Source organism: Kurthia gibsonii (assembly GCF_006539985.1).
GTDB lineage: Bacteria > Bacillota > Bacilli > Bacillales_A > Planococcaceae > Kurthia > Kurthia gibsonii.
In genome coordinates this window covers 1-49,812 of record NZ_BJOB01000018.1, presented here as the reverse complement: position 1 = coordinate 49,812, position 49,812 = coordinate 1, and the positions used below count along the sequence as shown (strand labels likewise).

General features: G+C 36.2%; 59 protein-coding genes and 2 riboswitches. Of the genes, 43 read left to right on the top strand and 16 right to left on the bottom strand.

Translation table 11 applies throughout. The features are described from left to right. The first annotated feature begins 101 nt into the window (after positions 1-101). From KGI01_RS07550 to KGI01_RS07525, 6 genes are all read left to right on the top strand, one after another. Positions 102-539 carry a transposase gene (locus KGI01_RS07550; protein ID WP_141274190.1) on the top strand — a complete coding sequence of 146 codons (438 nt, stop codon included), beginning with the start codon at positions 102-104 and terminating at the stop codon, positions 537-539. Between the two features lie 219 nt (positions 540-758). After that, positions 759-2,099, top strand: coding sequence for a branched-chain amino acid transport system II carrier protein (brnQ, locus tag KGI01_RS07545; RefSeq protein ID WP_141274189.1), 1,341 nt, complete (start codon positions 759-761; stop codon positions 2,097-2,099). A 149-nt stretch (positions 2,100-2,248) separates the two neighbouring features. Next, the gene (locus tag KGI01_RS07540) at positions 2,249-3,439 is read left to right on the top strand and encodes a hypothetical protein (RefSeq protein ID WP_141274188.1); all 1,191 of its coding nucleotides are present in this window, start codon (positions 2,249-2,251) and stop codon (positions 3,437-3,439) included. Then, positions 3,432-4,079 carry a P-loop NTPase family protein gene (locus tag KGI01_RS07535; RefSeq protein ID WP_141274187.1) on the top strand — a complete coding sequence of 216 codons (648 nt, stop codon included), beginning with the start codon at positions 3,432-3,434 and terminating at the stop codon, positions 4,077-4,079. Before KGI01_RS07540 ends, KGI01_RS07535 begins: the two co-directional genes overlap by 8 nt. Positions 4,080-4,125: 46 nt before the next feature. Continuing rightward, on the top strand, positions 4,126-4,767 hold the full coding sequence (locus tag KGI01_RS07530) for a hypothetical protein (RefSeq protein WP_141274186.1): 642 nt from the start codon (positions 4,126-4,128) through the stop codon (positions 4,765-4,767). Positions 4,768-4,902: 135 nt separating this feature from the next. Continuing rightward, entirely contained in the window at positions 4,903-5,856 is a 954-nt protein-coding gene (locus tag KGI01_RS07525; RefSeq protein WP_141274185.1) for an aldolase catalytic domain-containing protein, read from the top strand. Between the two features lie 20 nt (positions 5,857-5,876). Here the strand turns inward: KGI01_RS07525 and KGI01_RS07520 are convergent, their stop codons facing one another. Beyond that, positions 5,877-6,758: a LysR family transcriptional regulator gene (locus KGI01_RS07520; protein ID WP_141274184.1), complete on the bottom strand. Its 882-nt coding sequence runs from the start codon at positions 6,756-6,758 to the stop codon at positions 5,877-5,879. 112 nt (positions 6,759-6,870) lie between these two features. Here KGI01_RS07520 and KGI01_RS07515 point away from each other — a divergent pair, with 112 nt between their 5' ends. Next, on the top strand, positions 6,871-7,779 hold the full coding sequence (locus KGI01_RS07515) for a DMT family transporter (protein WP_141274183.1): 909 nt from the start codon (positions 6,871-6,873) through the stop codon (positions 7,777-7,779). A gap of 37 nt (positions 7,780-7,816) precedes the next feature. On the opposite strand, the gene KGI01_RS07510 is transcribed toward KGI01_RS07515, so the two are convergent. Continuing rightward, positions 7,817-8,164, bottom strand: coding sequence for a YxeA family protein (locus tag KGI01_RS07510; protein ID WP_170214755.1), 348 nt, complete (start codon positions 8,162-8,164; stop codon positions 7,817-7,819). A gap of 96 nt (positions 8,165-8,260) precedes the next feature. Continuing rightward, positions 8,261-8,539: a hypothetical protein gene (locus KGI01_RS07505; protein WP_087681051.1), complete on the bottom strand. Its 279-nt coding sequence runs from the start codon at positions 8,537-8,539 to the stop codon at positions 8,261-8,263. A 101-nt stretch (positions 8,540-8,640) separates the two neighbouring features. Between KGI01_RS07505 and KGI01_RS07500 the strand changes: the two genes are divergently transcribed. Further along, positions 8,641-9,384, top strand: coding sequence for an alpha/beta hydrolase (locus tag KGI01_RS07500; RefSeq protein ID WP_141274181.1), 744 nt, complete (start codon positions 8,641-8,643; stop codon positions 9,382-9,384). Between the two features lie 73 nt (positions 9,385-9,457). After that, positions 9,458-9,940 carry a GNAT family N-acetyltransferase gene (locus KGI01_RS07495; protein ID WP_141274180.1) on the top strand — a complete coding sequence of 161 codons (483 nt, stop codon included), beginning with the start codon at positions 9,458-9,460 and terminating at the stop codon, positions 9,938-9,940. A 57-nt stretch (positions 9,941-9,997) separates the two neighbouring features. Here the strand turns inward: KGI01_RS07495 and KGI01_RS07490 are convergent, their stop codons facing one another. Together KGI01_RS07490 and KGI01_RS07485 are read right to left on the bottom strand one after the other, a co-directional pair. Then, a complete protein-coding gene (locus KGI01_RS07490; protein WP_141274179.1) occupies positions 9,998-11,746 on the bottom strand; it encodes an ABC transporter ATP-binding protein in 1,749 nt (582 codons plus the stop codon). A gap of 114 nt (positions 11,747-11,860) precedes the next feature. Then, positions 11,861-12,751, bottom strand: a complete 891-nt coding sequence (locus tag KGI01_RS07485; protein ID WP_141274178.1) for a 3-hydroxyacyl-CoA dehydrogenase — start codon at positions 12,749-12,751, stop codon at positions 11,861-11,863. 134 nt (positions 12,752-12,885) lie between these two features. On the opposite strand from KGI01_RS07485, the gene KGI01_RS07480 reads away from it, so the two are divergent. The 10 genes from KGI01_RS07480 to KGI01_RS07435 all read left to right on the top strand — a co-directional run bounded on the left by KGI01_RS07480 (position 12,886) and on the right by KGI01_RS07435 (position 18,972). Then, positions 12,886-13,221 carry a nuclear transport factor 2 family protein gene (locus tag KGI01_RS07480; protein WP_170214754.1) on the top strand — a complete coding sequence of 112 codons (336 nt, stop codon included), beginning with the start codon at positions 12,886-12,888 and terminating at the stop codon, positions 13,219-13,221. Between the two features lie 222 nt (positions 13,222-13,443). Beyond that, on the top strand, positions 13,444-13,644 hold the full coding sequence (locus tag KGI01_RS07475; protein WP_068450358.1) for a cold-shock protein: 201 nt from the start codon (positions 13,444-13,446) through the stop codon (positions 13,642-13,644). Between the two features lie 137 nt (positions 13,645-13,781). Continuing rightward, positions 13,782-14,405, top strand: coding sequence for a LysE family translocator (locus tag KGI01_RS07470; RefSeq protein ID WP_141274176.1), 624 nt, complete (start codon positions 13,782-13,784; stop codon positions 14,403-14,405). Positions 14,406-14,656: 251 nt separating this feature from the next. Beyond that, complete coding sequence (locus KGI01_RS07465) at positions 14,657-15,205, top strand: histidine phosphatase family protein (protein WP_141274175.1); 549 nt, start codon at positions 14,657-14,659, stop codon at positions 15,203-15,205. Between the two features lie 305 nt (positions 15,206-15,510). Then, positions 15,511-16,026 carry a GNAT family N-acetyltransferase gene (locus KGI01_RS07460; protein WP_170214753.1) on the top strand — a complete coding sequence of 172 codons (516 nt, stop codon included), beginning with the start codon at positions 15,511-15,513 and terminating at the stop codon, positions 16,024-16,026. Between the two features lie 119 nt (positions 16,027-16,145). After that, positions 16,146-16,772: a class I SAM-dependent methyltransferase gene (locus tag KGI01_RS07455; protein ID WP_141274173.1), complete on the top strand. Its 627-nt coding sequence runs from the start codon at positions 16,146-16,148 to the stop codon at positions 16,770-16,772. Between the two features lie 3 nt (positions 16,773-16,775). After that, positions 16,776-17,084 (top strand): hypothetical protein, encoded by a 309-nt coding sequence (locus KGI01_RS07450; RefSeq protein WP_141274172.1) that lies wholly within the window; start codon positions 16,776-16,778, stop codon positions 17,082-17,084. Between the two features lie 292 nt (positions 17,085-17,376). After that, positions 17,377-18,048 (top strand): leucine-rich repeat domain-containing protein, encoded by a 672-nt coding sequence (locus tag KGI01_RS07445; RefSeq protein WP_141274171.1) that lies wholly within the window; start codon positions 17,377-17,379, stop codon positions 18,046-18,048. 92 nt (positions 18,049-18,140) lie between these two features. Next, positions 18,141-18,482 (top strand): hypothetical protein, encoded by a 342-nt coding sequence (locus tag KGI01_RS07440; protein WP_141274170.1) that lies wholly within the window; start codon positions 18,141-18,143, stop codon positions 18,480-18,482. Beyond that, entirely contained in the window at positions 18,475-18,972 is a 498-nt protein-coding gene (locus KGI01_RS07435) for a DNA-deoxyinosine glycosylase (protein WP_141274169.1), read from the top strand. Before KGI01_RS07440 ends, KGI01_RS07435 begins: the two co-directional genes overlap by 8 nt. A 44-nt stretch (positions 18,973-19,016) precedes the next feature. Here KGI01_RS07435 and KGI01_RS07430 read toward each other — a convergent pair whose 3' ends face one another. Both KGI01_RS07430 and KGI01_RS07425 read right to left on the bottom strand, forming a co-directional pair. Next, the gene (locus KGI01_RS07430) at positions 19,017-19,631 is read right to left on the bottom strand and encodes a trimeric intracellular cation channel family protein (RefSeq protein WP_068450378.1); all 615 of its coding nucleotides are present in this window, start codon (positions 19,629-19,631) and stop codon (positions 19,017-19,019) included. A gap of 97 nt (positions 19,632-19,728) precedes the next feature. Next, positions 19,729-20,538: a lipid II flippase Amj family protein gene (locus KGI01_RS07425; protein ID WP_141274168.1), complete on the bottom strand. Its 810-nt coding sequence runs from the start codon at positions 20,536-20,538 to the stop codon at positions 19,729-19,731. 78 nt (positions 20,539-20,616) lie between these two features. On the opposite strand from KGI01_RS07425, the gene KGI01_RS07420 reads away from it, so the two are divergent. The 4 genes from KGI01_RS07420 to cydC all read left to right on the top strand — a co-directional run bounded on the left by KGI01_RS07420 (position 20,617) and on the right by cydC (position 25,317). Beyond that, the gene (locus KGI01_RS07420) at positions 20,617-20,820 is read left to right on the top strand and encodes a hypothetical protein (protein WP_141274167.1); all 204 of its coding nucleotides are present in this window, start codon (positions 20,617-20,619) and stop codon (positions 20,818-20,820) included. 310 nt (positions 20,821-21,130) lie between these two features. Then, positions 21,131-21,613 (top strand): hypothetical protein, encoded by a 483-nt coding sequence (locus KGI01_RS07415; protein ID WP_141274166.1) that lies wholly within the window; start codon positions 21,131-21,133, stop codon positions 21,611-21,613. Positions 21,614-21,911: 298 nt separating this feature from the next. Next, positions 21,912-23,630, top strand: coding sequence for a thiol reductant ABC exporter subunit CydD (gene cydD, locus KGI01_RS07410; RefSeq protein WP_141274165.1), 1,719 nt, complete (start codon positions 21,912-21,914; stop codon positions 23,628-23,630). After that, positions 23,614-25,317, top strand: a complete 1,704-nt coding sequence (gene cydC / locus KGI01_RS07405; RefSeq protein WP_141274164.1) for a thiol reductant ABC exporter subunit CydC — start codon at positions 23,614-23,616, stop codon at positions 25,315-25,317. The genes cydD and cydC overlap by 17 nt, the downstream gene beginning before the upstream one ends. Before the next feature lie 46 nt (positions 25,318-25,363). On the opposite strand, the gene KGI01_RS07400 is transcribed toward cydC, so the two are convergent. The 4 genes from KGI01_RS07400 to KGI01_RS07385 form a co-directional block, all read right to left on the bottom strand. Beyond that, positions 25,364-26,044, bottom strand: a complete 681-nt coding sequence (locus tag KGI01_RS07400) for an ABC transporter ATP-binding protein (RefSeq protein ID WP_068450392.1) — start codon at positions 26,042-26,044, stop codon at positions 25,364-25,366. Beyond that, positions 26,044-27,132 carry an ABC transporter permease gene (locus tag KGI01_RS07395; protein ID WP_141274163.1) on the bottom strand — a complete coding sequence of 363 codons (1,089 nt, stop codon included), beginning with the start codon at positions 27,130-27,132 and terminating at the stop codon, positions 26,044-26,046. Before KGI01_RS07395 ends, KGI01_RS07400 begins: the two co-directional genes overlap by 1 nt. A 126-nt stretch (positions 27,133-27,258) precedes the next feature. Continuing rightward, positions 27,259-28,647: a sensor histidine kinase gene (locus tag KGI01_RS07390; RefSeq protein ID WP_068450397.1), complete on the bottom strand. Its 1,389-nt coding sequence runs from the start codon at positions 28,645-28,647 to the stop codon at positions 27,259-27,261. Continuing rightward, entirely contained in the window at positions 28,644-29,318 is a 675-nt protein-coding gene (locus tag KGI01_RS07385) for a response regulator transcription factor (RefSeq protein ID WP_141274162.1), read from the bottom strand. Before KGI01_RS07385 ends, KGI01_RS07390 begins: the two co-directional genes overlap by 4 nt. A 131-nt stretch (positions 29,319-29,449) precedes the next feature. Here KGI01_RS07385 and KGI01_RS07380 point away from each other — a divergent pair, with 131 nt between their 5' ends. The 4 genes from KGI01_RS07380 to KGI01_RS07365 all read left to right on the top strand — a co-directional run bounded on the left by KGI01_RS07380 (position 29,450) and on the right by KGI01_RS07365 (position 34,311). Further along, on the top strand, positions 29,450-30,694 hold the full coding sequence (locus KGI01_RS07380; protein ID WP_141274161.1) for an MFS transporter: 1,245 nt from the start codon (positions 29,450-29,452) through the stop codon (positions 30,692-30,694). A 57-nt stretch (positions 30,695-30,751) separates the two neighbouring features. Continuing rightward, a riboswitch (cyclic di-AMP (ydaO/yuaA leader) is annotated at positions 30,752-30,896 on the top strand. 119 nt (positions 30,897-31,015) lie between these two features. Next, on the top strand, positions 31,016-32,836 hold the full coding sequence (locus tag KGI01_RS07375; RefSeq protein WP_141274160.1) for a potassium transporter KimA: 1,821 nt from the start codon (positions 31,016-31,018) through the stop codon (positions 32,834-32,836). A gap of 71 nt (positions 32,837-32,907) precedes the next feature. Next, entirely contained in the window at positions 32,908-33,339 is a 432-nt protein-coding gene (locus tag KGI01_RS07370) for a GyrI-like domain-containing protein (RefSeq protein WP_141274159.1), read from the top strand. Positions 33,340-33,420: 81 nt separating this feature from the next. Continuing rightward, on the top strand, positions 33,421-34,311 hold the full coding sequence (locus KGI01_RS07365; protein WP_141274158.1) for a DMT family transporter: 891 nt from the start codon (positions 33,421-33,423) through the stop codon (positions 34,309-34,311). A 17-nt stretch (positions 34,312-34,328) separates the two neighbouring features. Here the strand turns inward: KGI01_RS07365 and KGI01_RS07360 are convergent, their stop codons facing one another. From KGI01_RS07360 to KGI01_RS07350, 3 genes are read right to left on the bottom strand one after another with little or no spacing between them, the layout of a single operon-like run. Further along, positions 34,329-34,763 carry a GNAT family N-acetyltransferase gene (locus tag KGI01_RS07360; protein ID WP_141274157.1) on the bottom strand — a complete coding sequence of 145 codons (435 nt, stop codon included), beginning with the start codon at positions 34,761-34,763 and terminating at the stop codon, positions 34,329-34,331. A gap of 45 nt (positions 34,764-34,808) precedes the next feature. Beyond that, the gene (locus tag KGI01_RS07355) at positions 34,809-35,123 is read right to left on the bottom strand and encodes a DMT family transporter (protein WP_141274156.1); all 315 of its coding nucleotides are present in this window, start codon (positions 35,121-35,123) and stop codon (positions 34,809-34,811) included. Continuing rightward, the gene (locus tag KGI01_RS07350; protein WP_304364146.1) at positions 35,123-35,461 is read right to left on the bottom strand and encodes a DMT family transporter; all 339 of its coding nucleotides are present in this window, start codon (positions 35,459-35,461) and stop codon (positions 35,123-35,125) included. The genes KGI01_RS07355 and KGI01_RS07350 overlap by 1 nt, the downstream gene beginning before the upstream one ends. A 58-nt stretch (positions 35,462-35,519) precedes the next feature. Further along, positions 35,520-35,621: riboswitch (guanidine-I (ykkC/yxkD leader) on the bottom strand. A 114-nt stretch (positions 35,622-35,735) separates the two neighbouring features. Between KGI01_RS07350 and KGI01_RS07345 the strand changes: the two genes are divergently transcribed. The 3 genes from KGI01_RS07345 to KGI01_RS07335 all read left to right on the top strand — a co-directional run bounded on the left by KGI01_RS07345 (position 35,736) and on the right by KGI01_RS07335 (position 38,171). Beyond that, positions 35,736-36,665, top strand: coding sequence for a 1,4-dihydroxy-2-naphthoate polyprenyltransferase (locus KGI01_RS07345; protein WP_141274154.1), 930 nt, complete (start codon positions 35,736-35,738; stop codon positions 36,663-36,665). Positions 36,666-36,725: 60 nt separating this feature from the next. Continuing rightward, positions 36,726-37,568 (top strand): putative RNA methyltransferase, encoded by an 843-nt coding sequence (locus KGI01_RS07340; RefSeq protein WP_141274153.1) that lies wholly within the window; start codon positions 36,726-36,728, stop codon positions 37,566-37,568. A gap of 96 nt (positions 37,569-37,664) precedes the next feature. Beyond that, complete coding sequence (locus KGI01_RS07335; RefSeq protein WP_255314759.1) at positions 37,665-38,171, top strand: GNAT family N-acetyltransferase; 507 nt, start codon at positions 37,665-37,667, stop codon at positions 38,169-38,171. Positions 38,172-38,216: 45 nt separating this feature from the next. On the opposite strand, the gene KGI01_RS07330 is transcribed toward KGI01_RS07335, so the two are convergent. After that, positions 38,217-38,687: a VanZ family protein gene (locus tag KGI01_RS07330; RefSeq protein WP_141274151.1), complete on the bottom strand. Its 471-nt coding sequence runs from the start codon at positions 38,685-38,687 to the stop codon at positions 38,217-38,219. A gap of 104 nt (positions 38,688-38,791) precedes the next feature. Here KGI01_RS07330 and KGI01_RS07325 point away from each other — a divergent pair, with 104 nt between their 5' ends. The 11 genes from KGI01_RS07325 (at position 38,792) to KGI01_RS07275 (ending at position 46,318) form a co-directional block, all read left to right on the top strand. Continuing rightward, positions 38,792-39,733: a YecA family protein gene (locus KGI01_RS07325; protein ID WP_141274150.1), complete on the top strand. Its 942-nt coding sequence runs from the start codon at positions 38,792-38,794 to the stop codon at positions 39,731-39,733. Between the two features lie 55 nt (positions 39,734-39,788). Further along, entirely contained in the window at positions 39,789-40,814 is a 1,026-nt protein-coding gene (locus KGI01_RS07320; RefSeq protein WP_141274149.1) for a YcjF family protein, read from the top strand. 146 nt (positions 40,815-40,960) lie between these two features. Then, on the top strand, positions 40,961-41,281 hold the full coding sequence (locus tag KGI01_RS07315) for a DUF7662 domain-containing protein (protein WP_141274148.1): 321 nt from the start codon (positions 40,961-40,963) through the stop codon (positions 41,279-41,281). Between the two features lie 21 nt (positions 41,282-41,302). After that, the gene (locus KGI01_RS07310; protein WP_141274147.1) at positions 41,303-41,509 is read left to right on the top strand and encodes a hypothetical protein; all 207 of its coding nucleotides are present in this window, start codon (positions 41,303-41,305) and stop codon (positions 41,507-41,509) included. Between the two features lie 67 nt (positions 41,510-41,576). Further along, on the top strand, positions 41,577-42,101 hold the full coding sequence (locus tag KGI01_RS07305; RefSeq protein ID WP_068450434.1) for a DUF2179 domain-containing protein: 525 nt from the start codon (positions 41,577-41,579) through the stop codon (positions 42,099-42,101). A 502-nt stretch (positions 42,102-42,603) separates the two neighbouring features. Continuing rightward, positions 42,604-43,152: a lysophospholipid acyltransferase family protein gene (locus KGI01_RS07300; protein ID WP_141274146.1), complete on the top strand. Its 549-nt coding sequence runs from the start codon at positions 42,604-42,606 to the stop codon at positions 43,150-43,152. Positions 43,153-43,299: 147 nt separating this feature from the next. Beyond that, entirely contained in the window at positions 43,300-43,569 is a 270-nt protein-coding gene (locus KGI01_RS07295) for a helix-turn-helix transcriptional regulator (protein WP_141274145.1), read from the top strand. A gap of 179 nt (positions 43,570-43,748) precedes the next feature. Further along, positions 43,749-44,255, top strand: coding sequence for a signal peptidase I (lepB, locus tag KGI01_RS07290; RefSeq protein WP_255314758.1), 507 nt, complete (start codon positions 43,749-43,751; stop codon positions 44,253-44,255). Positions 44,256-44,269: 14 nt separating this feature from the next. Beyond that, positions 44,270-44,725: a low molecular weight protein-tyrosine-phosphatase gene (locus KGI01_RS07285; protein WP_141274143.1), complete on the top strand. Its 456-nt coding sequence runs from the start codon at positions 44,270-44,272 to the stop codon at positions 44,723-44,725. A 193-nt stretch (positions 44,726-44,918) separates the two neighbouring features. Beyond that, entirely contained in the window at positions 44,919-45,635 is a 717-nt protein-coding gene (locus KGI01_RS07280; protein ID WP_068450444.1) for a YebC/PmpR family DNA-binding transcriptional regulator, read from the top strand. 107 nt (positions 45,636-45,742) lie between these two features. Further along, positions 45,743-46,318: a YdcF family protein gene (locus KGI01_RS07275; RefSeq protein ID WP_141274142.1), complete on the top strand. Its 576-nt coding sequence runs from the start codon at positions 45,743-45,745 to the stop codon at positions 46,316-46,318. Between the two features lie 43 nt (positions 46,319-46,361). Here KGI01_RS07275 and KGI01_RS07270 read toward each other — a convergent pair whose 3' ends face one another. Continuing rightward, the gene (locus tag KGI01_RS07270) at positions 46,362-47,381 is read right to left on the bottom strand and encodes a YecA family protein (protein ID WP_141274141.1); all 1,020 of its coding nucleotides are present in this window, start codon (positions 47,379-47,381) and stop codon (positions 46,362-46,364) included. Positions 47,382-47,572: 191 nt separating this feature from the next. Between KGI01_RS07270 and KGI01_RS07265 the strand changes: the two genes are divergently transcribed. Next, complete coding sequence (locus KGI01_RS07265) at positions 47,573-49,273, top strand: M3 family oligoendopeptidase (RefSeq protein WP_141274140.1); 1,701 nt, start codon at positions 47,573-47,575, stop codon at positions 49,271-49,273. A gap of 111 nt (positions 49,274-49,384) precedes the next feature. Continuing rightward, positions 49,385-49,812: AI-2E family transporter (locus tag KGI01_RS07260; RefSeq protein ID WP_141274139.1), on the top strand; the 428-nt coding region annotated here is incomplete at its 3' end.

The following is a 49,812-nucleotide window of genomic DNA, read 5'->3' as shown; positions in this document are numbered from 1 at the left end:
CGTTTTTCGAAGCGGAAATTGATCTGAATGAACAAATCCCGTATGATTGAACTGCACCTCAATTATTAGACACATCTACTAATTGGAGGTGCAGTTTTTATATGGCAAAATATTCATCAGAAGAAAAAATACAAGCCGCTTTAAGGTATATAAACGGTACGGAAAGTTTATATACAATAGCGAGATCGATTGGTACAGATGATAAATCGATTCTTAATTGGGTGAGACAGTATGAGTATCATGGTGTTAATCAAGTTAGTGAAAATAGTGGATATAGCGATGGCATTTATTTAGTTGGTCCTTTTAGGTTGTATAAAAAGTTTGACACAGGGGAGCAGTTTGAAAAATTTGTTAATTTTTTTGATGATCATGATTTAGAAGAAATTACGATGAAAGAAGTAAGTGATTGGGTGAAAAAATGCTTTGATAAAGCCATGGTTACATTGCCTTTACCTATTTATTTTAGATTGACAGATGAAGAAGATTCACTTAATTTAGTGATCGGCGAATGGGAAAATCAAATGGAAATAGAGTTATAAGCTTAATGCATATTCGTTTATCTTAATTTAAATAAATGATAGAGCGACACTTTTTCATACTCAAAAAATACAAAATAGTCTAAAAAATATACAAAATTATCTATTTTTCGTTTATTCTTTCTCTTTATTCTCTGTTCATCTTGTATTGTCTGTAGTAAATTGTTAATATACTCTAATTACAATATTAAATAGACGATTTAAGTCATAAGGAGGAAAAATATGCAAGCAAAAGTACCATTTTCAACATACGCCATCATCGGTACGATGTTATTCGGTATGTTCTTCGGAGCAGGGAACTTAATTTTCCCAATCGAACTTGGACAGATGGCTGGTACGCAATTCTGGTGGGCTTTAATTGGTTTCCTAGTTACAGCAATCGGTTTGCCGTTCATGGGAATTCTAGCAATTGGTTTATCAGGAAGTAATGGTTTACGAGACTTAGGGAATCGAGTGCATCCACTATTCGGTCTTGTATTCTCAGTTGTACTATATTTGACGATTGGACCATTCTTTGCGATTCCGCGTACAGCGACTGTATCGTTTACAGTAGGTTTAGAACCATTCTTAAATCCAGATCAAGTATCATTATTTTTAGGCATTTTTAGTTTTGTATTCTTTTTAGTTGTATATTACTTCTCACTAAATCCAGCAAAAGTAATGGATTATATCGGTAAATATTTAACACCTGCATTCTTAGTGTTCTTATTTATCTTAATTATTGTCAGTGTTGTTAATCCGATGGGGAGTTTTGAAAAACCAGTAGGTGACTATGTGAATCAAGCCTTTATGACAGGTTTTAAAGGCGGATACAATACGATGGATGCACTAGCATCACTTGCGTTTGGGATCGTCGTAATTAATGCGATTAAGAGTCGTGGTATTACCAGTACGAAAGATATTGCGATGGCGACTTGGAAATCAGGAATTTTCGCAATGGCTTTAATGATGATTATTTATGGCTTTATCACATACATGGGCGGTACAAGTGTTGGCGCTGTTGGAACATTTGAAAATGGCGGCTTAATTTTTGCGGCTGTTGCGAAACACTTCTTTGGTTCATTCGGTGGGATTTTACTAGCGATTATCATTATTTTAGCTTGTTTAAAAACAAGTATTGGCTTAATTACATCATGTAGTGAATTCTTCCATGAAGTTATTCCAGCCATCAGCTATAAATGGTTTGTATTCATTTTAACGTTTGTATCATTCTTAATTGCGAACTTTGGTTTAAGTAACATCATTACATACGCTGTTCCGGTATTAATGTTCTTATATCCACTAGCGATTGTTTTAATTCTATTAACGATGTTCTCGCCGCTATTCAAAGCACGTCAAAGTGTATATGCGATGTCGATGTTCCTAACATTCTTCGTGAGTGTGATTGATGGTTACAAAGCATTGGTTGAAAGTGTACCTGGTGCGAAATTACAAGTGTTAGAATCGATTGAGATATTCTACTCACATTACTTACCGTTATATGATATCGGTTTAGGATGGGCTGCTCCTGCTGTGGTAGGTGCCATCATCGGACTCATTTATGCAGCAATTGTAAAAAAATAATGAGGTGAAGACAAGGTGTGTTCAATCGGACATACCTTGTTTTTTATAATAAGTTTTTAAAACTTATTGCTTTTCATTGCGCTGATTGGTTGCCTATGTATAGAATTGTTATAAGTGTTTATTTAACAAAGATAAAGGTGGACAAATAAGTGAGAGCTTTATACATTTTGCATAAACGTAATCGTAAATGGAATTTAATCCTTATGGCAGCTGCACTGCTATGTTTTTCAATTGTCTATTTTACGATTTTGCATACAGCATATAAAAGTGAACCTGCAAAAGGTGGGACCACATTTGCAGGACAAAATAATTACAATCTTACACTCATTGGAGAAGAACCAACAATTGAGCAATTAGAACGCTTCAATCAAGCATTACAAAATAATAAGCAACTAACTGTTTACACAGCTTCACCGATTCCTGTGTTCATACAGAAATTTTCAGGTGATGAAGCATTTACACCCGAAAATGCAAAAGCAGATGGACAGTATATACCTGTTTATGGACTTCAAGTGAATGCAGCTGCACAAAAGCTAAATAAGCTAGAGATGGATGCAGGTACATTTTTTAAACAAGAAGATTTTAAGGATTATGATGACAAAGAAGTTATGCCCGTTGTGTTAGGAAGTGACTATTATCAGTTGTATGATATTGGTGATTCACTTCGCATGCGTATTTATGGTCAAGATATTCAAGCGAAAATCATCGGTTTTTTAAAGAGTGAACAAATGATTGTGACAACAGCATTACCTCAAATGTCAGCAGGACATCAAGTGTTAGTTCCGTCACAGCAATATCGTCAAACACCAAGTGAAGACAATGTATTCGCGAAAGAATCACTGATCGCATCTGCAAATACAATGCTCGTAACGAATGCATCTAAGATTGGTATTCGCGATATCATGCTTGAAGTATCACAGCAATCAGATTTCTGGTCATTTACAATTGGTGGCGCAGGTGGGATAACAGTTAATATCTATAATAAGATTTTAAAAGCAAATTCTGTACTCGTGTATGGATTATTCCTGATTGCTTTAGTTGGTATGTTTATAGCTGTACAGCGTATTCAAAAGCGTAGAAATGAAGGGACGAAGCAGTTGTTCCGTATTCTGATTACGAGTGGTATGGCAGAACGTGAAATTCGAAAGTATATTCGAATTGAAGTGGGGATTTTACTAGGGATTGCACTCATTCTTCCAGCTATACCGTTTATGGTGATTTCACAATTCGCCATTATTCCACTCGTTTTATATCTCGTTCTAGGTGCCATGATTGGTGGCGGTATTCTATGGCGTGTACTACGTAAAACAACGATAGAAATGGAGCAAGAGCATGTCTAAAATTCAATTAAAATATGCAGCGGTAGAACCGTATTTTCAAAAAGTGAATTTAGTCGTTGAAAAGGGAGCTTCACTAGCGATTACAGGCGCTTATCGAAATGAATTACTACAGACAATTGGCTGTTTCCGCGTTTTGACGAACGGGACATATCGCTTAGAATATCATCAAAATGAAACAAAAGATGTGGGCGACTTAGCTGTGTTGAGACAAACGAAGATGGGCTATCTACCTGCACAAGACGAATTTTTAAAAGATGAAACCGTACTTGAGAATATTCAGCTACCGTTCTTTTTCCAAACAGGTACTAATAAGTTGCCAGGAGCGAGAAAGCAGCGTTTAGATCAGCTAAGCAAGCTTATTGGTATGCATGAATTACTAGGGAAGAAAGCAGTACATCTAAATGCTTTTCAAATTAAATGTATGGCGCTTATTCGCGCATGCTTACATGCGCCTTCTATTTTGTTAATCGAAGAACCTGAAAAAGCATTAACAGAAGCGCAACTAGAAAAATTCATACAGTGTTTGCGTTCTGTAAAAGCAGAAGGTGTTACGCTCATTATTAGTTCTGAAAATCCTACGGTATGTGCGAGTTGTCAGGCTGTATTTGAATTAACAGGGGAACAAATTCTATCAAATTAGAATGAAACATTTAATAAAGGGTACTAATAGTTTAGAGGTGATCCAAATGCCAGAAAAGCTATTAAGAAAAGCAGTTTTAAACCAGATTGCTTGGTGGAAAGCTGTGTGCGCAACACATCATATTACAACAGCCTGTATGGATAACGTATGGATTGCGGATCAATATGTACCGAGTTATTATCCAGAGATGATTACAGAGACGAGAGAAGCGACTGTGGAAAAAATTCCAGACCGCGTATCGACGATTATGGATAGTTATGCAACCTTACAAATTCTAGGATTCACGAAGTTATTTAAAGCGCAGTGGATGATGTCATCTTCTGTTGTACCGTATTGTAGTGAGTGGAAGTGGGTTCGAAATGAAGAAGCATTTCAAAAGTGGCTTGTGGCGGCTAATTTAGAAGGTATGCTACAGCCATCAATTATTGATGACCCTCATGTTTTAGTATTTCATAAAGAAGGATATGGTGGTTTTTCAGCTTATCAAAGCCATGGGATTATCGGGATTTTTAATGTATTTGGCGTAAACCATGTATTTCAAGATATTCCTGCTGTCTTGGCTAACTTTTTTCCGAAACAACCCATTGTAGGATATGAAGCAGATGAACGATTGGCTGCTGCCATGCGTGGTGGTTGGTCAGCGATAGGGCCTTTAACAATTTGGGCGAGGGAGGTAGCTGTTCTATAAATTTGTATTTGATTTATAGAACAGCTTTAGTTTATATAAAAATAAAAAATTATCGTTTTTGAGAAATTTAATATTCTAAAAATTCAGATATGTGTTATAATCAACTTTATTTCGTAGATAGGACAGGTGATGAAAATGAACTCAAATCAAGTGAAAATTTTAGACTGTACAATTCGTGACGGTGGTCTCGTAAACAATTGGGATTTTAGTGTAGACTTCGTGCGTGATACATACGAAGCATTAAATAATGCAGGTGTCGATTATATGGAGATTGGTTATAAAAACTCACCTAAGTTATTAGATGCAGATGGTTGTGGCCCTTGGCGTTTCTGTGATGATGATTTCATTCGTGAGGTAATCCCAGAAAAGAAAAATACGAAGCTATCAGCAATCGTTGATATCGGTCGCGTAGATCCAAGCGAATGTGCACCACGCTCTGAAAGTCCATTCGATATGATTCGTGTCGCTTGTTACTTAAAAGACATTGATAAAGGACTTGATTTAATTAATCAATTCCATAACCTAGGTTATGAAACATCATTAAATATTATGGCTGTATCGAATTCAATTAATTCACATTTAGTTGAAGCACTAGAGAAAATTGAACATAGTGTTGTCGATGTACTATATGTTGTCGACTCATTCGGGAGCCTTTTCCCAAAAGATATTTCTTACTTAGTGAAGCTTTTCAAAGAGCATGCACCGTCAAAACGTTTAGGAATTCATACGCATAATAACTTACAGATGGCTTTTGCTAATACATTAGAAGGTATTGAATTAGGCGTTGAATTTTTAGATACATCGGTTTACGGTATGGGGCGCGGCGCAGGGAACTGTCAAACAGAATTAGTAGTGGGTCACTTAACCGCTTCACGTTATGATATGAAACCACTTTTAAAATTAATTGATGATCGCTTTGTACCGCTTAGTAAGAAAGTGGAGTGGGGGTATAATACAGCATACGCTTTGACTGGATTATTCAATGAACATCCACGCAGTGCGATTGCAATGCGTAAAACACCTGAAAAAGATCAATTCTACCCGTTTTTCAATAAACTAACGAGCGTAGAAACACATAGCGATATTTAAATAAAAACAGGAAATGCGCTTTATATGCGTGTTTCCTGTTTTTTTGAAAAGTGTTCTGTAATAAAGTCGATGAAATAGCGACTTGCGATCGGGAGTACTTTTTTATTTTTATAAGCGAGACTAATTGTACGGACGACAGGTGGCGAGATACGTTTCGTCAAAATATGATATGGGCAGCGGCTTAATACGAGTTTAGGTAGCATGGAAATACCGAGTTGTTGTTCGACCATCGCCATAATTGTGTAGTCGTCATACACTTTAAAGTGTGTGTTCGGTGTAAGGTTTGCCTTCTCAAAATAGTATTGTGGTTCACTAAAATCTCCTTCGTCAATTTGAATAAAAGGATCTTTTGTTAAGTCATGAATATGTACTTCATCATGGTCAGCAAGTTCATGTCCGTAAGGTAGCACAGCTAAGACCTCATCCTGTGCTAATGGAATAGTCGTTAAATTCGATACAGCAGCAGGATTCACAAAACCAAAGTCGACGGTTCCTTCATAGATCCATTTTGAAATACTTGTATATTCACCTTGTTGTAACTCGAAGTGGACACCAGGATACAGTTGTTTAAAGTCATGTAATAGGGTCGGAATCCAGTTCGTTGAAACACTTGAGAATGTACCGATCCGTATGAGACCACGTTCCAAACCTTGCATCTCTTGATGTTTTTCTTTTAATTCACTATGTGCATGACAAATATTTTTAATAAAAGGTAGCATTTCCTCACCATCTGGTGTGAGAGAAATTCCTTTGCGAGAACGAATAATCAGCGTTGTATCGAGTTCTTTTTCAAGATTATTCACCATCTGACTAATTGCTGATTGTGTGTAACCAAGCGCTTCAGCAGCCTTTGTAAAACTACCGAGCTCAACAATTTTAACGAAGGACTCATAAATATTCATTCCATCATCTCCTATACATTAGTAAAACTAATATTACTATTATAAATATTCGTTTTATTAATGTAAACAACGGTGATAATCTAAGAAAAAGAAAAAATAAGGAAGTGATGGAATGACACAGAAACAAGCGAACTTATTATTAATTACAGTTTCGATGGCGTGGGGAACGTCTTATTTATTTATGAAAGTAGCCGCAGATGATGGAATGCCTTCTTTTACAATCGTCGCAATGCGTAGTATTATCGCATTCATCTTCATGTGGTTATTATTCGCGAAGAAGATGGTTCGCGTATCGTGGCAAACGATCAAGTACAGTGCGATTGTTGGTGCATTATTATACGGTGTATTTTTAGGATTATTATTAGGAACGAAATATACAGATGCTTCGACAGCAGGATTTTTAACGAGTACAACGGTTGTACTTGTACCAATCTTGCAAATCTTTTTAACGAAGCGACTACCAGCGAAGCAAATTATGATCGGTGTTGTAGTGGTCATGATGGGACTAGCATTTTTAACATTAAAAGATGGCTTCTCTATTCAGCTTGGTGCTATTTATTGTTTAATCGGTGCGTTGTGTTATGCCATTCATATTCTTGTGACGAATCAGTTTGCGCGTAAGGTCGATGTACTGCAATTAGGAATTTATCAATTAGGCTTTTGTTCGTTATATGCCATTATTATTGCGTTCACATTTGAAACACCCGCTCTACCGACGACATCGGGTTCTTGGATTTCGATTTTAGGTTTAGCGTTTATCTGTTCAGCATATGGTTTTGTTATGCAGCCCATTGCACAGAAATATACAACACCTGAAAATACAGGCTTTTTCTTTTCACTTGAACCGATCTTCTCTGCTTTCTTTGCCTTCTTATTCTTACAAGAAGTAATGGGCATGACGGGTTATATTGGTGCAGTATTTATCATGCTCGGTGTAACAATTGCCAACTATCAAAAGAAAGTGAAAGAACCGCGAGTCGCATATCGAAAAATCGCGCTAAAAGAAAAAATAGTCAAATAAAAAATATTCTAGCGTCCATGTGACGTTAGAATATTTTTTAATGGAGTGAATTCCGTATTGTTGATGGAATACTTTCTGCGGTAGTTTCTTGTATGAGTTTGATATAATTGCCTTTTACGTAGAGTTTCACATATGTACCTTCTGGAAGTGGACGTTCTGTTTGGAATGCAAGGAATTGTTTTTTGCCTGCAGTATTTACAGCGTAGGTTTCATATACGTAATGACCACTGACGCGCTGTTGTTCTTCTGCTGTATGTGCTACTGCATAGAAGTGTTCAGATGGAATGAAGGGCATGAATCGGTCACCTGTGAGTAAGTATGTAATTCCGAACATCATCGATACAGCAAAAGAGAAAATACCTAACTGCTTCAAAATGGTTTTCATGTTAAGCCTCCTTTTTCTTTCTATATTCATTATTATAAAAAGAAAAAAAGGAAAACAAAAAGATCTCAGACTGTAACTTTGTCTAAGACCAGAGACTTAGATTGCTTGAAGCTCCGCGCAAATGCTTTGGATGGCTTGCTGCTCATCTAATGTATAAAGTATATCGTATTGTGCTGAGAGTTCTAAAAAAGATTGTTCAAGTTCGTCGTAAGATACAGATTGCGAGCAGACTGTACCTTTGATAATTTGAGCCGCTCTTTCGGCTTCGATTTCAGAACAAAAAGCTTGTGCTTCTTCAATATCTGCTACAAATCCAGATTGTGCATAGTAGCCTGCGGTTGTAGAAATGACGAAATAATGCAACGCGTCTTCCACAAAATCACCTTCTTTTCTAAAAAACTGACGTCTTCTAGTCTATTAAAAAAATAGAAGATATGCAAATTATTTTTAATATTTAAACCTAACAGGAGGGACTTATGAAATATAAAGCACCGGAATCATTTTATTTTCAAGGCGGTAGTAAAGCAATTTTACTACTTCATTCATTTACGGGATCGACGATTGATATGCGACAACTTGGGAAGTTTTTAAATAGAGAAGGATATACGGTTCATGCACCGATGTATACGGGGCATGGCCAAAAGGCAGATACATTACTACAGTATGGTCCATCTACTTGGTGGGAGGATGTTCAATCAGCGTATGAGTTTCTTGAAGATGAGGGATATGAGGAGATTGTTGTGATGGGGCTATCTTTAGGCGCTGTACTCACATTAAAAGTAGCACATGAATTAAACCCACTTGCAATTGTTACAATGTCACTACCGATGACGCGTGATGAAGTGACCTTGCGAAAAAGAGTGGTCTATTATGCAAAACAACATCAACAATACGAAGAAGGTACAGATGAAGAAAAAGAAGCGGCACGACAAGCTTTAAAAGCACATCCGATGGAGATTGTACCAGCCTTTATTGAGATGATTGAACAACAGATGCAACATTTAGAGCAAATTCAAGTACCTATTTACTTAGCATATGGTGGTCAAGATGATGCATTATATGAAGAGACAGCGAATTATGTAGCCGAGCGGATCGGTTCAACACAAAAAGTTGTAACATGTTATGAACAAGCAGGGCATTTAATGACATATGGAAAAGATGCTAAAACAATGTATGAAGACTTTTTACACTTTTTACAACACCTTCACTGGAAGAAATAAATCATAGTTCTTGCATTTTTATAGAATTTTTATGTATAATAATGAATAAAAATTCGTTAAAGGATGTGTAGAGATGATTATTGTGCATACAGAAAATGAGGAATTAATCGTAGAGCTCATGCATGAAGCATTTAAAGAGTATGTGAATCCGCCATCAAGCGCCATAATGGAAACAGAGCGTGATGTTAAAAAAGCGTTAGCTTGTGGTCAAAAAGCAATTGTTGGATTGAATAATGAAGGTCCTGTGGCGATGGCACGTTATGAGATAAAAGAGAGTACACTCACTTTTTCTCGTGTGAGTGTTTTACCAACTCAACGTGGAAAAGGCTATGCGAAAAAGCTAGTTACCTATTTAGAAAATATTGCAAAACAACAGTCTGTACAATGGATTGCTTGCGACGTTCGCGCGAATGAATCACGTAATGTTCATCTCTATGAATCTTATGGTATGCACATCGAATCTACATTTGAAACGACGAATTTATTAGGACATCAAATGCCTATTGTGCATATGAAGAAAAAAGTTCAAGCACAGGTTGAAAGCTATGCAGTATGATCTTAAATATTAAAAGAAGAATCGCCCCTTCACGTGAGGAACGATTCTTCTTTTTGATTAGACTTGTAATCCTTTTAGTTGTTGGTCAGAGAATTCTTTATAGAGTGCATGTGTTGCATAAAGTTCTTGATGTGTACCAATCCCTGTAATCTCACCTTGTTCTAGGAAGACAATTTGATCGGAATGAATAACGGTTGAGAGACGGTGAGCGATAACAATTGTTGTACGACCCTTCATGAGCTCTTCTAACGCACGTTGTACAACTTGTTCGGATTTACTATCTAAACTCGATGTTGCTTCATCTAACATTAGAATTTGTGGGTTACGTAAGAACGCGCGTGCAATGGCGATACGTTGGCGCTGTCCACCAGACAACTTCATGCCACGTTCACCTACTTCGGTTAAAATACCATCTTCTAAGTTTTCAATAAACTGATCGGCATAGGCCATTTTAATAACGCGATTGATTTCTTCGTCTGATACTTCTCGTTCTAATCCATATGTGATATTGTCGCGAATGGTCCCTGCGATAATCGGACTCTCTTGTGACACATAGCCAATCTGCTTACGCCAAGATAATAGAGAGAAGTTTTGAATATTTTGATTGCCAAGAAGAATCGCTCCCTTTTGTGGTTGGTAAAAACGTTCAATAAGAGAGAAGAAGGTCGTTTTACCACTACCACTCGGACCGACAATTGCGGTTACTTGATTCGGCGGAATCGTAAAGTTTAGATTTTTTAATACAGGTTCTTTATCTGGATAGTTATAAGATAAACACTCAATCTGAATCGCTTCATCAACTTTTTTTACTTCTTCATAACCATCTTTTTCATCTTCAACTTCTAAAATTTCAATAATGCGTTCGGTTGCACCTGAAGCTTTTTGGAATTGCGTAAAGAACTCAGCAATTTGTGCCATTGGCATAATGATTTGGAAGAGGTACATGATGAAAGCTACTAATGCACCTGCTGATAGCGCCCCAGAAGATACACGCATACCACCGTAACCGAGTAATACAACTAATAAAATCATCATAACTAGATTAATAATCGGTCCAATAAAAGCATATACTTTTGCTTCTTTTAAACCGTAATTGAATAAGTTACGAATACCTGTTGCGCCGTTATTGTATTCAATTTTCTCAGAGTTTGAAGATTTCACAAGACGAATCTCAGAGAGTACCTGTGTTAAAAGTGCTGTGAATTTACTTGTTTCAAGCTGTGTATTCTTTGAGATTTTATACATTTTACGACCAAGCGGAATTAGAATGGCCGCAGCTAACGGAATGGCGATAAACATGGCAGTTGTCATGCGCCAATCTAAAATGAACAGGACAATCATTGCACCAATAATCGAGATGATACCTGATAAGAAGTTGGCAAGATGTTCTGAGATGAGTGTTTTAACTACGGTCGTATCATTCGTCATGCGACTTACGGTTTCACCAGAAGGGTTTTCATCAAAATAATTAACGGGTAGAACTAATAACTTCTTCCATAGACGGTCACGCATACCAGCGACAACACTTTGTCCAATGCGATTTAAAATGTAGATGGAGAATCCACCTGATAATGCTTGTAAAATAATCGCACCGACTAGTAATGCAATCGTTGTTTTATTTAAATCATCAATTGTAAAGTCATTTACGAGGTTCTTTGTGAAGAGCGGAACCATTAAGGATACAGCAGTTGTGGAGAGCGTTAAAATAAGTGCAATCACGATTAGAAGTTTTGGTGGATTGGTACTTTTAACGAGTTGAATGAACTTTTTAAAATTTTTTTTTGAGATTTTTTCTTTTTCAGTCATTTATTTAACCCTTTCTACATATATGAATACTCTAAGTATGCGTAATCAAATGAAATTATACAAATTAAAAAGGAGAAATCTCGTCATAGCGAAATTTCTCCTTCGTTGAGCAAATTATTTTAAAAAGTTTGGATCGGCATAAGCAGGGTTTGGGTATTTATAGAACCCTTCGCCTGTCGCAACACCCATCTTTCCTTTATCAATAAAGTCATGTTTTAAAATATCTGCAATTTTTCCAGCAATCGGATTTTTATCTGCACTTGCAGATACGATGTTGTAAGCGGTTTGCAAGCCAACTACATCTAAAATAGCAAATGGCCCTCTTGGTGAGCCAGTCGCAATCATCCAAGTTTTATCAATTGTCTGTGGTTCAGCAATGCCGTTTGCGTACAATGCCTGTGCAGCATTAAGTAATGGTATAAGTAATGAATTTAAAATATAGCCATGTTGTTCTTTTAAAATATGCAGTGGAACCATGCCAATCGCACGAGCAAAATCAATTACTTCTGTTACGTATTTTGGATCTGTTCCATCATGTCCCATGATTTCAGCCGTATTATTTTTCCAAATTTCGTTTGCGAAGTGCAGTGCTAGGAATTTTTCAGGTCGTCCTGTTGCATCGCGAAATTGACTTGGAATCATTGTAGAAGAGTTCGTTGCAAAGATGGTTTTTTCAGGTGCTACTTTTGCTAATTGTTCATAGAAACTTGTTTTAATATCAATTCGTTCTGGAACAGCTTCAATAACTAAATCAGCATCTTTTACAGCCTCACCTAAATCTGTATAGAAAGAAAGTCGAGCGAGTGCATCATCCACCTCTGACGGATGTTTTGCAACTTCGTGTTTATATGTCTCAGCAAGCTTTTGAACGCGTTCCTGTGCGGCTTTAATCGCACCTTCATTAATGTCATAAACACTTACATTAAAACCTTGAAAAGCTGTTTGAAAAGCAATCTGACTCCCTAAAACACCACTACCAGCAACTGTAACATTTTTAAAATTCATTTAAAACGCTCCTTTTAAAGTGATTTTTCATCCCTATTCTACATTCCCTGTTACTGTATAAATTAATCAAATACAAATGACAATTTTAATTCATAGATAAAGGGGTATAAGTAAAGTGTATAGGGGAGATGCTTATGATGCAAATATATGACTTAGAGATGAGACTGCAAAATTATGTGTATGATGAATTTGATCAAATGATGGATGAAGACTTTATCGAATTTGGCACAATCGGCACACAATACACAAAACAAAATCAGCTAAATGCCATCGGTAAAGAATCACCACCAACAGAACGTTTTTTACGTGTAGAAGATTATGAAGAACGTTTTGTAGATGAAAGTGTCATTCTAGTAACATATAAAACAACAAACATTTTAACAAAACAGCAAGCTTTAAGAAGTTCGATTTGGCGTAAAAAAGAGAAAGATTGGAAATTGTTTTTCCATCAAGGCACCTTGATTAAGTAAAGATTTTTGTATAAAAAAGCAGAAAATTTTTAATGATTGGATAGTCTTTTTTAGACAAATCGGACAAAATAGGTTATACTATTATTAATAATGAAATTGGCTCAGCGTATACAATACATTCACCTGCTTGGAAGACTGTATAATGCGGTCTCTCTAGCAGGTGTATTTTTATTCTCGGTTGAACAATCTATTATTGAATTCATTAATAGGAGGTCATTCATAATGACACAAGGTACAGTTAAATGGTTTAATGCAGAAAAAGGTTTCGGTTTCATCGAAGTTGAAGGCGGAAACGACGTATTCGTACACTTCTCAGCTATCCAAGGCGACGGTTTCAAAACTTTAGACGAAGGTCAAAAAGTTGAATTCGAAGTTGAAGAAGGTAACCGCGGACCACAAGCTACTAACGTAACTAAACTTTAATTTTTAAAGTTTGTCCGTAAAAGGCGACTCTCTTAAGGGAGTTGCTTTTTTTATGGCTTGAAAGTATAAATATTCTAATTTATGTATTGATATTCATACTTATTCTCCTTATAATCAAGTAAGGAGTTGGTAAAGTTATGGAAACGTATATTTCTTATTTAATTGTTGGATTTACAATTGCTTTACCTGTCGGAGCCATGACCGTTGAAATGACAAAACAAGGTTTGAAAAATGGTTTTATTCATGGATGGGCAGTTGGACTTGGTGGCATGACAATTGATGCCGCATTAATTATTGCACTGTATTTTGGATTAGCTTCATTTTTAGCACTTCCATTTGTTCAATTACCATTATGGATTGTTGGAGCCGCTTTCTTATTTTATTTAGCGTATGATTCGATTAAAAATGCCGATCAAGGAATTAGTTTAGTAGGTGAGAAACCGAATCAATCTTTTTGGCGTACATATAGAAATGGAATCTTAGTAGCTGTATCGCCAGGAAACTTAGTCTTTTGGGTGTCGGTATTTGGTGCAGTACTTGCGAAATCTTATAGCGTTCATGAATTCAGTTTTGCAGGGCTCGGTATTCTAACAGGTATTGTTTTACATGATGTTGGTCTGTTAGCGATTGTGTCGATTTCAAGACGGGCAATGAGTCGCAAAGTGATTCGAAAAGTCTCTATTGTTGCAGGTATTCTTCTAATTGGTTTCGCATTGTATTTCCTTTATGAATTCATATTAGGTATTCGTAATCTACTTTAATCGCATTTTCTAATGATTTTTACTATACTATAGAAAATGAATGAAGGAAGTTTTCTATGCAGTTATGGGTTAATAAATTAAAGTGTATGTGGAAAAGCATTGTTTTATATAGTTTAGGATGTTTACTACCGCTGTATATTATATGGTGGTTTTTTATACGCTAAGATATGTATGCGAATGAAGAGTTATAATTATTCATTCAAGCACACCTTTTGTATAATGAGACAATCAATTAGAAAGAAGGAGATTCTATGGAAAAAATCTACCTAGTACGTCATTGTAAAGCGGATGGTCAAAAGCCTAAAGCGCAATTAACAGAAGAAGGACGTCAACAGGCACAAGACTTAATTCCATTTTTTGAAGAACATCCCATCGATTTAATTATGTCGAGTACATATGACCGAGCAGTTCAGACAGCTGCACCACTTGCCGCATCACTTGATTTACCTATTCATGAAGAAAAGCGTTTAACAGAGCGTGTGTTTAGTACATTAAAAGTAGATGATTGGCTGACATGGATGCAAAGAGGATTTGTAGATATGGATTTAGAATTTGAGGGTGGAGAATCAGGTCGTGCAGCACAAGCGCGCATTGTAGAAGTGATGAACGAGTTAATTGAACGACCTGAAGAAGCAGCAGTCGTTGTCAGTCATGGTAATTTAATCTCGATGTTCTTACAAACAATTAATGATCAGTTTAGCTTTGAAGGTTGGCAGAACATGACGAATCCAGATGTCTTCTTAATTACACGAGATGAAGCAACAAAAGAATTCCAATATGAGCGGATTTTTACAAAGTAAATCTAATCAAGCAATAGTGAATAATTCTAAAATAGTAACTTTAGAAGAAAATGCTTTAAATCGAGGATAAAGAGTTACATTCTATACAAAGTTATATCTAGTTTTTATTGCATATGTTTAGTAAAATAGATATTGGAAACAAAGAGGTAAGCCACTTTTCTCCAAAAAAATCGCTTACACTTTTTGAATCTAAATGGGCTATAACGAGTTACCCGACTCGCTATAGCCCATTTTTTATTTTTGGTCATAATAGCTTGTAATTGCTAAAATGTGGTATAATATCAAAAACTAAAGGAGGGTCTTTTGTGCGTATTCGCGTGTTAACGAAAGAAGATACACAGATCTATCGAGAATTACGGTTACAAGCACTTGAACACTCTCCAACCGCCTTTGCCTCATCCTATGAAGAAGAAGTAACGTATGAACCTCATTATTTCGAAAATTTTCTAAATAATCAAAATCATATTGTGTTTGGTGCATTTGAAGAAGAACTACTTGTAGGTATGGTCACGTTAGAGACAAATACAAGGCTGAAAATGTGCCATATCGCTTCTTTAAAAGGAATTTATGTGCATCAAGATTATCAAGGAGAGGGCATTAGTAAGCCAATTATTGCCGCAGCGATTATGCGTGCAAAAGAATTACGTTGTGAGCAAATTCATCTCAAAGTTAATGTGAAAAATCAAATTGCAAAAGGTGTGTATACATCTTTTGGTTTTGAAATTATCGGTATGGAAAAAGATATTCTAAAGATGCCAAATCATCAGTATATTGATGAATATCATATGGCATTATACTTTGATGAATGGGATGAAGATTAAATAAAAAAGAAAAAATGAAGGAGTGTTGAATATGATTAAATCAATGAAAACAATCACAGTAAATAAGGAGGGTTTACACATGTAAATTCTCCGGAATAATCTGGAGGAGTTCTACATTGATGTTAGATAATAAGGGTTTTGATTTATGGGCTTCAAGCTATGATCAAACAGTTAAATTAAGTGATGAACAAGAAGCATATCCTTTTGCGGGGTATGAACCAATGATGGAAGCTTTGTACGAAAAAGTTTGTACAAAGGATGTACAAAACATTGTCGATTTAGGCGTTGGAACAGGTAAACTAACGAAACGTTTATATGATGCAGGACATCATATTACAGGCATTGATTTTTCGGAAGAGATGTTGAAAATCGCACGCGATAAAATGCCGAAAGCGACTTTTATCGAAGGTGATTTACACAATACATCGAAGTTGATTACGAATAAAAAATTCGATGTCATTATTAGTACCTACGCAATGCATCATTTAACGGATGACGAAAAAGTTAAGTTGTTTCGTGAATTATTGACCCACCTAAACGAAGATGGTGCCATCTATATTGGTGACATTAGCTTTGAAACACACTTTTTACAGAGTAAATGTCGTAAACAGCATATCGATGATTGGGATGATAGCGAATATTATTTTATCGTAACAAAGCTTTTACCTATCATTTCAACATTTGCCAAGGTACAATTTAAGAAATATGCTCATTGTTGTGGGCTATGGACAATTCAACCGAGGTAAGGAATGAAGAATATGAAGGCGATGGACTTTGTGCCAACAACCGTCATTGGAACGGCACTTATTTTATTAGCTATTTATTTATGGCGCACTAAAAATTTGCAAATGCTTATTGGTATGCAAGTAACTCAAATAAAAAAACCACTATTACAAGTCGCAACAAATAGTGCCTATTTTTTATTAGGAATCGGTATTTTAACCGTATTATTACCAATATCAGAACAAACAAGTGGACTTTTATTGGCACTGCATTTAATCGTTATTTTAATCAGTGTGTTAAGTTTAGTTGTTTATATTCAAAAGCAAAAAAAATAATTTTAAGATCTCGAGTACACTAGCGTATTCGAGTTTTTTTATAACATAATTTGGGTAAATCATATTATTAGTATAATAATAAAAATATTGATTTCTAACAAATACATAGTGGAAAGACAGATTCAATAACGTTTTGTTTATATTTTTAATAGAGATGTTATGCTTACATATTCAAAAATATCCATTTTTTTATATAATTAAAGACCTTTTATACTATACAATGAAATAAGTATGACGATATAACTAGCATACTAAGATTGTATAAAAATAAAGGATAGGAGGTTTTAAATAGATGTTTTCTAATGCAGAAGGTCAAATGACATGTGTCGATTTATCTGAACAACAATTAACTTGTTTTCCAAATGAATTATTTTTACAAACTGAATTGGAAGAATTGAATCTATCCCATAATCAAATTGAAGAGATGCCAGCAGAGGTAGGGTTATTACAAAATTTATCGGGAGCATTACACGTTGAATACAATCAAATGAAAGAATTGCCAAGTACGATTGGGAATTTACATAAACTAAAATCTTTAAATATTTCACACAACCAATTTGTTCAAATCCCTGAAGAGATTGGTATGCTTATTCAATTAACACATTTATCAATCGACCATAATCAAATTATGACAATTCCACGTTCATTTTATACACTTGTTCATCTAAAAGAATTTTATGCAGGATATAATCAAATTGCTGAGATACAGGATTTTACGCCAAGTTTTTCAAGCTTAGAAGTACTCGATTTACAAGCGAATCAATTAAAAAGATTCCCTGGTAAGATGTTTAAATGTCAGGCTTTGAAAGTATTAAATATGCGAGGCAATCAAGTAACAGAGGTTCCAGCTGAGCTGTTACAACTAACGAATTTACAAGAACTTGACTTACGAGATAATCCAATTGAAGATGTTCCTCCTTGGTTAGATATATTAATTGAAAGGGGCTGTAATGTTCAAATTTAATCAAGTGTTTTACGTATAAAAAATTTGCGTCGATATGCTACAATTGGTAAGAGAAGTCAATTTGATTAAAAGAAAGGTAGTTGGGTAATATTATGGATTCAACTAATACACAATTATTAATTGATGCGGCTAAAAGTATCATCGACAATGCAGTAGCGCTTCAAAAAGGTGAGCCAACAGGTAAAAAAGGCATGGAAAACTATTCACATTTTAGTGCGAGTGTACATTCATTCCAAGTGTATACATTTATGGATCCGGAATTTGAATCATTCCAACCATTAAAAGATTTCAAACAAGCTGTTGCAAAATTTGATGAACATTATTCAAAATTACGTTATGAAATTAATGTGAAGGCGGATCAAAAAGCATCAAAACCGGATTTAGAAGTTCTTCAAGAACAATTTGAAAAGCTAAAACAAGCTTTTAATGGCTAAAATTAATAATGTACTAGCACCTGTTATTGACGAACAGACGAAAGTATTAATTGTTGGTTCGATGCCAGGAAAAATTTCTCTTGAGAAGCAACAGTATTACGGAAATGAACGAAATCATTTTTGGGGGATTATGTCGCGTATTTTACAGCAAGATGTACCATCTACATATGATAAAAAGATTGCATGGTTATTAGACAATCAGATTGGATTATGGGATGCGATTGCTTCTTGTGAGCGTATAGGAAGTCTAGATTCAGCTATTAAACAAGAAGTGCCAAATGATTTTGAAAAGCTATTGGTTCGTTATCCGAATGTTGAACGGATTGTTTTTAATGGTGGGAAAGCAGAACGTGTTTTTTTGAAGTATTTTAAACATACTTTTTCAGAGCAAGTTTCATATATGCTTATGCCTTCAACAAGCCCTGTTCCGGGAAAAAACGTAAAGTCTTTTGAAGAAAAAGTAATCTGTTGGCAGCAAATTATACAATAAAAGCTAGGTTGTTCGATGATTCATCGAAAACAACCTAGCTTTTTTCATTTTACAATTGTTGGTTTTAACGATTTAAATGGTAATGTCCATTTATAAATATATGAAATGATTCTTAAAATCGTGATGACGACAAATAATGTGTAGAGCGCCCAATCAGCTTTTACCCACTCAAGTCCAATAATTAAACCAGCGATTCCCGCCCAGACGGCATATACTTCTTGTTTTAAAACAAGTGGTTTACGCCCTGCTAGTAAATCACGAATAATCCCACCGCCAGAACCTGTTAAAATACCTGCTACGATAGCCGCTGCTACAGGTAGATTTAGGTGGACGGCATATAAGGCACCTTGAATAGCAAATGCAGATAGACCGACCGCATCAAAATAATTCCCCCATCGATTCCAATGCGCGATACTTTTATGGGGAAATAAAAAGACAAGTGTTATAGATACAAGCGCAATTTGGAATAATGAAGTTTGTTCCCAAAGTGCAGAAACAGGAATATCAAGTAATGCGTTACGGATTGCACCACCACCAAAAGCTGTGACGATTCCTAGTAAGTAAACGCCGAAAATATCATATTCTTCTTCCATAGCGATAATTGCACCAGAGATTGCAAAAGCAATCGTTCCGACTACACTAAAAATCTCCCAAGTCAATGGCTGACACCCCTTTCAAATGACCATTCGTATTGTATCAGATTTATTGAAAAATACAACTAAATTTACGTTTAAAATAGACAATATATGTACTTTCCTAGAGGAGTGTCGTGAACCAAGCGATATATTTTGCTCCAGGAATAAATAATAATTGAGCTACTAGAGTACCGATTAGTCTTGATGTAATCATAAAAATACTCGCTGTTTTCAGCTGATTATAACGACCTTTTCCTCGGATTACACTGTCCGCCATGACAGAAATCTTAGGATCAATAAAAATAATTAAAAGGATTGTCGCTACACCATTAATCAATCCAGATGCCATTGTAGCAGTTGCACTATGACTGGGCATTAAGAGCGCCGCATATAAAGCAGATAAGACACCAATCGTATAGATGGCTGTAATAAAAATATTAATAAAGAATAGGCGATACGGTGCATCCTTCCATTCAATCTCTTGCCAGTCTTTTCGTTTGGGTAAGCGAATATAGTTTAAACTGCGGCGAAAGTAACCTTCTGTAAATCCTTTTTTAAATAGTGCACCAACAGAGCCATTCACCTCTGTTAAATGGATGATTGCTCGCGAGAATACCGCGATAAATGTTGGAAGTAGAAGAATACCTACAAGAGTGCCAACTGTTGAAGCGCCGATAATGAAGCGAAATTGTGTCTCTAAAAAAGAACCGCCATCTTGAGGTGCTTCATCGAGTAAGTTTCCTGTGAATGGTTGTTGCGCCATATTTGCCATACGTGACACCATCACAAGAATATTAAATAATGAGAGTGCCGAGGCAAGTAAGCCAACTCGCGCGCCAGATAAGCGAACTGCATAAGCGAGTGTTTCAATTGAGTGAATCATCAAAATGAAAATCGCGATGAAAATTAATTGAGTTGTGATGATTTCCATAAATGTAGTACCTCTTTTATAGTTTAAAGTTTACGAACAAACGTTCTTTCGGTAAAATGAAGAAAAGGGGATGAATGTATGTATTTTAAAAAATTTACGGTTGAAGATGAGCCACGTATTCAAAACTATTTACTAACAGAAGATCAACTGTTTTACACTGCCTCACCACGTGAAGTTATAAAAATAGAAGACTGCGAGAGACACCCTATTTTGGCGATGGATGAGGATTTATTTGTAACATTTTTTGTTTTGCATGAGGGGAAAGGCCCTCACGATTTTTAGGTACCGAACATGATAATTTATTACGTTCTTTTTCAACAGATGTTCGTTATGAAGGACATGGCTATGCGACAAAAGTTCTTGAAAAAATTCCAAGCTATGTGCAAGAGAATTTTCCACATATTAAACATATTATTTAGCACTGGATGAAGGAAATGAACGTGCGCGTACTTTGTATATAAAACAGGGCTATACCGATACTGAACTTCGCATGGTAGGTCGCGCATTAAATTTGCATATTTTACAGTATTCATTCGTATAGAACGCTATTTTTTGATAATCTTACTATATCACTTACTATGGGAGATTCTACATGAAAAAGAAATATTATTTTATCTTACTCTTTATTATTTTGGTTACAGCTTCTCTATACATTTTGACTGGAAAAGGCGGTATGGATCCGAAAGTTGTTGTGGATGCATATAAACAAGAATGGGGCGTGACGATTCCACCACCAACTGCGGAATCACCTATTCTAGCGCATGAATTAGCCCAAACAGGAAGTGGGCAATGGGTTACATTATATGAATACGATAAAACACCCTCTATGACGAATACAGAGATGGAGGAAGTTACGAAAGAGAACCAAGCTTATTATCAAAAGCTATTAAATAAGTTTAAAGAGGACGCAATTGATACAGGTTTGAAAAGTGATATGAAAAAATCTTTACAGGATCATGAACCAACAATTGAAGTAGGAGATTATGCATATTATCGTGCAAAAAACGATGGTAAGGACTATTTCTTAGCAATCCAAGAGAAAAAACAACTCTATACGTACACATGGCATGAATGAGCCTTGTAACTGACCAGTATAATTTTAAAATTGTACTGGTTTTTTGTTGTGAGCGGAACGGGACATTGGATTGAAGAAAGGGACATTCGCTCGGCGAAAGTGGACATTGGATAGTGGAATCGAATTATTCGCCTCTCATTCTAAAAACTATGGCGAAACTTCAACAACTTTTCACGTTTGTGAAGAAGCGATGTAATTTTTGTGAATGAAAAAGTAATTCTGTCTAGAAAAGGGTATTGGAACAAGAAAAGCATAATAAATTCTTCTATAGTGGAATTAAGAGAGAAGGTGCAATTTCATGGTATGGCTACAGAAATGGGCAATGAGACAAAAAGGTGTTTTAGTAGGGAATGCTATTTTTTCTATTTGTATAGGGTTAGCAATTATTGCGCAGTCTTATGCAATTGTTCAAGTTGTCAATGAAGTGTTTATTAAAAAGTCTGCTTTTTCAGCGACATTTCCTTATATAGCAGTATTAATTGGTGCGATTATTATTCGTGTTATTTGTACGAATGTAAATCGCCAATTAGGTGTCCGTCTATCAACGAATGTGAAAAAAAGTGTCCGCCAGTCACTTCTTAAAAAGTGGCAACAGGACCCGCTTCAGACATCTGTCAAAGGACAGACCGGTAGCAAAGTGACAATGTTGATTGAGATGATTGACCAGTTAGAAAGTTATTACCGAGATTATGTTCCACAAGTAATACAGTCGATGCTCGTACCGTTCATCCTATTAATAGCGGTATTTATGACACATATTTATAGCGGGTTGATTCTTTTATGTACAGCGCCGCTTATTCCGGTTGCGTATATTATTGTTGGTTTACAAACGCAAAAAAAATCAGAACGACAATTAAAAGAACTGACCTTTTTTTCAGGAAAGTTTTTAGATTTAGTACAAGGACTACAAACATTAAAATTATTTGGTCAAGGGAAGCAACAACGAGAAGAACTAGCTGAGAATAATCGTGCTTTTCAAACATCGACGATGAGTATTTTAAAAGTGGCGTTTGCCTCGACATTTTTCATTGAATTAGTTGTAACACTTGGAATTGGACTAGTGGCCATCGAAATTGCGTATCAAATGATTACATTTGAAACGATGACATTTGCCCCTGCATTCTTCATTTTAGCGATTGCTCCTGAATTTTATAATGCGATTAAAGACTTAGGTAGTGCATTCCATTCAGGGCGTGGTTCTATGGCTGCAGCTGAAATTTTAGAAGAGGAATTAGAACGTCCAATCGAGCCAGTAAAGTGGGGGACACAGTCACTTGAACAACAACCAAGTATTGTGATTGAACAGGGTGCTTTTCAATATGGTGACGCGTTCAAATTAGAACAACTGAATGTGAAAATCCCTCCGAATAGTCGAACAGCGATTGTAGGACCCACAGGACAGGGTAAGACGACACTTCTAAACATTCTGGCTGGTGTATATGAAGTAACAGAAGGTCATGTGAAAATCGATGGGAAGCTGCGCCAAGAAGTCTCGAAAGATGCTTGGTTTGAGCAGATTGCCTATATTTCACAACATCCGTATTTATTTACGGGAACGATTGCAGAAAACATTCAAATGAAGAAAGGTGCTTGTGATGAGGTAGCCGTTCAGCGAGCAATTGAACAGGCTCAATTAGGCGATTGGATTGCGACATTACCGAATGGTATGCATACAGCAGTAGGCGAAGCAGGTCGCGGTATGTCGGGCGGCGAGAAGCAGCGCCTAGCGATTGCGCGTGCTTTTTATAAACAATGTACAGTTGTCTTCTTTGACGAGCCGACGATGGGCTTAGATGTGCAAACAGAACAATTGTTACAGCGTGTAATGGATGAATTAGCACAAACACGAACCGTCATTACAGTGGCGCATCGTTTGCATACGATTCAACAAGCAGATCAAATTCTACTCGTGCATAATGGAACAATTGAACAGACAGGTACACATCAGGAATTACTTCAAAAGAGTGCGATTTATCGTGAAATGGTAGGGGGCGAGCGACATGAAGGTACTTGTTAATTTAGTCATGCAAGAAAGAAAAGCTGTTCTTATCTCCATTCTTTTAGGAAGTATTGGTGGTATTACAGCTGCAGGGCTATTTGCGATGAGTGGATATATCATTTCGGAAGCCTTTTTAAAACCACCACTTTACGTTATTTTAATTTTAGCAGCTTGTTTAAAACTATTTGGCATTACAAAATCAGTAAGTCGTTATTTTGAACGAGTTGTCTCACATGAAGGTACGTTGAATATATTGAGTAATATTCGTATGACCTTTTATGATCAACTCGAACGACTAGCACCGCGTATCTTTACAAAATATCGTAGTGGCGATTTACTATCGCGTATTGTCAGCGATGTAGAGTCACTTCAAAATTTCTTTTTACGTGTATTTTATCCACCGATTGTTTTGGCAATTGTCTTCATTTGTACGATTTTCTTTACGATGTTTTACTCGGTATGGATTGCGCTCGTTATTCTAGTCAGTCTCATTTTAACTGCAGTTGTTATTCCTATACTACGAACGAAAAGACATGAAAAATTAGGGCAACATAAGCTAGAAAAGCGTGCGGCACTTTCAACGGAGATAACGGAAGTTTTATATGGCTATCGAGACTTAACGATTAGTCATACATTGCATGAACAAATGAATGAAGTAGCAGCGATTGCGGATACTTATGCAGAGGAACAACATAAGGAGAGTAAAGCACTTATTCGTGACCAAGCACTCAATGCATTCGTAGCCATGCTGACTGTCGCTTCTGTACTCGTGATTGGTGCATACTTTGTGACAACAGGTTCATTGAATGGTTTATATTTAGCGATGCTCGTGTTAATTACATTGACGGTATTTGATTTAGCGATTCCAATGGCACTCGTTCCTACATTTGAGAAAGAGTCGGATCAAGCGATGACCCGTTTACAAATGATTGAACAAGAGGACTTTGGTAAAGAAACAGATGTTGGTACATTTATTAAAAAGCAACCATTTTCAATTGCTTTTCAAGATGTATCTTTTCGATACGAAGGGCAAGCTGAAGACACATTACAACACATTCAATTTATGGCTTTACAAGGTTCGCGAACAGCGATTGTCGGCGCGAGTGGCTCTGGTAAATCGACTATTTTCCAATTGATGCTCGACCTCTATAACCCAACAAGTGGGCAAATTCGAATTGCAGGACAACCGCTTGAAGAAATTCAATCCGAAGATTTATGGAAGAAGACAACGGTATTGTTACAACAAAATCACTTCTTCTATGGTACAATTCGTGATAATTTACGTATCGCAAAACCAATTGCTACAGACGAAGAATTAGATTATGTATTAAAAGAGATGGAACTTGATTTTGATTTAAACATGCAAGTGTTAGAGCATGGCGAAAACCTATCAGGTGGGGAGAAGCAGCGACTTGCACTAGGTCGCATGTGGCTGAAAAATACATCTGTTTGGTTACTAGATGAGCCATTTTCTGCACTTGACCCTGCAACAACCAAACGTTTGCATCATAAACTCATTCAAAAAACGAAAGGGAAAACGGTTGTCATGATTAGCCACCGCCTACAAGGGTTGGAACAGATGGACCAGATTCTTGTAATGGATGAGGGACGTATTGCAGAAGTAGGTACACATGCAGATTTAATTGAACAACAAGGCATCTATTATCACTTGAAACAAATCGATGAACATGTTTTACAAGAATGAAAAAAGAGCTGAACCCATTTTGAAATAATGGATTCGGCTCTTTTTGTTATTTACGTAATCTTAATTTTTTGTCGTGAACTTCATAAATTTTATCGCAGTAGTGAAGGACAGATTCATCATGTGTTACCATGATGGCTGCTTTATTTTTATCGTGAACTTCTTTAGCGATTAATTCAACAATCTCTTTACTACGATTGGCATCAAGTGCCGCAGTTGGTTCGTCGGCAAGGATGATATCAGGGTCGTTCATGAAAGCACGTGCGATTGCAACACGCTGTTTTTCGCCGCCTGATAAATGTTGAACTGTCTTTTTCGCTTTATTTGCTAAACCAACTGATTCTAATAAATCATCTGCACGTTTTTTCGTTTCGTCATTCCAATCACCTGCAAGTTCAGTCACAAGCTTTAATTGATCGTACACATTTAAAAATGGTACAAGATTAGCTGCTTGGAAAATGTAGCCGATTGATTTTAAACGCACGTCCGATTTATCTTTATCGCTATATTGGTTAATATCGCGACCGTTGATTACGACTTCACCACCATCGGCACTTTGTAAAGCACCTGCGATGGATAATACCGTACTTTTCCCTGAACCTGATGGACCGACAACTGCGACAAACTCGCCTTTTTCTACGCTCAAGTTTAAGTCTTTTAAAATCTCGATTTCGTTATCGCCATCTTTAAAATGTTTTTGAATATTGACAAGTTGTAATGGTGTATTCATTATTCAGCTCTCCCCATTGCTTGTAGTGGATCGGCTTTCACAATACTTGTTGTTGAGAATAAAGCACCTAATAGTGAAACAACAAGTAATGCGCCACCGAATTTTAGAATTAACGCAAAGTCAAAGACGAATGGAATTCCGTTTGGCATGATTTGTTGTAAAACGAATGCGAAGCCAATTGCTAAGCCAATGCTGACAACAGATAATACAAGTACTTGTAGCATTGTTGAACCGATTAAGAATTTGTTTTTTGCGCCAATCGCTTTTAAAATCCCGAATTGATTTACTTTTTGAATTGTCATGATGTAGAAGAACGCACCAAGTACGAATACCGCAATGACAATTAAGAACGCAAGCATCATCATTAATGAGCTTTGTTCAGCACTATAACCAGGGATTGTATCGATTAGGTCTTGTTTTGGAACGAATTTACCGTCAGCTACGGCATTTTTCACATCTGCTTTTGTTGTGGCATTATCATTTTTTAGGGCAATTGCATTAAATCCAGCATTCTCTTTGCCACCGAAGATTTTATACCATGTGTCTGTATTCATAATCACTGTTGGTGTATGACTATATGTTTGGTCTTCTGTAAAACCGACGATTGTTAATGTTGTTTTTGAGTTTTCCGCATATAGTTTGTTACCAATTTTTGCGCCTTGTTTTTCTAATGTCTTATCAACAACGACATCATTATTTGATGTGTTTGAAATGGTTTTGCCATCTACAACATTTGGCATTAAGAATTGACTAGGGTTAATTCCCATTAATGTAACGTCTAATTTTTCTTTTGATTCTTTATCCTTTAATGTCATCATTTGAATACCTAAAGGTTGTGCATCGTTCGTTTTAATCTTTTCAACGTCAGTAGCTGTAAAGCGTGAACGATCCATTCGATTATCGGAGTCTTTTGAAACGTAATACGAAACAGCATTCATATTTTTCATAGATGAAGCATTATCATTCGCTAAGCCATTCGCTAAGCCACTGATGATAAATACAAGTGCTGCAACGAAGAATAAAATAAACCCGATGAGGATATAACGTAATTTAAAGAATTTAATTTCTTTTAGTGATAGTGAAAACATAATTTTTTCCTCCCGTTTTTCTTGATACTCTTACTATACGTTCGGAATATGAATAGAATATGAATAAATGGAGGTAAAAAATGGAATATAAAAAGAAACCGCTCGATGAAGCGATTTCTTCTTTGATTATTTTAGTTGTTTTGGTAATGAAATAGTAAAGACTGTACCCTCATCTAACTCACTATCAATTGAAATAGAGCCATGATGTAGTTGTACCATTGATTTCACAATTGCCATACCTAGTCCTGTTCCTGTAACAGTATGTGTGCGTGAAGTATCTGCACGATAAAAACGGTCAAAAATACGTTCTTGCTGTTCTTTTGTCATACCAATTCCAGTGTCTTTAAATTGTAGAATAACACGCGAGTCTGTTTCACGAAGCGAAACATCAATCTGCCCACCTTCTTCATTATATTTAATCGCATTCGTTAAAAGGTTATCGAAAATGGTATTTAGGAAAGTTGCATCGCCTTCAATGACGCAAGAAGAAGGGAGTGTGTAACCGACCATTAATCCTTTTTCGCCAATTTGCCATTGGTACTGTCTGATGAGTGAACGAATTTGCTGCGCAATATCAACTTCAGTTGGTTGAATCATTGATTTATTTTGATCGAGCGATGTGAGAAGAAGAAGTTGTTTCGTTAATTCAGATAGTCGTGTAATCTCACGGTTAATGACTTCGATATATTGTTTCTTTTGTTCTTCTGGTAAATCTTCTTTTTCTAATAAGTTCGTATAGCCTTTGATATTAGATAATGGTGATTGAATATCATGCGACACATTGGAGATGAATTCTTTACGTGTGGTTTCATTTTTTTCAAGTTGTTCTGCCATATGTGTAAAGCTTTTTGCAAGCTGTCCAATTTCATCGCGGTGTGTCACATTCAATGCTACATCAAATTTACCATTAGCGAGTTGTTGTGTTGCAGACGTTAATGTGCGAATCGGCTTCACTAAATATTTTGTGCTAATGAATACAAAAACAATACTAAGTGCAATCGTGAGAACAAAGAGAATACCAAAGAGAATATGCATTTCGCCAAAGAGTAGTTTAATATCAGGGCGAATAAAGAGTGCATAGTTTTTGCCGTCATGCTTTAAAGGAACACCAATCGAGTTTTGCAATTCATTCGCAAAGAACCCTGTAACAAAGGTGGATTGAGGGAAGTTTTGAATACCATGAAAGATATTACCGTCTAAAACTGATTCGATTTCTTTTTTACTTAGATTTTTTTCACGGAAATCTGAGCCGAAAAATTCACCTTTTAAATCAGGCTTTACGAGGTAAAATTGATAGCCAACTGCCGCTGTATTTTCGAGATATTCGGTTAAGTTCATATCTGGATGACGATCTGCAAATTCTGCAATATCGAGTGCAATTCGTGTATTCTTTGCATCATTTACTGGCTTTAGCTTTTGTTGATAATAACCATTTGAAATGAGAAAGGCAATGACACCACTACCAATCATAATCGCTACTGTATAAACAACAAATTTTGTATAGAGCGACTTCATTCTGTTTCCTCCAACATGTAACCAATGCCGCGAATCGTCTTAATTTGAACGAAAGGCGAAATCTCTTTAAAGTGTTCGCGCAGACGTTTTACATGTACATCAACTGTACGCTCATCTCCTGAAAAATCAGCGCCCCATACTTGTTCAATCAATTGATCGCGACTTAAAATTTGTTTTTTATGCTGAATAAAATAAACAAGTAAATCAAATTCTTTCGGTGGTAAGAACAATGAACGCTGATCGACCGTTACTTCAAATGTGTTCGTATTCACCGTAATATTTCCGATGCGAAGTAATGTATCTTCTTGTACATCATAGCGACGAAGAAGTGCTTTAACACGGAATAGTAGTTCGAGTGGTTCGAATGGTTTGACGAGATAATCGTCTGTACCTGCTTCATAACCTGCTTCTTTATCTGTTATTTGGTCTTTCGCTGTTAATAATAAAATCGGGATATTGTATTTTTTTCGAATCTCTTTTGTGAGTTGTAAACCGTCCATGAAGGGCATCATAACATCAACAATTGCCAAGTCACAGCTATGTTTTTTTAGTTGATCCAATGCGTCCATACCATTTGCTGCTCTGATTGTTTGATAGCCTTTTTCGAGTAGATGTGTTTCCACTAGTTCTACAATGCGTGAGTCATCATCGACAATTAAAATAGTCGTCATATTTAAAACTCCTTTTTTTCATCTATAGTGTCAATATAATACGGAAAGTGTGTGTCTGCCAACTAAATCCTCTTTACAGAATGACTGTATCTGGTAAAATATTACGATAACCGAAATAAAGGAGGGCATCTGTGGATTTTCAAATTGAAAGGCGTGCAACGCGTAATTTAATTACTTTTTTTATTAGTAAAATGCTTACATCTCTTGGTTTTACGGTATTCAGCTTTGGTATTAGTCTCTATATATTATCAATTACAGGCTCGGCACTGTCATTCGCAACGAATATCGTATTTAATGTTGTACCGCGTGCATTGGCTGCGCCATTTGCAGGATATGTCGCGGATCGTTTTCCGAAAAAAAGAATTGTTATCGCAAGTATGACAGGTATTACGTTATCTGTTGTTTTATTAATTATATATACATGGTTATTTGGTTTATCTGTTATGGCAATTTATACAATTACTGCTATTTTCTCAACGATTGGTGCATTTAATGGCGTAGCATTTTCAAGTGCTATCCCTAATATGGTGGGGAAAAAGCGTCTACAAAAAGCGTTATCATTTAATCAGATTTCCTATTCAATCGGCGGGATTGGTGGACCTGTTATCGGGGGGATGTTATATGGTTTTGTCTCGATGCAAGTATTCTTAATTTCGATGGCAGTCGCTTATTTTATCGCGTTAATTTTAGAAGCTACAATGGATTTTACATTATTTGAACAACATCAAAAACGTGAAAAAGAAAGCATGCTACGAAGTATGAAAGAAGGGGTAAAGTATTTAAAAGAAAAACCACTTGTGAAGTCTCTTTTATGGATGAATATTTGGTTAAACTTCTTCAATTCAGCAATTAGTGTAGGCATTGTTTTTATCCTTGTAGAGCAATTAAAAATGCCTTCTACGAATGTAGGGATTATACAAGGAGCAGGTGCTGTTGGAATGTTAATTGCATCCATTTATTTATCTGTTTGTAGTGATTTACGAAGACCACTTATTTTCATTCGACGTGCAGTTATTCTCGCTTGTATGTTCATTGGAAGTATCGCAATTCCACTCTTTTTCGATTTTTCAAAAGAGCTAACTTTTGTTTTTTATATGATGGTTTTATTCAGTATATCCGCAATGAATATTTGCTCGAATACCCCGATTGGCGTACTCATTCAGCGTTCGGTAGAAGATCATTATCGTGGACGTGTATTTGGACTGATTGAAACGGTCTCTGTCGGCATGGGCCCGATAGGCTCTTTATTATTCGGTGCATTATTTGATTTTATTGACGCAAAATTTTTATTCGTAGGAATTGCTTTCATTTTATTCTTACTCATGATGCACTATGCAAACCGCGCGCTAAGAATTTACGAAAAAAATCCAACTTAAATATTTACAAATGACGTAAGTGGGAGTATTATTACAACACAATTTAAAAAGTTTCAAATTTCTAAATCGCTGAAGTTAAAAAACGCGGGGGAACCACATCAAGATGGAATTGAATTCCTTGGGGTGAATCCTTTTGAAAAAGGTAGGGCTACTCTCAGCCCGAATCCGACAGCTAACCTCGTAAGCGTTACAGAGAAGAGATGGAAACTTGTTAGGCAAAAAATTACTTGTCTACAGGTCTATTTCTCGTGCCTGTAGGCTTTTTTGTATTCTTTTTAGCGAATCATGGAGTTTGAAACGTATGAAGGAGAAGTGTGAAAAATGGGTTTATGGAAAAGATATGTGATTGGTCGCCCATTAAAATCAACTGAGTTGATGGATCAAAGGTTAAGTAAAACAAAGGCACTTGCGATTTTATCTTCAGATGCATTGTCGTCTGTCGCGTATGGACCAGAACAAATTCTCATCGTATTAATGGCTGTTGGTGCAGCTGCATTTTGGTACTCCATTCCAATCGCTGTCGGTGTAATTGTCTTATTGGTCGCACTGATTTTTTCATATAGACAAGTGATTCATGCTTATCCACATGGTGGTGGCGCATATGTCGTCTCAAAAGAAAATATTGGGAAGAATGCAGGTTTAGTCGCAGGGGGCGCCTTACTTGTTGATTATATCTTAACCGTTGCAGTAAGTGTTTCAGCAGGAGCGGATGCGATTACATCCGCTTTTCCAACGTTTCATGATTACAATGTTGAGATGGCAATAGTATTCGTCATCATCTTGACGATTTTAAATTTACGAGGTGTAACGGAATCAGCAACGATTTTAGCCTATCCAGTGTATCTGTTTGTTTTGTCGTTATTCATTTTAATTGGCATAGGTATTTATCGTATTCTAAATGGTGAAGTACCGACAACGAATCATACAGCAATTGGAACACCAGTTGCTGGGGTTACACTTTTTTTATTACTAAAAGCTTTTGCTTCTGGTAGTTCGGCTTTAACAGGTGTTGAAGCAATCTCTAATGCGATTCCTAATTTTAAAAAGCCTGAGCCTGTCAATGCGACAAAAACATTGTTAGCGATGGGTGGTTTACTCGCTCTTCTTTTTTCAGGCATTGTGTTTCTAGCGTACTATTACGGTGTAACACCGAATGGACATCAGACAGTTGTATCTCAAATTGCACAGGAAAGTGTAGGTAGAGGGGTTTTCTATTTCATTATTCAAGGAATAACAGCCTTAATTTTGATATTGGCTGCTAATACAGGTTTCTCAGCTTTTCCATTACTCGCTGTTAATCTTTCAAAAGATGGCTATATTCCGCGTATGTTCCAAGTACGTGGTGACCGTTTAGGTTATTCCAATGGGATTGTTTTACTAGGAATTGGCGCGATTGTCTTAATCATTTTATTTGGGGGGAAGACGGAGAGTCTTATTCCACTCTATGCGACAGGTGTATTCATTCCATTTACACTGGCACAGGCAGGAATGATACGAAAATGGTTACGAGAACGCCCAAAAGGCTGGCAAGGGAAACTGACAATCAATACAGTGGGAGCGATTATTTCATTTACTGTCGCAGCCATTTTCTTTGTTACTAAATTCGGGTATGTATGGCCGATTCTCATTTTTGTTCCGGTTATGGTCATTATCTTCCATCGTATTAAATCGCACTATGATAGTATCGGTCCACAACTGAAGCTAACAGATGAAATGTTACCAGAGATGAACGGGAACGTTATGATTATTCCGGTTTCAGGCATTACAAAGATGGTGCGTAATTCATTAAACTATGCAAAAACATTGAATCCCGATATGATTGTAGCAGTGTATGTTTCTTTCGATAAGGAAGATTTAAAGGCATTTGAAGCGAAATGGAAGAAGTGGCAACCAGACATTCGTTTAGTTACATTGTATTCACCATATCGTAGTTTAGTGAATCCACTGACAAAATTTATTGATAAAGTGGAGAGAAAAGCATGTGAAAAAAATTATTATGTTTCCGTTATTGTGCCACAATTCATTGTGAAAAAAGGTTGGCATAATATGTTGCATAATCAATCAAGTTTATTAATTCGTACCTATTTACTTTATAAGAGAAATGTTATTTTAATTACCGTTCCGTTCCGTTTAAAGAAATAATGTTTTAAAATGGTTAAAAAGGGAAACGAATTGTTTTAAATGGATAGTTTAAGGCCAAGGGAGTAGACGTTATGTATGTACGGATAGAGGAACAGATAGGGTTTAGAATTCGCGGTTTTCGTACGAATGTGGTGACGCAAGCATCAATTATGGAGGTGCGAAAGAAGTTAAACCAAGCTTTAAAAATACAACATCGTGTACCGAGAGTGACGTATGGTGTATTCTTTCCGAAAGAACACGAGGAATTAAGTGTCGCAGCTTATTATGCAGGAATTGTGGGGGCTTCAACAATTCCACTTGAGAACGCAGAAGATGTCGTGATCTCGTCAGGGCGTTATGTAATTGCGACGAGTACAAATGAAAAGTATGATGCTTTTGTTTTCTTTCATCGCATTCGTCAAGCGGATTATTTTCGTTTTCGAAAGGCACCGATTTTAGAGCAATATGCATATAATAAGGAAACAGGTGAGGAATCCGTTGAGTTGTGGGTTCCAATTATATAAAGAGTAAAAGGCATTCTGCTTTTTACTCTTTTTTCATGGTATAATAGTAAGAATATTCCTTAAAAGAGAGAAGGAGACAACATGAATATGCAAGCAGCCATTCAGCTAACAATCTCGATGGCAATTTTCGGTTCGGTTGGTTTTTTTACGATTCAAACAGGTGTTCCAGCAGAAGAATTGGTATTTGTGAGGTGTATTTGTGCGACATTGTTTTTAGGTGGTTTATGGCTTATAACGAAGAGTTATAAAACAGAGCAGTGGTCACGAAAAGAAGTTATTCAAACGGTAATTTGCGGTGTGTTTCTCGTATTTAACTGGGTGTTTTTATTTAAAGCATTCAATGAAATGGAGATCTCGCTCGCGATTTCGATTTATAATTTAGCGCCGATTTTTGTGTTAATTTTGGGCGGAATATTTTTAAAAGAGCGTCTAACGATTCCAGCAATTTTAGCCATTGTCGTATGCTTTTTAGGTAGTATTTTAATCGTAGGGGTACAACAAGTGGATTCGCTTCATTTACTATGGAATGAGGGCTTCATCTATGCGATGTTATCAGCTATTTGCTATGCGATGACGATGTTTGTGGGACGGGGAGTGAAGCATCTATCTACATATGCATTAACATTTGTTCAAACGATGGTTGGGATTGTCATCTTATTCCCAATGGTGCAGTTTGATGTATTTCATGGGTTAACGACGAGTAACTGGTTGTATATTTTAGGAACGGGCTTTATTCATACAGGTTTTGTATATTACTTATTCTTTAATAGTATTCGTAACTTATCCACATTACTCGTATCTGCACTTGTATTTGTCGATCCATTAGTCGCTATTTTACTCGATATTTGGATTTTAGATTTCCGACCAACGGTGGCGCAGATTCTTGGTATGCTGTTCATCTTTGGAGGGATTATTTATACAGTGATAAAACCACCGAAAAAAGAAAATATAACAAAAGAAGTCGCTTCCTAAATAGAAACGACTTCTTTTTAATGTAGCGATTTTGTCATGAGTACATGCTCAATTCCAGCATCCATAAATACGTCAGATTGAACAGTGTAGCCTAACTTTTCGTAAAAACCAATAGCATGAACTTGTGCATCTAATTTTGCTTTAGTTGCACCACGTGCTGCTGCAAGTTCTTCTAGTTTTTGAATGATGACCTTACCATAGCCGTGTTTACGCTCTGTTAGTCGAATGGCAACACGTTGGATTTTTCCATAGTTATCGACTAAGCGAACGCGACCTGTACCAACAGCTTGACCGTCTTTTGTTAATAGAACATGTTCACATTCACCGTCTAATGTGTCATAGGCATCAATCTCTTCTTCAATCGGTACATGTTGTTCTTCTACAAATACTTCTTTTCGGATTGAGAATGCTTTTTCTAAATCTGCTACATCTGTAATTTTAAAAATCTTCATGTTAAAGCACCCCTTCAAACTTCATAAGTGTTCTCATTATAAACGCTAAGAAAATAATTTTAAACCGATAGCAGCAACTAAAATGAGTGTAATAAATACAATACGGCGCCAGTCTTTTGATTCTTTGAAGAAAATCATACCCACTACTGCACCGCCAGCAGCGCCAATACCCGTCCAAACAGCGTAGGCAGTTCCCATAGGAATTGTTTCCATTGCGTAAGAGAGTAAGGCTAAACTAATACCAAAACCAATAATCAGTGCTACAATCGTTTGCCAATTACGATAAAGTTGCCAGCGGTTCATCATGGCAACACCAAAAATTTCACAAAAACCTGCTAAAATAAGCGCAATCCAAGCCATTATGATTGACCTCCTTCTGTACGATCGGGTGTTACCATTTTGAGTCCGATCACACCGATTAGTAATACACCGATTAATGCGATTTTCATAAATTCGATTGGTGCATCAAAGAGAACGATATCGCTTAGTACGGTTCCAGCTGTACCTAATCCGACAAAGACAGCATAAACTGTTCCGACAGGTAGGTGATCACCTGCATTTAATAATAATTTGAATGTGTAAACGAGTGCGGCAATGGTAAGTAACCATTCCCACCAAGTATCTGCGTGCTTTAAACCAATAACCCAGCAAGTTTCGAGTACAGCAGCAAAAACAACAACTGCCCAGTGCTTCATTATAAATTCCTCCTTCTATGTACATAAAAAAACCTGAGAGCTTGACTGCATCTTGCAGTGAAACTCCCAGGCTTTTGTCCTTCCGTGGCACATCAAATTGATGCGGGATTTCTCTCGGACCAGTCTAAACAAATTTGTTTACGGAACCCTAGAAATCCTTCTGTACGCTTTAGTTGCCTTTACTGTACCAAACTTTTTATTAAAATTCAACTTTAGCAATCAAACGAAAAATCATGTAGAATAATAGAGTTATAGAAAGTACGAAAGGAAGTAAAACATGGCGAAACAAACAAATCAGCCGATTGAAGATATTAGTACGCTAAAATTAATGTGGCAATTAACACGTCCACATACATTAACAGCAACTTTTGCGCCTGTTATTTTAGGGACAATGCTCGCGCTTAATGATGGTCCAATCAATTGGCTTTTATTTACGGCAATGCTTGTCTGCGGTTTGTTTTTACAAATTGCGACGAATTTATTCAATGAATATTATGATTTTAAAAGAGGTTTAGACACTGCTGATTCAGTAGGGATTGGTGGTGCGCTTGTACGACATGGTACAAAACCGTCTTCTGTATTGGCATTCGCCTTAATCTTATACGGTCTATCCATATTAATTGGAATCTATATTTGTATGAATTCAAGTTGGTGGCTTGTGGTCATCGGAATTATTGGTATGTTAATCGGTTACTTATACACAGGTGGTCCAATGCCGATTGCTTACACACCATTTGGTGAACTCTTTGCAGGACTGAGTATGGGAATTGGCTTTATTCTTATTGCTTACTTCATCCAAACAGGTGACGTGAGTATGACGAGCTTTTTAGTATCTGTACCACTGGGTATTTTAGTTGGTGGTATTAATATGTCGAATAATATTCGTGATATTAAAGAAGATACAATTGGTGGTCGTAAAACACTTGCGATTCTACTAGGACGTGAAAAAGCGATTCAGTTGCTGGCGATTTCGTTCATCGTATCGTATGCGTGGATTGTCGGTTTAGTCGTATTCGGTGTTGTTAGTCCGTGGTTACTATTCGTCTTCATTAGTGTGCCAAAACCAATTGCAGCAATTAAGAACTTTAAAGAAGGCGAAGGCATCCCGATGAAACAAGGTTTGGCGATGAAATCAACTGCTTTAACAAATACATTCTTTGGTTTCTTATTATCAATTGGTTTAATCATTGAATATCTTATAAAATAACAAAAGTTGCGGAAGACGAATACGCGTTTTCTGCTTCTTTTTTTGAAGGGAATGTGAAAGATGTTATCCAAAAAACAAATGAGCGCACAGTGGCTTCAAAAGAATGCACAGCTATTTCGCTGCCCACATTGTGAGCAAGCATTTCACATGCAAGAGGAAAAAACACTTGTATGTAAAAATGGTCATAGCTTTGATTTAGCAAAACAAGGTTATATTAATTTACTAACACATCCTGTTCAATCGATGTATGATCAAAAGTTATTTGAAGCGCGTAAACAAGTGCTCGATGCCATGTTATATGCGGATGTATATGATGTGATTTTACAACAGCTGACGAACTTACCTGAAGTGATGACGGTATTAGATACAGGTTGTGGTGAAGGAACGCATCTTTATAAACTAAAAGAACAATGTGAACACGAGATGATTGCGACAGGGGTTGACCTTTCAAAAGAAGGAATCGTGGCGGCTGCGAAGAACTATACCGATATTTTATGGGTTGTAGGAGATTTAGCGAAAAGCCCCTATGCATCGAAGAAATTCGACGTCATTTTAAATATTTTATCGCCTGCGAATTATGAGGAATTTAAGCGTTTATTACAGCCGAATGGCAAAGTGATTAAAGTCGTTCCACAGAGCGGCTATTTAAAAGAGTTACGAAAACAATTCTACGCGACATCCGATAAAGAAGATTACTCGAACAGTCAAACAGTTGAACGATTTAAAGAGAGTTTTCCACATGTGGATATCTTCCGCGTGACAACGACAAAAAAGATATCCACAGAACTTGTCCCATTACTTGCACATATGACACCGATGGGCTGGCATCAAGAGAAGAAAATCGAAGACTTACAGCTAGATGAAATTACAATTGATGTCGAAATCTTGGTGGGTTCTTTATAAAAGAAAAGGTTTTAGAATGGTTTAGCTATGGGTAAAGGATGGAAGGTAATCTGTCGAAAACTTTGCGATATTTAAATCGCTAAAGGAGCTAAAATCATGCTAGAAATACGCAAATTAGTAGAGGATGATGCACATGCTTACTGGGCGCTTCGAAAAGAAGCGTTACAAGAAGTCCCGGAAGTTTTTGCAATGTCTTATGAGGAAGCAGCAGCAATTGAAAATCCAATTGATCTCGTACGTGAAGTGACACGCTCGAATGCCGAGCAGTTTTATGGTGCTTTTTTAGATGGGGAGTTAGTTGGTGCAGCTACATTGCAAAAAGAGAAAATGATTAAAATGTCGCATCGTGCGCAGATTGGTGCAGTTTATGTATCAGGGAAAGCCCGGGGTACAGGTGCAGGTATCGCATTAATTCAAAAAATCATTGATGACTCTAAAGAAGACCCTGATATTGAGAAGTTGAATTTAAGTGTTGTGACAACGAATACACCAGCATTTTCACTCTATAAGAAATTAGGTTTTGAAGTGGTAGGCATTGAAAAGAAGTCTATGAAAAAAGGACAAGAGTATTATGATGAATACTTGATGACACTATTACTCTAAACGATAAGACACATCCTTCTATATACGAGAGGATGTGTTTTATTATCATTTTGCTTTCCATTTTCGAATCAGAGCTAAGATAAAAACAAATAAAGTCATTAATAAAAAACCACCGAATGTATCTAACCACACATCCGACATGGTAGCTGTGCGACCATCTGTAAAGTACTGATGAAATTCATCTGATAAGGCGAGGATGAACGTGATGATAAGCGCATATACATAGCGATATTTTCTTGGGAATAACGCGATATAGATAACGATTGCCATCGCACCAAAAGATAGCATATGTGCAGCTTTTCGTACTAAAAATTCAATGAAGTAATAATAACCACGTTCTTCAACAGACACTGTAATTCCCCAATATGGAATTTTAAATAGTGATAAGAAGTTGTAGAACGGTTGATTTGGTAGAAGTTGTTGCAAGGTTGGTACGATAGATTGTTGTTCATAACTCTGACTAGATGAAATGAAAATAATGACGATTAATAAAAGTAACGGAATATATTTTTTCATATTAAAAAAATAGCATACTTTAAGGTGAATTTCACTGTTTAGCGGAATGTTTCTAAAGGTGTTATAGTGTTACAGTAAAAGTTTTTTTAAAAGGAGTAGGAAAAATGATTGGACGTAATGACCCATGCCCATGTGGTAGTGGAAAAAAATATAAAAAGTGTTGTGCGAATAAAGAGGCAGTAACAGTAGACGTTGTTGTAGACGAAGAAATGGAGCGTGTACTTCAAAATTTTTATGAGTTATATCCAAAAAAACAAGATTTTGAAGCATATCATTCGGTAGGTGCAAAGTGGAATGAAGCGCTAGGTGACAAACTCGATATCGAATTAGTAGAAGCGATTGCCATTGATTATTTCTTCTTTGAAGAACGCTTAGATATTTGGACAGGCTATTTAGAAAGAGTATTAAAAGATACGATTCGTCCAGCCTTAAAAGAACGCTTAGAGAATTGGTCACACCCATCTTTATTAATCGGAAAAATTAAAGAAGTAAAAGACGACTATATGATTGTAGAACATAGTGATACGAAGGCATTAGTGGAACTAAGACGCGAAGGTGAACGTCCTATTCCAGAGAATGTTCATGTATTTTGCTTCATACTGCCAATTGATGAACAACATCATTTAGCGATTTCGAGTATGATTTTCTTCCCAGTCGATCATACAGCAATTTTTGAACAGTTCTTTAAAGAAAAAACAATGAACGATTCTATGGAATTATGGAAGAAACTTGTTGAGAATGGTTTTGAAGGTAATGAATTTACAGATTTTGAAACAGAAGTTTTCGATCGCATTATGGCATACTTAGAAGAACAGGGACGCGACGCAGAGCGCATTCTACAATTGACGCAAGACTTTGTTGTTGAAAAACAACCAAAAGCGCGTAAACCAGTCGCCATTGCAGCTGGCGCGATTCGTTTCGGTAATGACCATGGATATTTCGAAAAAATCGATACAACGGTAAAAGCGATTGCAGAATATTTTGATGTTTCAGCTTCGTCATTAAATAAATATGAGCGTGAATTAGCCGAGTATGCGGGTATTTAATTTATAAGAACTGGTCAGTCACATAGTTCGGCATTATAAAAGGAGTGAGCAATACATGGAGAAACAACCTTTTTCAGATGAGCAATTTGATAAAATTTTTGCGGAGCAGTCAGCCGAAATTAATAAACAATTGGATCAAGAGATTTTAATTGCGATGATTGGTGATGTTAATGCAGGAAAATCTTCAACAATTAATCGTCTAATGGATGGGGAAGTAGCGCGTGTAGGTGCAAAACCAGGTGAGACGGTGTCGATTGAAAAATATGCACTGCATGACAAAATTGTTTTTGTGGATACACCTGGGTTACAAGATGTAAACAGTGAAAATTCACAACAAACATTGAAGTTTTTCAAAGAAGCAGATGTTGTTTTATTCTTTTTAAATGCTGCTGGAACAGTGCTGTCAGATTATGAACTACAAACGTTAAAACAAATTCGAGAAGTGAATCAAGATATTTTAATTGTCTTAAATAAGATTGATGCTGCTGAAGATGTAGGTGATTTGGTCAAATATATTCAAGACAATACGGCTTATAACTATCCAGTCGTTCCGATTTCTTCACGTACAGGTGAAAATATGTCGATGTTACAAAACCAAATTTTGCGTATTTTAGAAAAAGGAAAAAAGGACGTACTGATGGCAACACACATGGCAGATAAGTCATCTACTGCGAAAAAGTGGATTTTAGCTTCTGGGGCTTCTGCTGCTGCAATCGGTGCAATTCCTCTACCAGGAGCAGACTTTGGACCTTTAACGGCATTACAAGTAGCGATGATGATTAAATTAGCCAAATTATATAATAAGCCGATTACAAAAGATCGCGCAAAAGAGATGATTATTGCGACCGTTGTCGGAAGTGTGGGACGAACGATCTTCCGCCAGGTTGTGAAGCTGATTCCAGGAGCAGGTTCAGTTGCAGCAGGTTCGGTTGCAGCGACGATGACGATTTCACTCGGTTATGCTGTAAAATATGCCTATGAACGTGATATCGACTTAGATGCAAACTCATTAAAGCCGCTCTATAATATGTTTTTAAAAGAAGAACAAGAAAAAGAGAAAAAGAAAAAGAAGAAAAAATAAATGTGTAAGAAGGACTTCATTCACTTGAAGTCCTTTTTCTGTAAGTAAAACATGTATTTTTCTTTAATTTAGAATTTTTAGAATATTACTTCTATTTTATGTTAGAATTATAAAATCGAACCGTAATATAGAAAGGACGTTATAGAATGAAAGGAAACGGAAAATATTTTCCACTCCATGAATTTTTACAACAACAAGAAAAGGAACAAGTGATTTTAAGTTTTAAAAAAATTGAAGAAATCCTACAAACCTCGCTTCCACAGTCTGCATATAAGTATCAAGCATGGTGGGGAAATACAAGAAGTGGTACATACGTGCAGTCTGCTGCTTGGTTAGAAGCTGGTTTTCGGGTAGAATATATACAATTCGGTGAATATGTCGAATTTCGGAAATCTGCAAAGGCATTGTTAACAAAGAAAAGAAGTCGGACGAGTCGAAAAATTGAAATGCATCTTATAGAAAACTAACAGCATAAAGGAGTGTGATCCATGTTTAAACAATTTGTATGGATTATTTCACTTGTCGTCATAGGCTCTTTAAGTATTACATTTGCTTTTACGCGCAATTTAGAAGCTACAGTATTTTGGACTATATTTAGTCTAGGTACAATTTGTAATCTTGTCGGTGTACTGATTTTATACAACACGTTAAAAAAATTAGACCGTATTCAAGAACAAAAGCGCACTAGATTGTGATATGTTTTCTAAGGGAAATTAAGGGAATCAGTTAAAACAATTCGTATATTGGTTAGGAGGGCTTTTTATGCTCGATACGATTATTCTCATTATTGTGATAAACGTAGCTTATATGACCATGACAACATTGCGCCTGATTCTCGTTATTAAAGGGTATCCAAAAGCAGCCTCTATTTTATCTGTTTTAGAAGTCTTTATTTACTTAATGGGTTTGACAATGGTGCTTGATAATTTAGATAATCCTTGGAATATGGCTGCATACTGTCTAGGTTGGGGATTAGGTGTTTACATTGGTAGTTTAATCGAAGGTAAACTAGCGCTAGGTTATATTTTGTTTGAGATTATTATCAATTTAGAAGATGCTGAAATTGTCCATGAATTACGCTCAAAAGGTTATGGGGTTACGTCTTGGTTAGCAGATGGAAAAGATGGTCAGAAAATTTGTATGACGGTTATTGCGAAACGTAAAAATGAAAAAAAATTACGAAATACCGTTTTAGAAATGTGGCCGAAAGCATTCATCATTTCTTACGAGCCAAGTAATTTAAGTGGTGGATTTTTAGTCAAACAGATGAAAGTTAGAAAAAAATAAAGACTTAAAATTCATTTTACTTTATGCATAATATGGAGAGAGAAGGGTAACCGTAGTGTATATGGTTACCCTTCTATTGTAAAAAATAGCAAAATACTTGTATTCATTTTGATAAAAATTTATGTTGTAAATAGTAGGGAATTAAATAGATAGTAATGAAAAACCCAAGGTATTCCACTCCAGAAAGACAAAATAAGCATTTCTTACAAAAAAGTGAATGTTGTTAACATTTTCATAACCTGCATAATCATTGATATAACAACTTTTATTAATATTTATCGAAAATGTGTCATAAATATTTTGAATTGAATAATAATTTTAAATTTTTTTGTACATTCAGTACACATTTTTTCCATTTTATTTTACAATGGAATTAAGGGGAAATAGATAACAGATTCACTAATACATTCGCACTTTATATTTAGAATTGTTTATACTAGTAAAAAGATATAAATTTTTTAATAATAAACGATTAGATTGTTTAAGTATGAAGGAGAGTATTATGTATCGCGTTGTAGGATTTTTAGTTCGATGGTTTTTAGGTATATTCAATAAGGTGAAGGTGTACGGTAGAAATAATTTACCAACTGATGGTGGTTATGTGCTTGCATGTACACATAGTGGCTGGATTGATATGTTGAATCTTGGAATTTCTATCTACCCAAAACCCATTCATTTTATGGCAAAAAAGCAACTGTTCGATCAAAAAGCATTAGGATGGTTCATTACAAAAATGCATGCTTTTCCTGTAGATCGTGATAATCCAGGGCCAAGTGTCGTAAAAGTCCCAATGAAACTAATTAAAGATGGTGAGATTGTTGGGATTTTTCCAAGTGGAACACGAAATGCAGAGGCTTCTAATTTGAAACAAGGTGCAATTACGATTGCACAGCTAAGCAAAGCGCCAATTATTCCAGCTGCATACATAGGACCGAACACACCAAAAGAAGTATTTTCTAAAAAGAAGGGTTACATCATTTATGGTGAACCTATTTATGTCAATGCAAAAGGAAAAGAAGGCAGAGAAGCATATACGCAACTGTTAGAGTAGCAACTTGGGGAGTTACTGACACAATTGCAAGACAACATTAGACAAGACAGCAAGTGATATTTGAATACAGGGGATTTCAAATGAGCCGAGCGAAACATATGGAATGGAGAAATGACAACAAATAAAACAAAATAGGGGTGTAGTGTAATGGTATCAGTAGAATTATATGAACAAGAAAATAATGTAGTGGTTGAAAAAACGGCATTAGAGAAAATGGCTGAGAAAAGAAGCCAAATTATTTTCAAACAACGTATGACAGTAGGGCTAACACAGTCACAGCTTGCTGAGTGTGCAAATGTTACACAAAAAACAGTAAGTCGAATTGAGCGTGGCGATACAAAGGTGCGTGAAACGACATTACAAAAGGTTTATGCAGTGCTTGGCATTACAGCACAACACTTAGAAGAATTAAAATAATAAACTCATGACTATTCAAGCGGAACAAATTCATCGTTTGAATAGTCTTTTTTATAGGAAATAGGGGTATATATTGATTATGAATGTGAGAAAATGTCATAATTAGAAGAACGAAATAACAGAATTAAGGTGATGAAATGGAACAGGAAAAGAAGAAGGCAAGTAAGGGTAAAGAGGTTATGTCATGGGTTTGGCCAATTCTAATTGCGATTTTAATTGCAGTGGGTGTACGTTATTTCTTATTTGCACCTGTAACGGTAAAAGGTGAATCAATGGAGAACACATATCATGATAATGATCGTGTGATTATTAGTAAGGTAAGTAAAATTAAGCGTTTTGATGTCATTGTATTTAAGTCGCCAGTGGAAGATGATTACTATATCAAGCGCGTAATCGGTTTACCAGGAGATAATATCGAATTTAAAAACGATGAATTATTTATTAACGGTAAAAAATACAAAGAAGACTATGAACAAGATCATGTAAAGGAATATCAAGCAGATGGATTAAACTTTACAGAAGATTTTACGATGAAGGATGTAACAGGTGATGAGAAAGTACCTGACAACTCTTACTTTGTAATGGGTGATAATCGTCAAAATAGTAGTGACAGTCGTGATTATGGCTTTATTAAAAAGTCAGCTGTTAGTGGCGTTGTACTATTCAAATTCTTCCCTTGGAATTAAGGAGTTTGTAGAATATGAAACATCGTATTTTATTTGTTTGTCTAGGGAATATTTGTCGCTCACCAATGGCTGAAGCTACTTTTCGAGCGATGGTTCAACAAAAAGGTGAGCTGGATGGATGGGTGGTTGATTCAGCAGGTACAAGTGGTTGGCATGAAGGAGAACCACCACATCGAGGGACGCGTCAAAAGTTAAAAGAACACGCTATTTCAACAGATGGAATGGTCAGCAGACCTCTTGTACAAGAAGATGGGCAAAAATTCGATTACATTGTTTGTATGGATCATGATAATATCGAACAGACGAAACGAATAATCGGTAAGACCCATGCAAAAATCATGCGCTACTTAGACGTTATAGACGAACCAAAAGATGTACCAGACCCTTATTACACGGGTGATTTTGAAGAAACTTATCAATTGTGTATGGAAGCAAATCAGCGTTTATATGATGAAATAATGAAGGCATAAAAAAGAGAGTTAATTGATTTCATGCGAATGAAGTGAATTAGCTCTTTATTTGTTAACAATGATAAATAGGCAATTGAATGAATTTGGTGTATAATACTACAGTAAATTAATGGCTCGTCCATGTCGGGCGACAGTATAACTGCCCACCCGTCGACAATTTAGGTATTCTAATTTTGAAAGAGAGTGAATTTTAATGGGACGTAAGTGGAATAACATTAAGGAAAAGAAAGCCGCAAAAGATAAAGATACTAGTCGAATTAATGCGAAATTTGGTCGTGAAATCTATGTAGCAGCTAAATCAGGCGAACCAGATCCAGTATCAAATGGCGCTTTAAAAATCGTTTTAGAGCGTGCAAAAACATATAGTGTACCAAAACATATTATTGATCGTGCGATTGATAAAGCAAAAGGAAATGTAGACGAAGTTTATGATGAACTACGCTACGAAGGTTTTGGTCCAAATGGTTCAATGGTAATTGTTGATGCCTTAACAAACAACGTAAACCGTACAGCCTCAGACGTTCGTGCAGCATTCGGTAAAAACGGTGGGAACATGGGTGTTAAAGGTTCTGTTGATTATATGTTCAACAAAACAGCTGTATTTGGTGTAGAAGGTAAAACAGCAGATGAATTACTTGAAGTATTCATCATGGCAGACATTGATGTACGCGATGTTTTTGAAGAAGGCGATGTAACGATTGTATATGCAGAACCAACTGATTTTGCACGTGTAGATGAAGCATTAAAAGCAGAAGGTATTGAAGAATTCACAGTTGCTGAAATTTCAATGCTTCCACAAACAGAGGTTCAATTAGATGAAGCGTCGATGGCTCAGTTTGAAAAAATGATTGATGCATTAGAAGAACTAGAAGATGTCCAACAAGTGTATCATAATGTAGAACAAGCCTAATATAGAATGAGGAATCACGATATTTGAAAGTGATTCCTCTTTTTTTATATTACGCAACATAGAGAAGAATGGAGCGTTCTATATTCTATAGAATAGGAGTGATTTTCATGGGTTGGAAAAAGATAACTTTAATAAGCTGTGTCGTGTCAGGTGCCATCTTTTGGCTTGGTACGGATTATATAATGAATAAAGGTACGAAACCAAAAGCAGATGGTAAAAGCAACTATGCTATCGTATTAGGTGCAAAAGTGAATCCAGGTGCAGTTCCGTCAAAGTCCTTAAAAAATCGTTTAGATGCAGCAGCAGAATATGCTAAACAATATCCACATGTACAACTCATTCTTTCGGGTGGTCAGGGTGATGATGAAGACGAGGCAGAGGCAGTTGTCATGCGTGACTATTTAATCGAGCAAGGGATTGAAGAGCATCGCTTAATTGTAGAAAAGAAATCAACTTCCACCTATGAAAATATTAAATTCTCATCTCAATTCATTCCACTTAATCAAGAAAAAATTACACTGATTACAAATGACTTCCACTTAGCACGTGCACAAATGATTGCAAAACATTTTGGTTTTAATGTAGATGTAGTAGCTGCTCCTACACCGAAAACAATTGAATTTACTGCACGCGCGAGAGAACGCGCAGGTCTTATCTTACAAAAAGTAAAATTATGGCGCTAAAAAAAGAGAGTCGATCCTTTACGGAACGAGCTCTCTTTTTTGATTAAGCTTCTAAAAACTCTGTAATTTGCTTACGGTATTTAGAAAGTGATGAAGCAGAAACACCATAATATTCAGCAACATCTTTTACTTTTGACAAGCCGCCCTCCGGAATCATGTTCGTTGCTTGTCCAGCTAAAATCGCACTTGCTGCAACTGTTTCTGGTTTCTTCGCCTTCACTGTTTCTGAATCTAAGAACTGTTGAAGTTTTTCTAAGAAAGCAGCTGCTTCTAAGTTATATTCAGCTAAGTATTTTTCAGCAAGTGTTTGAACAGATGATTCTTCGTCTGCTAAAGCCGCTTCTTTTTTCGGAGCTTCTTCTACAACAGTTTCTGTTTCTACAACTTCCGTTGCTTCTTCTTCTACCATTGGCGAATTGCTTTCACCGAATACTTTATACAGTTCGTATGAATCTGTAATACCTGCTTTTAGCTTTTCTAATAAAGCGTTCTTTGTTACTTCATCATTCTTAGGAATGAATAAAGCAGAACTCTTTACAAGTAAGCCATTTTCACCTAGACGAGGGTCTGGTAATGCGATACCGAATAACCATTCGCCTGGTGTGTTACCTTCAGAAGTTGCTGGGATTTGATATGTCTTGCCATCAACTTCATCTAAAAGTGTAATCACTTTTTCGTCATATGATTCAACGTGTGCCAAAATGAAACGAGGATTATGCCAGTTTTGGATAATCTCTTTTACTTGTTGACGCATTGTTGTTTCACTTTGGTTTGCAATGAATGCTTGCCATTGCGCTGGTTCTTCAATATATACAGATGTTTCAATGTTAATTGCATTGATTAAAAAATCAGGGAAAACAGAAGAAAGTTCTCCTAGCAATTGTTGATAACGTTGATTCATTTTGTAGTTTGAAGCAGGATTAACCTCTTGGATGAATGTACGCTCTAGACGATTCAATTCATCATTTACTAAGTTCATAAGATTGCCATCAGCATTCTTACCGTGACACTTCTTATATTTTTTACCACTGCCACATGGACATGGATCGTTACGACCTACCAATGTCTAGCACCTCACTTTAAAAATTGGGCATAGAAATAGATTAGCATAAATCTGAGGAAAATATAAGTTCTTAACCTTTATTTTTAAATATAGGAAGAATAAGCGCTACAATTCGTTGCAATTTTCCAAAATTTATTGAATAATATAATAAATATTTCGAAAATCGAAAAGAATAGAAAAGAGGGACATACATGACAATTACATTTGATGAGTATCAATATGCACGACCAGATATTGAAGAAATGAAAAAAGATTTAATGCAACTTGTAACAAAGTTTAAAGAAGCTTCAACAGTAGAAGAACAGGAACAAGTACTAGATGAAATCAATGTTATTCGCAATCACTACGGAACAATGGATAATATCGCATATATTCGTTCTTCAATCGACACGAATGATACATATTACCGTAAAGAGCGTGAATTTTTAGATGAAAACGGTCCAATTCTACAAGAAGTGCAAACAGCTTGTTATGAAGCGTTAGTCAATTCGAAATTCCGTAAAGAATTAGAAGAGAAGTATGGTTCACAGCTCTTTTCTTTAGCTGATTATGAATTAAAAGGTTTTTCAAAAGAAGTCATTGAACTGATGCAACAAGAAAATAAACTAAGTACGGAGTATTCAAACTTAATTGCTTCGGCTCAAATTGAGTTCCAAGGTGAGACATATACATTGGCACAACTTGCGCCATTCGCTGAATCAAAAGATCGTGCAACACGTAAAGCAGCACGCGATGCAAGTTCATCATTCTTCGCAAAACATGAAGCAGAGTTTGATCGCATCTATGATGAATTAGTAAAAAATCGTCATGCACAGGCAGTTAAGTTAGGCTATAAAAACTATGTGGAGTTAGGCTATGTCCGTATGAACCGCGTCGACTATAATGCAGAGATGATAAAAGGATATCGCGATCAAATTCGAGATGTTGTCGTACCATATGTGACGGAATTACGTGAACGTCAGCGTAAAAGAATTGGTGTTGATACATTAAAATTCTGTGATGAAGCATTCACATATGCGACAGGAAATCCAACACCAAAAGGTGATGCTGAATGGATTGTTGCACAAGGTGCACAAATGTATAAAGAACTGTCACCGCAAACGAATGAATTCTTCCGTTACATGCAAGAGCGTAACTTAATGGACCTAGTTGCGAAAAAAGGAAAGCAAGGTGGCGGTTACTGCACATTCATCGAAGATTATGAGTCACCATTTATTTTCTCTAACTTTAATGGAACATCAGGAGATATTGATGTTTTAACACATGAAGCAGGTCATGCATTCCAAGTATATTCAAGTCGTCATATTGGTATTCCAGAGTATTTATGGCCGACTTTTGAATCAGCAGAAATTCATTCGATGAGTATGGAATTCTTCACATGGCCTTGGATGGAGCTATTCTTCAAAGAAGACACAGAGAAATATAAATTCTCACATCTTGAAAGTGGATTAATGTTCTTGCCATATGGTGTATCTGTCGATGAATTCCAACATGTTGTGTATGAGAATCCAGAGATGACACCTGACGAGCGTAAAGCTGCATGGCGCGAAATCGAGAAGAAATATTTACCACATCGTGATTATGATGGCGATGCGTATTTAGAGAAGGGTGGCTTCTGGCAACGCCAAGGTCATATTTTTGCAAGTCCATTCTATTACATCGATTATACATTAGCGCAAGTATGTGCATTCCAATTCTGGAAACGTTCACGAGAGGATTATCAAGCAGCATGGAAAGATTATTTAGCACTGTGTCGCTTAGGCGGTTCAAAGTCTTTCACAAAGCTAGTTGAGGCAGCTCATTTAACGTCTCCATTTGAAGCAGGATGTTTAGAAGATGTTGTAGTAGCGATTAAAGCATATTTAGATAATGTTGATGATACGAAATTATAAATCAATGAGATGGGAAATCGTAAATAAAACGATTTCTCATTTTTTTGATGTTAGATTTTCCTATTCTGTGGAAATATTCTATAATATGTACAGGAAATGGAGTGATGTACGTTGACAAAAAAAGTGTGGTTCCAAGCAGGTATTGGACTCCTTTTAACATTATTAATTATTAAGTATTTTATGGAGATTAAACATATCTTCTATCCAATCGCTGTTATTCTAAGTGCGATTTTTACACCTTTATTAATTGGTGGGGTTTTGTTCTACATTACGGAACCGCTACAACGTTTTTTAGAGAAAAAGAAATTTCCGCGTTGGTCGAGTATTCTCAGTATCTTTTTACTACTGATTGGATTAGTGGCAATCTTTGTATCATATGTATGGCCATTAATTGCTACTCAGCTGAATAACTTCTTAGCTGCATTACCTGGATTTATCGACGAAGTAACAAAGTGGTCGAAATATGTCGTGAACCAACGTGAGCATTTACCAGAACAAGTTCAAAAATCGATTGATGGAGCGATTAATGGAATTAAGGT

Excerpts from the sequence above, each read along its gene's own strand:
- KGI01_RS07295 (WP_141274145.1), top strand. The coding sequence starts at position 43,300 with ATGGTATCAGTAGAATTATATGAACAAGAAAATAATGTAGTGGTTGAA.
- lepB (WP_255314758.1), top strand. The coding sequence starts at position 43,749 with ATGTCATGGGTTTGGCCAATTCTAATTGCGATTTTAATTGCAGTGGGT.
- KGI01_RS07420 (WP_141274167.1), top strand. The coding sequence starts at position 20,617 with ATGTATTTTAAAAAATTTACGGTTGAAGATGAGCCACGTATTCAAAAC.
- KGI01_RS07335 (WP_255314759.1), top strand. The coding sequence starts at position 37,665 with ATGCTAGAAATACGCAAATTAGTAGAGGATGATGCACATGCTTACTGG.
- KGI01_RS07265 (WP_141274140.1), top strand. The coding sequence starts at position 47,573 with ATGACAATTACATTTGATGAGTATCAATATGCACGACCAGATATTGAA.
- cydC (WP_141274164.1), top strand. The coding sequence starts at position 23,614 with ATGAAGGTACTTGTTAATTTAGTCATGCAAGAAAGAAAAGCTGTTCTT.
- KGI01_RS07340 (WP_141274153.1), top strand. The coding sequence starts at position 36,726 with ATGTTATCCAAAAAACAAATGAGCGCACAGTGGCTTCAAAAGAATGCA.
- KGI01_RS07495 (WP_141274180.1), top strand. The coding sequence starts at position 9,458 with ATGATTATTGTGCATACAGAAAATGAGGAATTAATCGTAGAGCTCATG.
- KGI01_RS07305 (WP_068450434.1), top strand. The coding sequence starts at position 41,577 with ATGCTCGATACGATTATTCTCATTATTGTGATAAACGTAGCTTATATG.
- KGI01_RS07475 (WP_068450358.1), top strand. The coding sequence starts at position 13,444 with ATGACACAAGGTACAGTTAAATGGTTTAATGCAGAAAAAGGTTTCGGT.
- KGI01_RS07385 (WP_141274162.1), bottom strand. The coding sequence starts at position 29,318 with ATGACGACTATTTTAATTGTCGATGATGACTCACGCATTGTAGAACTA.
- KGI01_RS07440 (WP_141274170.1), top strand. The coding sequence starts at position 18,141 with ATGGATTCAACTAATACACAATTATTAATTGATGCGGCTAAAAGTATC.
- KGI01_RS07500 (WP_141274181.1), top strand. The coding sequence starts at position 8,641 with ATGAAATATAAAGCACCGGAATCATTTTATTTTCAAGGCGGTAGTAAA.
- KGI01_RS07395 (WP_141274163.1), bottom strand. The coding sequence starts at position 27,132 with ATGTTTTCACTATCACTAAAAGAAATTAAATTCTTTAAATTACGTTAT.
- KGI01_RS07355 (WP_141274156.1), bottom strand. The coding sequence starts at position 35,123 with ATGGCTTGGATTGCGCTTATTTTAGCAGGTTTTTGTGAAATTTTTGGT.
- KGI01_RS07450 (WP_141274172.1), top strand. The coding sequence starts at position 16,776 with ATGAAGAATATGAAGGCGATGGACTTTGTGCCAACAACCGTCATTGGA.
- KGI01_RS07525 (WP_141274185.1), top strand. The coding sequence starts at position 4,903 with ATGAACTCAAATCAAGTGAAAATTTTAGACTGTACAATTCGTGACGGT.
- KGI01_RS07300 (WP_141274146.1), top strand. The coding sequence starts at position 42,604 with ATGTATCGCGTTGTAGGATTTTTAGTTCGATGGTTTTTAGGTATATTC.
- KGI01_RS07400 (WP_068450392.1), bottom strand. The coding sequence starts at position 26,044 with ATGAATACACCATTACAACTTGTCAATATTCAAAAACATTTTAAAGAT.
- KGI01_RS07365 (WP_141274158.1), top strand. The coding sequence starts at position 33,421 with ATGAATATGCAAGCAGCCATTCAGCTAACAATCTCGATGGCAATTTTC.
- KGI01_RS07285 (WP_141274143.1), top strand. The coding sequence starts at position 44,270 with ATGAAACATCGTATTTTATTTGTTTGTCTAGGGAATATTTGTCGCTCA.
- KGI01_RS07325 (WP_141274150.1), top strand. The coding sequence starts at position 38,792 with ATGATTGGACGTAATGACCCATGCCCATGTGGTAGTGGAAAAAAATAT.
- KGI01_RS07415 (WP_141274166.1), top strand. The coding sequence starts at position 21,131 with ATGAAAAAGAAATATTATTTTATCTTACTCTTTATTATTTTGGTTACA.
- KGI01_RS07315 (WP_141274148.1), top strand. The coding sequence starts at position 40,961 with ATGAAAGGAAACGGAAAATATTTTCCACTCCATGAATTTTTACAACAA.
- cydD (WP_141274165.1), top strand. The coding sequence starts at position 21,912 with ATGGTATGGCTACAGAAATGGGCAATGAGACAAAAAGGTGTTTTAGTA.
- KGI01_RS07360 (WP_141274157.1), bottom strand. The coding sequence starts at position 34,763 with ATGAAGATTTTTAAAATTACAGATGTAGCAGATTTAGAAAAAGCATTC.
- KGI01_RS07375 (WP_141274160.1), top strand. The coding sequence starts at position 31,016 with ATGGGTTTATGGAAAAGATATGTGATTGGTCGCCCATTAAAATCAACT.
- KGI01_RS07470 (WP_141274176.1), top strand. The coding sequence starts at position 13,782 with ATGGAAACGTATATTTCTTATTTAATTGTTGGATTTACAATTGCTTTA.
- brnQ (WP_141274189.1), top strand. The coding sequence starts at position 759 with ATGCAAGCAAAAGTACCATTTTCAACATACGCCATCATCGGTACGATG.
- KGI01_RS07485 (WP_141274178.1), bottom strand. The coding sequence starts at position 12,751 with ATGAATTTTAAAAATGTTACAGTTGCTGGTAGTGGTGTTTTAGGGAGT.
- KGI01_RS07520 (WP_141274184.1), bottom strand. The coding sequence starts at position 6,758 with ATGAATATTTATGAGTCCTTCGTTAAAATTGTTGAGCTCGGTAGTTTT.
- KGI01_RS07455 (WP_141274173.1), top strand. The coding sequence starts at position 16,146 with ATGTTAGATAATAAGGGTTTTGATTTATGGGCTTCAAGCTATGATCAA.
- KGI01_RS07530 (WP_141274186.1), top strand. The coding sequence starts at position 4,126 with ATGCCAGAAAAGCTATTAAGAAAAGCAGTTTTAAACCAGATTGCTTGG.
- KGI01_RS07490 (WP_141274179.1), bottom strand. The coding sequence starts at position 11,746 with ATGACTGAAAAAGAAAAAATCTCAAAAAAAAATTTTAAAAAGTTCATT.
- KGI01_RS07390 (WP_068450397.1), bottom strand. The coding sequence starts at position 28,647 with ATGAAGTCGCTCTATACAAAATTTGTTGTTTATACAGTAGCGATTATG.
- KGI01_RS07550 (WP_141274190.1), top strand. The coding sequence starts at position 102 with ATGGCAAAATATTCATCAGAAGAAAAAATACAAGCCGCTTTAAGGTAT.
- KGI01_RS07435 (WP_141274169.1), top strand. The coding sequence starts at position 18,475 with ATGGCTAAAATTAATAATGTACTAGCACCTGTTATTGACGAACAGACG.
- KGI01_RS07345 (WP_141274154.1), top strand. The coding sequence starts at position 35,736 with ATGGCGAAACAAACAAATCAGCCGATTGAAGATATTAGTACGCTAAAA.
- KGI01_RS07465 (WP_141274175.1), top strand. The coding sequence starts at position 14,657 with ATGGAAAAAATCTACCTAGTACGTCATTGTAAAGCGGATGGTCAAAAG.
- KGI01_RS07280 (WP_068450444.1), top strand. The coding sequence starts at position 44,919 with ATGGGACGTAAGTGGAATAACATTAAGGAAAAGAAAGCCGCAAAAGAT.
- KGI01_RS07535 (WP_141274187.1), top strand. The coding sequence starts at position 3,432 with ATGTCTAAAATTCAATTAAAATATGCAGCGGTAGAACCGTATTTTCAA.
- KGI01_RS07330 (WP_141274151.1), bottom strand. The coding sequence starts at position 38,687 with ATGAAAAAATATATTCCGTTACTTTTATTAATCGTCATTATTTTCATT.
- KGI01_RS07515 (WP_141274183.1), top strand. The coding sequence starts at position 6,871 with ATGACACAGAAACAAGCGAACTTATTATTAATTACAGTTTCGATGGCG.
- KGI01_RS07370 (WP_141274159.1), top strand. The coding sequence starts at position 32,908 with ATGTATGTACGGATAGAGGAACAGATAGGGTTTAGAATTCGCGGTTTT.
- KGI01_RS07480 (WP_170214754.1), top strand. The coding sequence starts at position 12,886 with ATGATGCAAATATATGACTTAGAGATGAGACTGCAAAATTATGTGTAT.
- KGI01_RS07310 (WP_141274147.1), top strand. The coding sequence starts at position 41,303 with ATGTTTAAACAATTTGTATGGATTATTTCACTTGTCGTCATAGGCTCT.
- KGI01_RS07275 (WP_141274142.1), top strand. The coding sequence starts at position 45,743 with ATGGGTTGGAAAAAGATAACTTTAATAAGCTGTGTCGTGTCAGGTGCC.
- KGI01_RS07445 (WP_141274171.1), top strand. The coding sequence starts at position 17,377 with ATGTTTTCTAATGCAGAAGGTCAAATGACATGTGTCGATTTATCTGAA.
- KGI01_RS07510 (WP_170214755.1), bottom strand. The coding sequence starts at position 8,164 with ATGAAAACCATTTTGAAGCAGTTAGGTATTTTCTCTTTTGCTGTATCG.
- KGI01_RS07320 (WP_141274149.1), top strand. The coding sequence starts at position 39,789 with ATGGAGAAACAACCTTTTTCAGATGAGCAATTTGATAAAATTTTTGCG.
- KGI01_RS07425 (WP_141274168.1), bottom strand. The coding sequence starts at position 20,538 with ATGGAAATCATCACAACTCAATTAATTTTCATCGCGATTTTCATTTTG.